At 59.8% G+C, this 48440-nt stretch carries 45 protein-coding genes (1 of these 45 only partly in view); 24 read left to right on the top strand and 21 right to left on the bottom strand.

Annotated elements, in window-relative coordinates; all coding sequences use genetic code 11:
* From V7756_RS08935 to V7756_RS08910, 6 genes are all read right to left on the bottom strand, one after another.
* A partial coding sequence (locus V7756_RS08935; RefSeq protein WP_335609806.1) for a transposase occupies positions 1-493 on the bottom strand: 493 nt, incomplete at its 3' end.
* 133 nt (positions 494-626) lie between these two features.
* On the bottom strand, positions 627-1097 hold the full coding sequence (locus tag V7756_RS08930; RefSeq protein ID WP_335609805.1) for a hypothetical protein: 471 nt from the start codon (positions 1095-1097) through the stop codon (positions 627-629).
* 629 nt (positions 1098-1726) lie between these two features.
* Positions 1727-2488: an SDR family oxidoreductase gene (locus V7756_RS08925; RefSeq protein ID WP_335609804.1), complete on the bottom strand. Its 762-nt coding sequence runs from the start codon at positions 2486-2488 to the stop codon at positions 1727-1729.
* A gap of 104 nt (positions 2489-2592) precedes the next feature.
* The gene (gene mnmH / locus V7756_RS08920; protein WP_335609803.1) at positions 2593-3708 is read right to left on the bottom strand and encodes a tRNA 2-selenouridine(34) synthase MnmH; all 1116 of its coding nucleotides are present in this window, start codon (positions 3706-3708) and stop codon (positions 2593-2595) included.
* Entirely contained in the window at positions 3708-4745 is a 1038-nt protein-coding gene (gene selD, locus V7756_RS08915; protein ID WP_335609802.1) for a selenide, water dikinase SelD, read from the bottom strand. Before selD ends, mnmH begins: the two co-directional genes overlap by 1 nt.
* Positions 4746-4810: 65 nt before the next feature.
* On the bottom strand, positions 4811-5794 hold the full coding sequence (locus tag V7756_RS08910; protein WP_335609801.1) for a patatin-like phospholipase family protein: 984 nt from the start codon (positions 5792-5794) through the stop codon (positions 4811-4813).
* Positions 5795-5893: 99 nt separating this feature from the next.
* On the opposite strand from V7756_RS08910, the gene V7756_RS08905 reads away from it, so the two are divergent.
* Positions 5894-8314, top strand: coding sequence for a penicillin acylase family protein (locus tag V7756_RS08905; protein ID WP_335609800.1), 2421 nt, complete (start codon positions 5894-5896; stop codon positions 8312-8314).
* A 17-nt stretch (positions 8315-8331) separates the two neighbouring features.
* Here the strand turns inward: V7756_RS08905 and V7756_RS08900 are convergent, their stop codons facing one another.
* The 7 genes from V7756_RS08900 to V7756_RS08870 all read right to left on the bottom strand — a co-directional run bounded on the left by V7756_RS08900 (position 8332) and on the right by V7756_RS08870 (position 14372).
* Positions 8332-9165 (bottom strand): DUF4892 domain-containing protein, encoded by an 834-nt coding sequence (locus V7756_RS08900; RefSeq protein ID WP_335609799.1) that lies wholly within the window; start codon positions 9163-9165, stop codon positions 8332-8334.
* A 59-nt stretch (positions 9166-9224) separates the two neighbouring features.
* Positions 9225-10109: an alpha/beta fold hydrolase gene (locus tag V7756_RS08895; protein WP_335609798.1), complete on the bottom strand. Its 885-nt coding sequence runs from the start codon at positions 10107-10109 to the stop codon at positions 9225-9227.
* Between the two features lie 120 nt (positions 10110-10229).
* Positions 10230-10673, bottom strand: coding sequence for a hotdog fold thioesterase (locus V7756_RS08890; protein ID WP_335609797.1), 444 nt, complete (start codon positions 10671-10673; stop codon positions 10230-10232).
* On the bottom strand, positions 10670-12352 hold the full coding sequence (locus tag V7756_RS08885) for an AMP-binding protein (protein ID WP_335609796.1): 1683 nt from the start codon (positions 12350-12352) through the stop codon (positions 10670-10672). Before V7756_RS08885 ends, V7756_RS08890 begins: the two co-directional genes overlap by 4 nt.
* A 160-nt stretch (positions 12353-12512) precedes the next feature.
* Complete coding sequence (gene sixA, locus V7756_RS08880; protein ID WP_335609795.1) at positions 12513-12983, bottom strand: phosphohistidine phosphatase SixA; 471 nt, start codon at positions 12981-12983, stop codon at positions 12513-12515.
* Positions 12980-13327: a DUF4389 domain-containing protein gene (locus V7756_RS08875; protein WP_335609794.1), complete on the bottom strand. Its 348-nt coding sequence runs from the start codon at positions 13325-13327 to the stop codon at positions 12980-12982. Before V7756_RS08875 ends, sixA begins: the two co-directional genes overlap by 4 nt.
* A gap of 1 nt (position 13328) precedes the next feature.
* Positions 13329-14372, bottom strand: coding sequence for an NAD(P)H-dependent glycerol-3-phosphate dehydrogenase (locus V7756_RS08870; protein ID WP_335609793.1), 1044 nt, complete (start codon positions 14370-14372; stop codon positions 13329-13331).
* Positions 14373-14504: 132 nt separating this feature from the next.
* Here V7756_RS08870 and V7756_RS08865 point away from each other — a divergent pair, with 132 nt between their 5' ends.
* From V7756_RS08865 to fabB, 6 genes are all read left to right on the top strand, one after another.
* The gene (locus V7756_RS08865) at positions 14505-16691 is read left to right on the top strand and encodes a TonB-dependent receptor plug domain-containing protein (RefSeq protein ID WP_335609792.1); all 2187 of its coding nucleotides are present in this window, start codon (positions 14505-14507) and stop codon (positions 16689-16691) included.
* A 99-nt stretch (positions 16692-16790) separates the two neighbouring features.
* On the top strand, positions 16791-17669 hold the full coding sequence (locus V7756_RS08860) for a hypothetical protein (RefSeq protein ID WP_335609791.1): 879 nt from the start codon (positions 16791-16793) through the stop codon (positions 17667-17669).
* A complete protein-coding gene (locus V7756_RS08855) occupies positions 17666-19588 on the top strand; it encodes an ATP-binding protein (protein WP_335609790.1) in 1923 nt (640 codons plus the stop codon). Before V7756_RS08860 ends, V7756_RS08855 begins: the two co-directional genes overlap by 4 nt.
* Before the next feature lie 173 nt (positions 19589-19761).
* A complete protein-coding gene (locus tag V7756_RS08850; protein WP_335609789.1) occupies positions 19762-21315 on the top strand; it encodes a class I adenylate-forming enzyme family protein in 1554 nt (517 codons plus the stop codon).
* Between the two features lie 369 nt (positions 21316-21684).
* On the top strand, positions 21685-22200 hold the full coding sequence (gene fabA / locus V7756_RS08845) for a 3-hydroxyacyl-[acyl-carrier-protein] dehydratase FabA (protein WP_335609788.1): 516 nt from the start codon (positions 21685-21687) through the stop codon (positions 22198-22200).
* A gap of 11 nt (positions 22201-22211) precedes the next feature.
* The gene (gene fabB, locus V7756_RS08840) at positions 22212-23429 is read left to right on the top strand and encodes a beta-ketoacyl-ACP synthase I (RefSeq protein ID WP_335609787.1); all 1218 of its coding nucleotides are present in this window, start codon (positions 22212-22214) and stop codon (positions 23427-23429) included.
* A gap of 60 nt (positions 23430-23489) precedes the next feature.
* Here the strand turns inward: fabB and V7756_RS08835 are convergent, their stop codons facing one another.
* Positions 23490-24686, bottom strand: coding sequence for a multidrug effflux MFS transporter (locus V7756_RS08835; protein WP_335609786.1), 1197 nt, complete (start codon positions 24684-24686; stop codon positions 23490-23492).
* A gap of 270 nt (positions 24687-24956) precedes the next feature.
* Between V7756_RS08835 and V7756_RS08830 the strand changes: the two genes are divergently transcribed.
* Entirely contained in the window at positions 24957-25496 is a 540-nt protein-coding gene (locus V7756_RS08830) for an ankyrin repeat domain-containing protein (RefSeq protein WP_335609785.1), read from the top strand.
* A gap of 99 nt (positions 25497-25595) precedes the next feature.
* On the opposite strand, the gene V7756_RS08825 is transcribed toward V7756_RS08830, so the two are convergent.
* From V7756_RS08825 to V7756_RS08810, 4 genes are all read right to left on the bottom strand, one after another.
* Positions 25596-25787, bottom strand: coding sequence for a CsbD family protein (locus V7756_RS08825; protein WP_335609784.1), 192 nt, complete (start codon positions 25785-25787; stop codon positions 25596-25598).
* A 116-nt stretch (positions 25788-25903) separates the two neighbouring features.
* Positions 25904-26137 carry a DUF2789 domain-containing protein gene (locus V7756_RS08820; protein ID WP_335609783.1) on the bottom strand — a complete coding sequence of 78 codons (234 nt, stop codon included), beginning with the start codon at positions 26135-26137 and terminating at the stop codon, positions 25904-25906.
* A gap of 73 nt (positions 26138-26210) precedes the next feature.
* A complete protein-coding gene (locus tag V7756_RS08815) occupies positions 26211-26465 on the bottom strand; it encodes a hypothetical protein (RefSeq protein ID WP_335609782.1) in 255 nt (84 codons plus the stop codon).
* Positions 26466-26504: 39 nt separating this feature from the next.
* Positions 26505-27404, bottom strand: coding sequence for a DMT family transporter (locus tag V7756_RS08810; RefSeq protein WP_335609781.1), 900 nt, complete (start codon positions 27402-27404; stop codon positions 26505-26507).
* A gap of 206 nt (positions 27405-27610) precedes the next feature.
* Here V7756_RS08810 and V7756_RS08805 point away from each other — a divergent pair, with 206 nt between their 5' ends.
* Positions 27611-28489: an AraC family transcriptional regulator gene (locus V7756_RS08805; RefSeq protein ID WP_335609780.1), complete on the top strand. Its 879-nt coding sequence runs from the start codon at positions 27611-27613 to the stop codon at positions 28487-28489.
* Positions 28490-28519: 30 nt separating this feature from the next.
* Here the strand turns inward: V7756_RS08805 and V7756_RS08800 are convergent, their stop codons facing one another.
* From V7756_RS08800 to V7756_RS08790, 3 genes are all read right to left on the bottom strand, one after another.
* Positions 28520-29152 (bottom strand): LysE family transporter, encoded by a 633-nt coding sequence (locus tag V7756_RS08800; protein ID WP_335609779.1) that lies wholly within the window; start codon positions 29150-29152, stop codon positions 28520-28522.
* 83 nt (positions 29153-29235) lie between these two features.
* Entirely contained in the window at positions 29236-29541 is a 306-nt protein-coding gene (locus V7756_RS08795; RefSeq protein ID WP_335609778.1) for a ribbon-helix-helix domain-containing protein, read from the bottom strand.
* Between the two features lie 46 nt (positions 29542-29587).
* Positions 29588-30166: a DJ-1/PfpI family protein gene (locus V7756_RS08790; protein WP_442908981.1), complete on the bottom strand. Its 579-nt coding sequence runs from the start codon at positions 30164-30166 to the stop codon at positions 29588-29590.
* Positions 30167-30838: 672 nt separating this feature from the next.
* Between V7756_RS08790 and tssA the strand changes: the two genes are divergently transcribed.
* The 15 genes from tssA to tssM form a co-directional block, all read left to right on the top strand.
* The gene (gene tssA, locus V7756_RS08785) at positions 30839-32410 is read left to right on the top strand and encodes a type VI secretion system protein TssA (RefSeq protein ID WP_335609777.1); all 1572 of its coding nucleotides are present in this window, start codon (positions 30839-30841) and stop codon (positions 32408-32410) included.
* Positions 32411-32431: 21 nt separating this feature from the next.
* Positions 32432-32938 (top strand): type VI secretion system contractile sheath small subunit, encoded by a 507-nt coding sequence (tssB, locus tag V7756_RS08780; protein ID WP_335609776.1) that lies wholly within the window; start codon positions 32432-32434, stop codon positions 32936-32938.
* 23 nt (positions 32939-32961) lie between these two features.
* Positions 32962-34437 (top strand): type VI secretion system contractile sheath large subunit, encoded by a 1476-nt coding sequence (gene tssC / locus V7756_RS08775; RefSeq protein WP_335609775.1) that lies wholly within the window; start codon positions 32962-32964, stop codon positions 34435-34437.
* Between the two features lie 9 nt (positions 34438-34446).
* The gene (gene tssE / locus V7756_RS08770) at positions 34447-34851 is read left to right on the top strand and encodes a type VI secretion system baseplate subunit TssE (protein WP_335609774.1); all 405 of its coding nucleotides are present in this window, start codon (positions 34447-34449) and stop codon (positions 34849-34851) included.
* A gap of 67 nt (positions 34852-34918) precedes the next feature.
* Entirely contained in the window at positions 34919-35191 is a 273-nt protein-coding gene (locus V7756_RS08765) for a PAAR domain-containing protein (RefSeq protein ID WP_335609773.1), read from the top strand.
* A gap of 70 nt (positions 35192-35261) precedes the next feature.
* On the top strand, positions 35262-37052 hold the full coding sequence (gene tssF, locus V7756_RS08760) for a type VI secretion system baseplate subunit TssF (RefSeq protein WP_335609772.1): 1791 nt from the start codon (positions 35262-35264) through the stop codon (positions 37050-37052).
* Entirely contained in the window at positions 37016-38023 is a 1008-nt protein-coding gene (tssG, locus tag V7756_RS08755) for a type VI secretion system baseplate subunit TssG (RefSeq protein ID WP_335609771.1), read from the top strand. Before tssF ends, tssG begins: the two co-directional genes overlap by 37 nt.
* A gap of 11 nt (positions 38024-38034) precedes the next feature.
* Entirely contained in the window at positions 38035-40623 is a 2589-nt protein-coding gene (tssH, locus tag V7756_RS08750; RefSeq protein ID WP_335609770.1) for a type VI secretion system ATPase TssH, read from the top strand.
* A 10-nt stretch (positions 40624-40633) separates the two neighbouring features.
* Positions 40634-42181 (top strand): sigma-54 interaction domain-containing protein, encoded by a 1548-nt coding sequence (locus tag V7756_RS08745; RefSeq protein WP_335609813.1) that lies wholly within the window; start codon positions 40634-40636, stop codon positions 42179-42181.
* Positions 42182-42283: 102 nt separating this feature from the next.
* Entirely contained in the window at positions 42284-42421 is a 138-nt protein-coding gene (locus tag V7756_RS08740) for a type VI secretion protein (protein WP_335609769.1), read from the top strand.
* 20 nt (positions 42422-42441) lie between these two features.
* A complete protein-coding gene (gene tagH, locus V7756_RS08735) occupies positions 42442-43620 on the top strand; it encodes a type VI secretion system-associated FHA domain protein TagH (RefSeq protein ID WP_335609768.1) in 1179 nt (392 codons plus the stop codon).
* Positions 43621-43625: 5 nt separating this feature from the next.
* The gene (tssJ, locus tag V7756_RS08730; RefSeq protein WP_335609767.1) at positions 43626-44120 is read left to right on the top strand and encodes a type VI secretion system lipoprotein TssJ; all 495 of its coding nucleotides are present in this window, start codon (positions 43626-43628) and stop codon (positions 44118-44120) included.
* 2 nt (positions 44121-44122) lie between these two features.
* Positions 44123-45454, top strand: a complete 1332-nt coding sequence (gene tssK / locus V7756_RS08725) for a type VI secretion system baseplate subunit TssK (RefSeq protein ID WP_335609766.1) — start codon at positions 44123-44125, stop codon at positions 45452-45454.
* A 5-nt stretch (positions 45455-45459) separates the two neighbouring features.
* Positions 45460-46350: a type IVB secretion system protein IcmH/DotU gene (icmH, locus tag V7756_RS08720; RefSeq protein WP_335609765.1), complete on the top strand. Its 891-nt coding sequence runs from the start codon at positions 45460-45462 to the stop codon at positions 46348-46350.
* Positions 46347-48440, top strand: the 5' portion of a protein-coding gene (tssM, locus tag V7756_RS08715) for a type VI secretion system membrane subunit TssM (RefSeq protein WP_335609764.1). 1452 nt of this gene lie beyond the right edge of the window; only the first 2094 of its 3546 coding nucleotides appear in the window; it begins with the start codon at positions 46347-46349; its stop codon lies off the right edge, out of view. The genes icmH and tssM overlap by 4 nt, the downstream gene beginning before the upstream one ends.

The raw sequence follows: 48440 nt of genomic DNA, 5'->3' as shown, positions 1-48440 counted from the left end.
GCTTGGCCTTCAATTCCTTGAAGGTGCCTGACCACTCCTTGGCGGCATTGGACGAGGTCTTGCAACCGTCGATGGCAAACAGCTCGTTACCCAGCAAACCCTGCTGATGACAAACCAGCAGCACCTGCTCAAATACGGCTTCGATAGCTCCGGCATTCTCGCTGACAAAGCTCGCTAGCGTGGTGAAGTGCGGGACCGTATCGCAGGACAGGGCCTTGAACAGAATGTTGGTTTCGCAGCACCACTGAATCTGGCGGCTGGAGGTAATGCCCTTAGAGTAGGCGAACAGAATAATCTTCAGCAGGATGGCTGGATCGTAGGCCAGGCGACCGGTAGCGTCATTCCCATAGCGTGGATGAAATACCGATAGATCCAGCTTGTGTTCAATCAGGTAATGAACGGCGTACTCGAACGTGCCTGGCTGGAGCTGCTCCTGGTAGTTGATCACCACCATGCTGTGCTGGCTGTAATCGTAGGGCTTGAAGCGTGGCATGCAACACTCCTTGTTGGTCTGCCCAAATCCTAGCAAATATGGAGTTTTTCTACAGCCTCAACGTTTGGTTAAGGGGCGGGCTTTAGCCCGTCCCAGTGAGCGAAGCGAACGGTTTGAACCAGTTGTTAGGCTTTTACGCAAAAAGGTGTGGATCACGAAATTGCGTGCATATGTGGCCGCGAACAGGTTCAGGACGACCCCAAATATCGTTCAGAGCGAATTGCTTGCCGAACACTGTTATAGCTAAACCCTCAGCGGTACGTTCGCCGAAGTTTTCAGGAGCAATGATTACTGCCAGAGACATGCCTACGATGTAGCTAATAGGTAGGTTCCAATGATCTTTTCCTATCTGTAGCCCACCTTCGATATTGAAGGACAATCGTGGGTCTAACTCCCCCTCGTGAGCGATTGGGGTGCGGCCAAAATTGTATAGGGCATCGTGAAACGACCTTCCGTCAAAGCTGCAACCCTTAAAGACATTGCCCGTTGCTACGGCTGTAATTAACACCTCTTCATCTTGAAGAAAAGCCTTTATACGTTTCCCGACGCCCTCTTTGGGGCGACGTTTCTTGGCCGTTTTATCTATGGCGGGGAATAAATTCACCAGGGCCCCCTCGCAGTCTTGAGACCCTAGACGCTCTATACATTGCTGGAGACGGCGACTAACCCCACTCGGTGCATTCATGTTTTAGCCCTAACAGTGATTAGATAGAACGCGGCATTAATACATAACCGCGCGTTCGAGATAACTCCGGCCTCGCCCCGCCGCCAACCAGTACAAAAGCGCTAACAATCAAGAGCTTAACCATCATCTCACTCACCTCTCCGTATTCGCGGGCGCGCTTCATTTCGTGAATCCATTACGACTGTATGGCATGAGCATCCTCATTCAATTCGCAGCAAATCGCTTCTATTGGTCGCCGTGAAGCACGTGCTTGCAGCCGCGACTCAGGTGATGGAAAGCGAAAGTGGGTCGTATTAAAGCCGGAGCAGGACTGCGATACAGCAAACATAAAGGCGGCTGAGTGGCATCAGCTGAGATCGAAGAGAGAGTTGTTGTGCGCGCCATCCGTGGGCTCCTGTATATGGCTGGGTGCCATATCTGCAAGGTAGCGCTATCGGAGGGATTGGTAAAGCCTTGGCGATGAGGTCTGGCGGTGGAGGCAAAAGCTACCGCTCAAATGGCCGAACGGGGCGCGTATTTGCGCCCCGCTCTACTTACTTGACGCCGGTTCAGATACAGGTACTGCCGCCATCCACCGGCAGCGCGATGCCGGTGGTAAAGCCGGCTGCATCGGAGCAGAGGTAGAGCACTGCAGCGGCGATTTCTTCGGCTTTGCCGATGCGACCTACCGGATGCAGGGCGGCGACGTATTCGGCTTTGCGCGGTTCGATGGCGGCGGCGCGGCGGAACATGTCGGTGTCGATCACCGCTGGGCAGACGGCGTTCACGCGGATGCCCTTCTTGCCGTATTCGACCGCGACCGAGCGGGTCAGGCCAAGCACAGCGTGCTTGCTGGCGGCATAGATGCTCATCTTGGGCGCGGCGCCCAGGGAGGCGATGGAGCCGGTGTTGACGATGGCGCCGCCACCGTTCTTGAGCATCAGCGGGATTTCAAAGCGCATGCACTGCCACACGCCTTTGACGTTGACGTCCATGATGCGGTCGTACACGTCTTCTTTGGCGTCGGCGATCTTGTCCTGTTCGATTTCGATCCCGGCGTTATTGAAGGCGCAATCGAGGCGGCCGTAGGTGGTTTCGATCATCTCGATCAGCGCTTGTACCGCAGCAGCATCCACTACATCGCAGGCCTGGAATATGGCATCACCCCCGGTGGCGCGGATGCCGGCGGCTACGCCTTCGCCGCCCTGGCTGTCGATATCCGACAGCACCAGCCGCGCGCCTGCAGCCGCGAAGGCTTCTGCTGTGGCTTTGCCGATCCCGGCGGCAGCGCCGGTAACCAGTACAACTTTGCCCGAAAAATCCAAACTCATGAACGTGCTCCTTGGCGATGGGAGCAACTCTGTATGCGCTCCGCGTTTATTGCGGAATCATAACAATGGGTAACGTCAGTTTTCGACTGGATCAGCTTTGCTGTTCACGCGCCATGCTGAATATTGATGGCCAGGTCTGCAAGATACTCGATGATTTCGGCCTGGTTGCCGGAGAACACCACGCGCGCCTGCTTGCTCTCACGCTGATAGGCATACATGGGGTCGTAGTAGTTTTCCAGCAGGCCTTTGATCCAGGCACGATGCAGGCTTTCGTCACCGCTGCGCTGCTGCTCGGCGAGCGCTTCCTGCATGAGGGCGTCCAGTGCCTGATGCTGCTCGCCCCCCAGGCGCTTGCGAATGCGCAGCAGGCTGTTCAGCAGGTATTCGGAGAAGGCGGCAAAGGCCTGTTCCGGGTCGGCGTGCAACTCGGCGAACTCGACGTGCATATCGGTGACGTAATCGGCGAGGATGCGGCTGATGCGGTTTTCCTGGCTGTCTTCCAGCCATACCAGAGGCGCCTCCTGCATGGCGCGGTAGAGGTTCAGCGGTACCGAGCAACTGCCCACCATGCGGCCTTCGTCTTCCAGCACCAGGCTCTGGGCGCCCGTGGCTGTGACTTTCAGGGCTTCTATGGCGAGCTGGTTCTCAAAGTTGATTTGCGTTGGTTGCGCGGTAGCATGACGACCAAAGCTGGAGCCTCGGTGATGGGCGTGCCCTTCCAGATCCAGGCTGTTGCCCAGCGCGCTTATTACTTCGGTTTTGCCGGTGCCGGTCAGGCCCGCAACCAGCATCAGGGGGCGTTGCTCAATGCTTTGATCCAGCGAGTCGATCAGAAAGCGGCGCATGGCCTTGTAGCCGCCAATCACGCGCGGGTACTCCACGCCCGCCTCGCGCAACCACTGCTGCACCAGTTGGGAGCGCAAGCCGCCGCGAAAGCAATACAGGTAGCCTTCCGGGTGCGCCTGCGTCTGCGCCACCCAGGCGTCGATGCGCGTTTGCTTGATCGCGCCACTGACCAGCTTGTGCCCGAGGGCAATGGCCGCTTCCTGGCCGCGCTGTTTATAGGTAGTGCCCACCTGCTGACGCTCGTCGTCGTTCATCAGCGGGCGGTTGCACGCAGCGGGGAATGCGCCCTTGGTGTATTCGACCGGTGCGCGCACATCCATCAGCGGCACGCCCGAGAGAAACAGCCGACGAAAGTCCTCGGTGTTGTCGCGCATCAGACAACCTCGACCCAAGGTCCACCGTCCGCCGGTAGACACTCGCCGATGGCATCAAGCTCCATGCCCTCTTCCCGCGCCAGCAACAGAAAGTCTGCTACCGCTTCCGGCGCTACCGCCACCAGCAGGCCGCCGCTGGTCTGCGGATCGCACAGCAGGTTGCGCTGCGCCTCGGTAATCGGCCCCAACTTGTGGCTGTAGCTATCGAAATTGCGCAGCGTGCCGCCCGGGATGCAGCCCTGCTGCAGGTAATAGTCGACACTGGCGATGCGCGGTATGCGCTCGGCGTGGATGCGCGCCTTGATCCTGGAGCCTTCCGCTACCTCAGCCAGATGGCCAAGCAGGCCAAAGCCGGTGACATCTGTCATCGCCTGCACACCTGGCAAGGTGGCAAAACGCTGGCCGATGCGGTTCAGGCTGCACATCAGATCACGCGCTACGCCGGCATCTTCTGCGCGCAGTTTTTTCTGCTTTTCTGCTGTGGTGAGAATGCCAATGCCCAGGGGCTTGGTGAGAAACAGCTTGGCACCCACTTGCGCCTGATCGTTGCGCTTGAGCTGGCTGCGCAGTACATGGCCGGTCACCGCCAGCCCGAAGATTGGCTCGGGCGCATCAATGGAATGACCACCAGCGAGCGGCATGCCGGCCTCGCTGCACACCTGGCGCGCGCCTGCGAGCACCTCGCCGGCGACCGCTGCGCTCAGCAGATTCACCGGCCACCCCAGAATCGCGATAGCCATCAGCGGGGTGCCGCCCATGGCGTAGATATCGCTGATGGCGTTGGTGGCCGCAATACGGCCGAAATCGAAGGGGTCATCGACAATGGGCATGAAGAAGTCAGTGGTGCTGACGATGCCCTGGTCCGCGTCCAGGCCGAACACGGCGGCATCGTCACGGCTGTCGTTACCCACCCAAAGCCGCTCGAAGGCCGGGCCAGGCTGGCCGACCGAGAGCATCTCGTCCAGCACCTTGGGCGCAATCTTGCAACCGCAGCCGGCGCCGTGGCTGTATTCGGTCAAACGCACTGTCTGGGTCATGCGGACTCTCCGGCTTCAAGGATCAAACCGGCGATTCTACCAGCCACCAGTGCCTGCGCCTACGCTCAGCGCCCGCGCCGCTCGAACTGATCCAGGGTATCGCTGGCTACCATGCGGCCCAGCTCGATCAGCTCCGGGGCGCGATAGAACTCGAAGAAGCGGCACAGGCGCCGCGGCACGTTGATCACCACATCCGGCGGGTAGCCGGCAATCTTGTATTGCGCCAGCGAGGATTGCATGGCCTCGAACGACAGGTTGACCAGCTCCAGCATGCTGGCCGGCCCCGGCGGTGGCGCTACTTCAACCGGCTGCGACTGATCTTCCTCGCGCGAGTGCGCTGGCTCCTCCGGTTCAACGTCCGTGGTCAGCAGGGCCATGGCATCGTCTGCCTCGTCGGGGCCGCGACCCAGCCAGTTGGGCTTGAGCGCGGTAAGCCATTGATCCCATTGCTGGCGGATGGGCGCGGGACGCTCGACCACCGGCATAGTGTAATAGTCCTTCTCGATCGAATTGAGATTGACCGCCATGATCAGGTCACAGTGCGAGGACACCACGGGCACTATAGGCAAGGGGTTGAGCAGGCCGCCATCCACCAGCACCCGATTGCCTTGGCGTACCGGCGAAAACAGACTCGGAATCGCCGCCGAGGCGCGCATGGCCTGATGCAGGCAGCCCTGCTGAAACCACACTTCCTGTTGGTTGGTCAGGTCGGTGGCCACGGCGGTAAAGGGTATCGGCAGTTGCTCGATATTGATCTCGCCAAGGATTTCGCGGATGCGGCCGAACACACGTTCGCCACGAATGGCGCCCAGGTTGCCAAAGCCGATATCCAGCAGGCGAATAACGTCGAGATAGTCCAGACCCGAGACCCAGTCACGGTAGTCCTTGAGATAACCGGCAGCGTGAATGCCCCCCACCACCGCGCCCATGGAGCAGCCGGCAATGCAGGCGATCTCGTAGCCGCGTCGTTCGATCTCTTCGATCACGCCAATGTGTGCGTAGCCGCGCGCGCCGCCGCTGCCCAGCACCAATGCCACTCGTTGTCCCATAATAATGCTGGCTCCCCCGCAATTTGCTTAAACTCGATTGACGTACATCATCACTCTGCGCATGATGCCGGGATGATTTCCCGCAGCACAAGGCACCCCGTGATCAAGCGTCTGTCCATTCCCGTCAAAGTCCTTCTCTCTATTGCCTTGTTGCTGACTCTACTGGCCCTGCTGGGCTTCTGGATGCTGCACACCGCGCAGGCCAAACGCTCCGGCGAGCTGCGCCTGGAGCATTTACAGGGGCCTGTCTCGGTTTATTATGACGGCTGGGGCGTGCCGCACATTGATGCCCAAAGTGAAGCCGATGCCTATCGCGCCCTGGGCTATGTACACGCACAGGATCGCCTGTTCCAGATGGATCTGCTGCGCCGCATCGGCGGTGGCCGACTGTCCGAGCTGTTTGGCGCCGAATCCTTCGCAACCGACCGATTCTTTCGCACCCTGGGCATCAACCGTTTTGCCCGTGCCTATGCCGAGCGCCTGGAAGCCGAGGCCGACAGCCCACATGTGCAGCTACTGCACGCCTATCAGGACGGCATCAACCAATATATCGACCAGGGCGGCACGCCACTGGAATACCGGCTGCTATTGGCCAAGCCCGATTACTTCACTACCGAAGACATCGCCCAGATCATGGGTTACATGGCCTATTCCTTTGCCGAGGCGTTCAAGACCGATGTGCTGGTAGATCACATACGCGGCACCCTGAGCGAGCGTCACTATAAGGACCTGGTGCCCAGTTGGCCAGACCAGCTGCCGCCGGCGCGCTCCTCCGGGCAACCTTATATAGAGCTCTTACGCCCAATGCTGGAGCAGATTTCCGACATTGAGCGCGAATTCCCGGCAGGCCAGTTCATTGGCAGCAACGCCTGGGCGGTAAAGGGCAGCAAAAGCGCCAGTGGTGCGCCCTTGCTGGCCAATGATCCACACATAGGCTTTTCCGCACCGGCGGTATGGTATGAAGCGCACCTGCGCACACCGGAGAATGAAGTCTACGGCCACTTTCTGGCTGGCATCCCCTTCCCGCTGCTGGGCCAGACGCGGCATCACGCCTGGGGCCTGACCATGCTGATGAACGATGATATCGACTTCTACCGTGAACGCGTGAACCCCGATAATCCGGAGCAGGTGTGGGCCACCGACCACTGGGAAGACTTCACACTGCACGAAGAGGTGATCAAGATACGCGGCCAGGAAGACCGTCTGATCAAGACTCGCAGCACCCGCCATGGACCGGTCATCAACGATTTGCCGGGTAGCCTGGAGCGCCAGCCGGTCAGCCTGTTCTGGACCTTCCTTGATCCGCAGAACGATTCGGCCAAGGCGTTCTACGGCTTTACCCGCGCCGGCAACATGCAGGAGTTCGAGGCAGCAGCGGCCCAGCACAGCGCACCCGGCCTGAACCTGATCTACGCCGACACCGATGACAACATTGCCATGTGGGCGATCGGCAAGCTCAAGCGCTGGCCGAGCAGCAGCAATGGCTTTGCCCTGCTCAATGGCAGTTCGGGACGTGACGAGTTTCTGGGTTACCAGCCGTTCGAGAACAATCCGCGGATCATCAACCCGCGCGAAGGTTATCTGTTCAGCACCAACAACCCCTACCCTGAAGCCAATATCCGCCGCAGCCTGCCCGGCTATTATGCGCCCACCGAGCGCGCGCAACGCCTGAAGGAACTGCTGGAACAGCAAGAGACATTCGATCTGTCGCAGTTCAAGTCGATGCAACTGGACGATCAGCGGCCGCAGGCCCTGGCCATGGTCCAGGACGCGCTGCCCATGCTGGACTATCAACTGTTCAGCGCTGACCTGCGCGCCCCTGCCGCCACGGCCGCCAAGCTGCTTGAGCAGTGGGATGGGCGTTATCAGCAGGACAGCGTGGGCGCCAGTATCTTCCAGCGCTGGCGTGACGAGCTAAGCGCGGCGCTGTTCGCCGACGAACTGGGAGAACGCTATGATTTCTTCCGCGATACCTATCTGGCCAGCAAGACGCTGACCAACCTCTACTGGAAACCGACCTCGCCCTGGTGGGATAACCGTCAGCAACCGAGCCTGGATGGCCGGCAGGCTGCCATCGAACATGCCTGGGTAAAGGCGGTGGAGGGACTGGTAGCGGATCTTGGTCTGGAGCCGGAGCAATGGCAGTGGTCGCGTCTGGCCAGCCTGACACACGAGCACGCCCTGGCCGATCGCATTCCCTTTGGCAGGTACCTGAATAGCGAGCCGGTAGCGGTCAACGGTGGCAACGAAACGCTCAACAACATGGCTTACCCTACGGGCGAGGCACATTACCCGGTGAAGTCGGGCCCTTCGACAAGGCGCCTTGTTGACCTGGCCGATGTCAATGCCACCCTGGGCATCAACCCGCTTGGTCAGGCGGGCAATCCGCTGGACAGCCACGCCCGCGATCAGGCCGAGATGTACAACGAAGGACGCTATCGCAGCCAGCTATTCGATTGGCTTTCGATCCAGGCGCTACCCGATCAACTGTCGATTCGCCCAGCCAGTCGGGGCCGCTGACAGCAAGCCCGGCCGGATCAGCGGATGCGCGTGATGCGCACGCCCTGCTCCGGCTCTGGCTGGCCAACCTGTATACGGTTATCGCGAATCCCCCCCGCCTTCAAGGCCTCAGCCAACTCTGGCGCACCTGCACCATCGATGGTCACCCGCAGCAGGGAGTCGGTGCGCAGCATGCGTACCAGCAGACGAATCCATTCCGCACTGGGCTGCGCTTGGGCGTGACTCATATCGAGGGCCGGTAGTACCAACTGATTCTCGCGCTTGAGCACCTTCAGCAAGGTGGTCGGCGTGGGATACAGCGCCTCACTGATAGCCGGACTCGGGGTGAACTGATCCAGATGCAGGTAGCTGCGCTTATTGCCACGGGTGATCGAATAGAGCGAAACAAAGCGCTGTTGCTCGCCATCCAGACGCAGCGCCAGATAACGTTGATCCTCCTCCGGCCCGTACAACTGCGAATTTTTGAACACCTGATTGGCCCACAGACTGCTGCTACCGCACTCGCGCCCTTCGCAGGTGTAAAGCAGCGTATGTGGGAGTTGAGTCAGCTGCTGCAAGGCGTCGCGGAAAGCCTCATCCGGGCTGTACCCGTCCTTGATCTGCCAGGTCGCGCGTAGCAGTTCGCCGCTCGCGCGTACCTCGCGCTCGGCGCGAAGTTGATTGTTGATGCGGCGAATACTGCCGATGACTACCTGATGCTCCGCGTTCGGCAGCAACTCCTGCTCGACAGCCGTGGCATGAATGAACGGCTGGATACTGAGGGACCGATCAAAGGCCTCGTCTGCGCTCGCCACAGCGCTCAATAAACCGGCAAGGGTGCATGCAAGCAACGGGGTATGACGCAAAGACATGGGTTTCCTTGATGCGGCAAAAGGCTGACCTACAGCATACCCGGTTTGCCTGGTCGCAGTCAGGATGCCTTGGCCTCGCTCGCCGGCAGCGAGTTGTAGAAGTCGCTGAGCAGCGCCGCTACCGCGGGGGCCTGCGCCTCAAGATGCAGATGATGACCGCCGTCCATTTTATGTAACTGGATGTGCTTGAAGCGCTCAATGCGATCGAGCACCTGAGGATGCTTGTGCATCACTCCCTGGTTGGCCAGCACCAGCATTGCGGGAGAGCGAATGGCTTCGATGAAGGTCACCGCCTGATGATTGGTAAAACGCAGCGGTGAAGGCAGCATGAGCTGCGGGTCGGTGCGCCAGGTCCAACCGCCCTGGTCTGGCATCAGGCCACGTTCAACCAGGCAACTGGCTGCTTCCCGGGTGATACTGGTGGTACCACCGAGCACGCGCGCGGCTATGGCTTTTTCGACGCTGTCGTAGACCGGCTTGCGTTTGTTACCCACCGCCAGGCTGGAGGTAAAAAAGCGCGCCATCTGCTTGGGCGCGTCGACCGCTTCGGAGGTAAAGGGCATGAGCCCGTCGATCATCGCCGCGCCCAGAATGCGATCAGGCAGACTGCCGCAGAGAATACCGCTGATGATCGCGCCCATGGAGTGACCCAGCAGCGCAAAGCGCTCCCAGCCCAGATCTTCGGCTACCTGCAATACGGTGGATGCCTGCTGCCAGAGACTATAACCGGCCATGGGCAGGTGATCGGAAAGACCGTGGCCCGGCAGATCCAGCGCCACCAGTTGCACGCCCTGCAGCGCCGGTGCGATCTGGTCAAAGGTCGCAGCATTATCCAGCCAGCCATGCAGGCCAATGACCGGCACGCCGCCGGGCTCGCCCCAGACTTTGCCGGCAACTTCAAGGGAGGAAAGAGAAAAACGTACTTCGCGGCTGGTAACTGTCATCTGGTATCCGTTGGCATGCTGGGCTTGAGTCTACGGCCCAATTTAATGTCTCGGACGCGCGGCGACAATCAAGCACTGCCGCCGTGAATGCAGCGGCATAGACCAGCCTGACTCGCACCTCTAGGCGGTTTTTTTGCCGGATTCGAGCGGAACTATGGCCATTGTCAGACGCACGATACAGGTCATCGCGCCCTGCTCGTTGCTCAGCCGAATATCCCAGACATGGGTGGTACGCCCCAGATGCAGTGGCTTGGCCAACGCAGTTACCCTGCCGCTCTTGACCGCCTTGAGATGATTGGCGTTGACCTCAAGGCCCACGCAGTAGAAACGGCTGCTGTCGATGCACAGATGAGAGGCTATGCTGCCCACCGATTCGGCCAGCACCACAGAAGCGCCGCCGTGCAAGATGCCGTAGGGCTGATGGGTGCGACTGTCCACCGGCATGCTGGCACTGATCCAGTCGTCGCCGTGCTCCTCCAGCCGGATGTCCAACAGCGTATTGATATGTTCGCCGGGCGCGTTCATCGCTGCCAGGTCTATCTTGCCAAACCAGATTGAACTCATGCTGGTTCCTCTGCCTTCTGTTGCCAAACGATGGTTTTGCCCGCCACCAGCCACAGGTGCAACTGCGCCTGATAGGTAGCCTCAACCACGTTGCGTTTTAGTTTTTGGTTGGGCGTACGAAAACCGCCTTCAACGTTCCATTCGTCGCTGATCACCACCAGGCAACCCAACTGCTCGCTGCGTTGCAAGCCATCGTTGACTTGTACAAGGAAGGTATCCAGCTGACGCTGCAGCTGCTCCGGTGACTCGTGTGCGTGTTTGCTCAGACGCACCAGCGCCAGCGGCTGCGGCAGATCATGGCCGACCACGCAGGCATCGGCGATAAGCGGATTGTCGAGTAACAGGGCTTCAATGGGAGCCGGGGTCACGTAGCGACCTTTTGAGGTCTTGAAGATATCCTTGGCCCGCCCGGTCAGCCGGAGAAAGCCTTCCTGGTCGATCTCGCCAAGATCACCGGTGTGTAAAAAACCGTCCTCATCGAGTATTTCTGCGGTGCGCACCGGGTCCTTGTAGTAGCCAAGCATGACTGCGCGGCTGCGTACCAGCACCTCGCCGTCGGCGGTGAGGCGACACTCCACACCCGGGTTTGGCAGCCCTATATAGCCGGCCTTGATCTTTTTTGGTCGGCCCAGGTGCGAATAGCCGCAATTCTCGGTCATGCCGTAAGCTTCAACTATCTGCAAACCGCGATCGGCAAACCAACGGCACAGCGCAGCGGGTAAACTCGCCGCACCGCACACCGCGTAGCGCACCCGATCCAGCCCCAGGTCGGCCAGAACCTGCTGGGACTTGCGCTCGGACAGCAGTGGCAACTTCATCTGCAGCTGCGACCAGGCCGAGCCATGGCGCTGCTGCGCATAGGCTTTGAAGTGCTCCCAGATGCGCGGCGCGGCAAAAAATACCGTGGGTCTGGCGCGCCTCATGTCCTCGAAAAAGCTGGCCACACTGTTGACGAAATACACCCGCTGCCCGGACAGTAACGAAGCAATCTCGATGAACTGGCGCTCCGCCACGTGACTCAGCGGCAAATAGGATAGCAGGCGATCTTCCGCGCTGATATTGAACAGCCGCAAGCCGTTATTGGCCGACAAGTACATGCTGCCAAAGCTCAGCATCACACCTTTGGGCACACCGGTGGTGCCGGACGTATAAACAATGGTCGCCAGCTGATCAGGGTTAGGCATGCACAACTGCTGCAATGGCTCGTGGGCCTGCAGCAAGGTTTCCCAGGGCTGGATGTGATCGTCTGCGGGCGCCAGTGGTAGCCCTATCCAGGGCATGTCGCCTGGCACGCCCGGGCGCATCGCTTGCCACTCATCGAGCTTGCCGATAAATACTGCGCTGGCGTCGGAGTGTTCCAGCACCTGCTTTATGCTGTCGGCAGTCTGATTGGGGTAAAGCGGTACCGACACATGGCCAGCCATCCAGATTGCCAGGTCGGCGACTATCCAGTGGGCACAATTTTTCGACAGCAAGCCTATTTTGCTGCCCGGCGCAAGGGCCAGGGAGGTGAGATAGGCGGCCATACGCCTGGCCTGCTCGCCAACCTCGCGCCAGCTCAGTTCAACGAGCCCCCCATCGGGCATCGGTTGAATCAGGTAGCTCTTGTCTGCCTGCAGACTCTCCTGACGCAGAAAAGCGTCAAGGGCCGTCGTCGGCGGTGTGCTCAAGGCGCCCATACACTGCCCTCGTGATTATGCTCATTATTATTCTTGGTATGACATCACGCGCGATGGCGTGATCACCCGTTTGAGTGAACACTATCCCATGCTCACAACAGACCACAAGGCCCTGACTTGCAGCTTGCGGATCAGATCACTGCTATGCGGAGATCTTTGTTCAGCGCTTCAGATCGGCCGGTACGGCGAGCTGCACCAGAGTGCCTAGGCCGGCAGTCACAAAGTCCAGCTCGATGCAGGCCAAAGCGGCGGTAGGCATCGGATAATGCGCCGCGCGATTACCTTCCACCAACAGACTGACAAGCTGACTGACCAGCGGCTGATGGGAAACCAGCAGCAGGTTGTGTTCCTGACGTTCCGCCAGAAAGCTCAGGGCAGTAGCGGCTTCGTCGTCAGGCGTCAGCCAGGGCGCGGTACCCACATCGCCGGTAAAGCTCAGCGCTCTGCGCGCCAGCGCTGCGGTCTGCTGGGCGCGCAGATAGGGGCTGGCCAGAATTGCGTCCAACTGCTGGTCTGCCAGCAGGCTGCTGATAGCCAAAACCTCGGCCTCACCCGCCGCGGTCAGCGGGCGCTCAGGGTCTGTGATGGCCTGCGCGGCAGCCTGGCCATGGCGCAGGATCCAGAGTTTCATGGCTGCAGGTCGGTCGGTGGCGCAGGCGCTGCTGCGGCTTCGGCGGGCTTTGGCTCAGGGGCAGACTGCCGCTCGGCTTGCGGCCACTCGACGAAGGGCCAGGGTTTCTGCTCGCTGGCCATGGTCACAAAGCGGCCGATCTGGCAGGCGTAGACGGACAGACTTTCACCCCACTCGATGGCGTCTCTATTGGGTTCACCGGTAAAGAGCCGTACCACAATCTGGATCACCACCAGCAACGCCAGCAGTATTTCCACCACCTGCCAGGCCAGCATGAACAAAAAGGTATACAGCAGGCGCAACCAGAAATCAGCCGATCCCAGAGATTCTTTCAATGCGTGCATTTCATTGGTCCTTGATCGGGGTACAGCTCATGAAAGCGGAAAATTCGACGTCGTGCTTCTGCTCTGCCGCCATCAGTTTGCTGATCACCTTGCCCAGCGGCTGCTGTTCAAACACTATCGCGTGCAGGCCAGCTACCAGCGGCATGTAAACGCCTTCTTCATCCGCCTTCTGCTTGAGCGTTTTCAACGTATTGACGCCCTCTGCCACTTGACCCAGGCGAGCCACGCTTTGTTCCAGCGTTTCGCCTTTACCCAAGGCGTGGCCGACGCGAAAGTTGCGCGATTGCGGCGACATGCAGGTCACAATCAGGTCGCCGACTCCGGCAAGCCCCAGAAAAGTCAGCGGATTGGCTCCCATGTGTACGGCAAAACGGGTCATTTCCGCCAGCGCGCGGGTAATCAGCATGCTTTTGGTGTTCTCCCCCATGCCCAGCGCCACCGCCATGCCGGAAATGATGGCGTAGACGTTCTTCAACGCGCCACCCAACTCGACGCCGTAGCGATCCTGACTGGCATAAACGCGCAGATTCTTGCTGCCCAGCGCCGCTTGCACCGATAAACAGAGCGCTTCGTCTTCACTGGCGACTACGGTCGCGGTCAGCTCGCCGGCCGCCATTTCCTTCGCCAGGTTGGGGCCGGAGAGCACGGCTACGCGCGCCTCGGGTGCCTCCTGCTCGACAATCTGGCTCATCATCAGAAAGCCGGGCTGCTCGATACCCTTGGTGGTACTGACCACCTGCTTGCCGGCAAGTTTGGGGCCGATCTGCTGTAACACGCTGCGAAAGGCACCACTGGGGATGGCAAGAAATACCAGGTCCGCTGCAGCGATGGTGGCTTCGATATCGGTAGATACCTGCAATCGGGGGTCGAGCTGAAACCCGGGCAGGTACCGCGGATTTTCATGCTGCTTGCGAATATGCTCAGCCACATCATGATCACGCAGCCAGAGCGTAACCGGTTGGCCTTCACAGGCCATGAGATTGGCCAGGGTAGTGCCGAAGCTGCCTCCGCCTAATACGCAAACAGCCGCTTTGGAATCGGTCATGCAACATCCTTAATCAGGTTTTCCAGGGCCAGTATAAGCCCGCCCGACGATAACAGCGATTCAGCGGTGGAAAAACCTGTTGTGACAGTTAATATGGGCCACCAAGAACTAAAAAATACAAACTGCCATCATATGTCTACCCATCCAATACCCTTTCTGGCCGGACTCGCGTTGCTGGGTCTGCCGCTAAGCTTGCAGGCGACAACGGATCCGTTGCTTGACGACCTCGAATTGCCGACGGTTCTCAGTGCGACCCGCCTCAGGCAGGCGCCAGCTGAGGTGCCCGGCAGCATGACGGTGCTCGACCGCCAACTGATACGGGCCAGTGGCGCCCGGGACATACCGGAGATTCTGCGCCTGGTGCCGGGCATGATGATCGGTTACCGGCGCGGCAACCAGATCAATGTCAATTACCACGGCACCAATGTGACCGAGGCACGACGTCTGCAGGTACTGGTGGATGGCCGCTCGGTCTACCGTCCCGGCTTCGCCACCGTGGATTGGGCCGAAATCCCGGTCGCCATCGAGGATATTGACCGCATCGAGGTGTTTCGCGGCCCCAATACAGCGGCTTATGGCGCCAACGCGCTGATGGGGGTGATCAATATCGTCACCCTCCACCCGCGCGACACTCTGGGCACCAGCCTCAAGGTCACCAAGGGTACCCGTGGTGTCAGCGACTGGGTTGCGCGTCAGGGTTTCAGTACCGACAACAGGCAGACCCGGCTGACGCTGTCAGGCATGCAGGACGACGGTTTTGACAGCTACGAAGAGCCAGGCCAGGAATACCGCGACGGCAAACGCCTGACCCGTTTCAATTTGAGCAGCGCTTTGCAGATCGATGCTACCAACACCCTCGAATGGCAGTTGGCCGCCAGCGAAACCAGTCGCCAGGGCTATTACGATTACAGTCCCTTCCTTGGCGCGTCCAAAAAGCCGCTCGGGTTGTACGATGAACTCATTGATCAATGGCAACCCAACTCGGACATTCGCGGTCACGACTACTCCGCACAGGCCTTGTGGAAAGTGGATCTCTCTGAGAATCACAGCTTGCAGGTACTGGGGTACGCACAGCACATGGAGCGCCTGAGCGATTGGCGTGCCTGTGACAGCCCCCTGGCTTTCTCGGCCAATTTGCAGGAGCTGTCGGATTTGAGCCCGCTGGCCGTGCGCCGCGTCAGCCGTTACATGACTCACGATATAGCCGGCGGTCTGCGCTTATACATGCGCGACTTCATGTACGGAGAATACTACGACTATCTCGGTGATCTTGGCGAAGCCATTGTCCAGGAGCGTCAGCAATATCTCGACAGCGAACCAGCCTGCTTCGATATCAATCAGCACATGCGCGAGAGCCGCTACCATCTTGAAGTACAGGATACGTTGCGACTCAACGAGCAGTTGCGCTTCGTCAGCGGTGCCAGCTACCGGCAGGACCGGGCAAAGTCGGAGACCTTCTTCGATGGCGCTATCGACAATGGCATAACCCAGGTGTTCGGCAATGCGGAATACCGGCCGCACGCCAACTGGTTATTTCAGGTCGGCGGCATGTACGAGGATTCGGAGCTGGTTGGCGACGCCTTTTCCCCACGCCTGGCGATGCATTACTTTGTTGCGCCGCTGCACAGCCTGCGATTTGTCTATTCCGAAGCCGTACGTACACCAGACATGTACGAGAACAATGTCAACTGGACATACCAGATAAAGAATCTGTCAGGGCCGGTTAGCGGCGAGCAGACCTATTATGCAACAGCGGTCGGTCCCGGTGACCTGGACACCGAAATCATGCGCTCGCGTGAAGTCGGCTACAACGGCACTTTTCACCGATATGGCCTGGCACTTGATCTGCGCGTATTTCAGGAGCGCATTACCGGCATGAACAGTGAGCCGCTGAAGATCACGAATTTCTACCCCAACAATGCCTCCTCTGCCGAGTTCGAAGGCGCCGAAGCACAAATCGACTGGCGTGCCACCTACTCGGACAGGTTCAGGCTCACCTACGCCTATGTGGATTTCGAAGCGACCAGCGAACTGGACCAGCGTCTGACCGCGCGCAACTCCGGTAGCGCCGCCTGGCTCAGAACCTGGCCCGCGCGCATCGAAAGCAGCCTGATCTACTACGGCGCGGATCAGCTCAATGAGCGACGCTTTGAACGCCTGGATTTCCGTTTGGCAAAGGGCTTTGCCATCGGCCAGCGCAGCCAGTTGAACCTTGCACTGGTACTGCAGCACCGGCTCGACGACGAAGCGCTGACCTGGAGCGAAAACGTTTACGACGACCCCAACCACTATTATTTAAGCGCTGAACTAAACTTTTGAGCAGGCTGTGGCCACTAAGCCTAAAGTTCAGGAACCGGACAGGACGCCGACAGGGATGTGTAGGATGATGGATTGGTATTATCTGGGGCTTATGCCGGGATGAGTTTCGCCGGCCGGGCTCTCTATCTGCTGATACTGGTTTGCTTTACCGCCAGCGTGTCTGCTCGCGACATTCTGGTCGCGGTGCCGGCAACCAGCAGCCCGCTTATTACCGAGTTCGCCGCGTCGCTGCGCGCGCATCTGCCGGACGAGCAGATTTCTGTTTCCGACGCACCAGCTCCCGAAGCGACCAACAGTGACCTTATCATCACCCTTGGCAGCGAACGATTGGACTGGCGTCTGCAGGCACCACTGCAAACGCCCACCATAGCGCTCTACCTCAATAGCCACGCCCTCCCCGACAGCCCGCTACCGAACTATCTGCGCGTGCTGCTGGCCAACCCCAAGCCGACACGTCAGTTGCAACTCGCCAAACGTTTGCTGCCGCGCCTGCGCACAGTCGGGCTGCTGTACAGCCCGGCGGCTAACGGCCTGGAACAGGAGTGGACCGCTGCCGTCGAGACCAGCGGACTGCAGGCACGCAGCGAGACTGCCACGCGCCCAGAGCATCTGACGCGCGCCCTGCTGCAGGTCCTCGAACGCAGCGATGTACTCATGGGTATTGATGACCCGGCCATCTACAACGCCGACAACCTGAAAACCATTCTGCTGACCAGCTATTCGCGCAACAAGGTGCTGATCGGCCCGAGCGCGCCCTTTATTGAGGCCGGCAGCCTGAGTACTACCTACAGCACACCGCAAGACATGGCTCGCAGCGTAGCCTGGTTGCTCAAGGGCAGGGAGCCCGATGACCCCATAGCCTATCCGGCGTACTTCTCCGTTCTTAGCAATGCACAGGTAGCGCGGTCACTCGGCCTGCCTGTCCCCGATGACGCCAAGCTCGCTCGAGAGCTGGCCGAGCTGGAGCAAGCACCATGAGTTTTCTGCAACACGGCACTATCTTCAGCCGGCTGATCCTCATAGCCACCTTGCCTGTGCTTCTGATGAGCCTGGTGGGCTTCACCTTCCTGACCAGCGAGCGGCTCGATGATGTCAATCGAGAGCTGCAACTGACCGGACAACTGATTGCCGACCAATTGGCACCCGCTGCCGAGTACGGCGTAATCAGTGGCAATTTGCGTACTCTTGAAAGCCTGATGCAGGGCGCACTCAACATGCCGCATGTAAGGCACGTGCAGGTTTTCGACAAAACCGGCAAGCCCTTGCTGATGCTCAGCAAGAAGGCCAGCAATGCCGACGCCGGTCTGCAGGTATTTGTCGCCGATATCATGCGCCAGCGCATCGCCTTGCAAAACGAGTTGTTCATGCTGGATGCGCCCCAGGAAAACGCCGATGACGAGTCCCGCTATCTGGGTCAGGTTCATGTGGGGCTGAGCAACGAAGCCTTTGCGGCGCGCCAGCAGCGCATTTTGCTGAAAACCTTGAGTGTTGCAGCGCTGGTGCTTATTGCCACGCTGTTCCTGGCCATCCGCCTGGCTCAGGCGCTGGCCAATCCTATGGCACGCATGGGCAAAGCGGTGCACAAGTTGCAGGAAGGCCAGCTCAGCACCCGGCTTGAAGTAGACGACAAGCATGAAATCGGACAGCTGATGCACAACATCAACAGCCTCGCTGCCACCCTGGAGCAATCCAGGGATCAGCAGCAGCAGGCCATGCGGCAGCTGGTCAGCGCGCGTGAGGACGCCGAAGCCGCCAACCGCGCAAAATCCGAGTTTCTGGCCATGATGAGCCATGAACTGCGCACACCGATGAATGGCGTTCTCGGCATGCTGCAGCTGCTGGAAACCACCGAGTTGAGCAGCGAGCAGAGTGAGTACGTGCACATTGCCGGTGAGTCTACCGATCACCTGCTCAAGGTGATCAACGATATTCTCGATTTTTCCCGCATTGAACGCGGCGCGCTGGAGTTGGAAAACATCCCCTTCAACTTGCCACAATTGATCAGTTCCTCGGTCAACGTCTTTGAACACACCGCGCGTCAGAAGGGCCTGCAGCTGATCACCCGGCTGGAGGGCGACCGGCAATGGTCCCAGGTGCAGGGCGACCCAACCCGCATCCGCCAGATCCTGGTCAACCTTATCGGCAATGCGCTCAAGTTCACCGAAGCGGGCAACGTTACCGTGAGCGCCAACTGGCACCTGTCCGAAAGCAACCGGCTGTGGCTGGAGTGCGAGGTGACAGATACCGGCATAGGCATAGCGGCTGAACGGCTGGAAAGCATGTTTGATGCTTTTCAGCAGGCCGACTCCAGCACCTCACGCCGTTTTGGCGGCACCGGCTTGGGCCTCTCCATTGCCCGCACCTTTGTGCAGAAAATGGGCGGCGAACTGGTAGCACACAGCACTGAAGGCAAGGGATCGAGGTTCAACTTCCATATTCCGCTGGAGCTGGCCGGCAACCATCTCCCGGCCACCGCCGGTGAGTTGCCGGCGCCTCAGGGTCGTCACGACCAACCACTGCTGCTGGTAGAAGACAACCCGGTCAACCAGATGGTGATCGAAGGCATGCTGCACAGTTTCGATATGCAGGTAGAGATTGCCGGTACCGGCGAGCAGGCCCTGCAACTGCTGGCAAGCCAGCCGCAACGTTACGCGCTCATCTTGATGGACATCCATCTGCCCGACACCGATGGCCTGGAAGTCTGCCGCCGCTATCACGCGCGATGCGCCGCTGAAGGGCGCTCCCCCATTCCCTGCATTGCGTTGACTGCCAGCGCCTTTGATCTGGATCGGCGGCATTGCGAGGAAGCCGGAATGCAGGACTTTCTCAGCAAGCCCGTGAGCCGTCAGGCATTGCTGCAAGCGCTCAATCGCTGGGCTCCCCCGACAGATCATTGATCAGGTTGATCCCATCCTATTCTGCTGGGCTACAAACTTTAGCGAAGCTGGATTCAGCCAACAATTATCGCGACACTAGACCTCTTTTTTGCCTCCGTCCGCGTCTCATGCTGCGCAACAGCGTCGCGACCGGGTAAGCAACTTTCCGAATCCCGTCCTACGAGTTCACAACAATGCCAACTATCACCCTGGAAACGCCCTACAGCACACTCCCTGAATTGGTTGCAATGCACGCGCGCGAGCGTGGCGACCATCCTGCCCTGATGCAGGATGCAGCCAGCCTGACTTACCGCGAACTGGATGCCCAGGCCGACCAGGTAGCTGCGGCGTTGCAGCGTGATGGAATACAACCCGGTGAGGCGATAGCGGTGTGCTCCGCCAACTCGATCAACTATTCAGTACTTTTTGTCGGCGCCCTGCGGGCCGGCGTGGTGGTGGCTCCACTCGCCCCCTCCTCCACACCTGAAGGCCTGCTGGGCATGCTGAAGGATTCCGCAGCCAGACTGTTTTTTGTCGACGCTGCCGTGCGCGATGCGCTCAGCACAGTGCGCGAACGCCTGGAGGCGCCGCTGTACAGCCTTGATGACAGCGTGGGCGAGCCCTCGTACAGCAGTTGGCTGGCCAATACCCAACCAACTGCTGTGGCACTGGCGCCGGAAGCCGTGTTCAACATCATCTATTCCTCCGGCACCACCGGCGAGCCCAAAGGCATTGTGCAATCGCACGGCATGCGCTGGGCGCATATTCAGCGAGCGCTGGTGTTCAGCTACGGCCCGGACAGCCGCACCCTGATTTCCACGCCGCTATATTCCAACACTACGCTGGTTTCCTTCCTGCCGACCCTGGGGCTCGGCGGCACCGTGGTACTCATGGCCAAGTTCGACGCCGCTCGGTATCTGTCATTGGCCGAGCAACACAAGGTCACCCACACCATGCTGGTGCCCGTACAGTATCAGCGCCTCATGGCGCGTGACGATTTTGACAAGTACGACCTGTCCAGCTTCATCATGAAGTTCAGCACGAGCGCGCCCTTCCATGCTGCGCTCAAGGCCGACATTCTCTCGCGCTGGCCCGGTGGCCTGGTGGAATTCTACGGCATGACCGAAGGCGGCGGTTCCTGCATCCTGCCGGCTCACCAGCACCCCACCAAACTCGGCACTGTGGGTATGCCGTCCGAGGGTCACGACATGCGCGTGATCGACGAAGAAGGGAATGAACTGCCGCGCGGCGAGATCGGTGAAGTAGTAGGCCATTCTCCCGCCATGATGAAGGGCTACCTGAACAAGCCGGAGAAAACCGCTGAGGCAGAATGGTATGACAGCACCGGCAAACGCTTCATCCGCACTGGCGATGTCGGCCGCTTTGACGAGGAAGGCTTTCTTACTTTGATGGATCGCAAGAAAGACATGATCATCAGTGGTGGCTTCAACATCTATCCCAGCGATCTGGAAGCCGAGCTACGCCAGCACCCGGACCTGCAGGATGTGACGGTCATCGGCGTCGCCTCCACCAGTTGGGGCGAAACACCGGTGGGCTATGCGGTGGCCAAGGCTGGCGTCAAGGTAGATGCCGAACAAGTGCTGGAATGGTTCAACGCGCGCGTGGGCAAGACCCAACGGCTGAATCGCTTGATCCTCACCGAGGAGCTGCCACGCAGCGCCATCGGCAAGGTGCTCAAGCGTGAACTGCGCGATATTTTCCAGGCCGAGTTCGGCACGCTGAACTGACAACCCGCTGATCCGGCGCCGCGCCGCCCCGCCTGGGGACAGAGAATCTTTGTCCTCAGGCGTTATCGCGGGTATCCTCAACGCCTTGTTGCACAGTTAATAGCGACAGTTGTGACTTTATCGTCAGCTGTACAGTCTGACCTTACGCTGGCCCGATAGCGCCAGGAAACATCTGAAAACGCTGCAACACGAGAGCAGAAAAACAAGAGTCTTGAACAAAAATTCCTTTATTTCATAGAAATAGAGAAATTTCTTAACACAGGATCTAGTAATGTTGGCTTCTCACAGCGCGCTTTTTCAGATGTTGCCTGATTATCAGGTCAAGCCGAATTAACAGCGCCCCCTAGCAGGGGAAGAGCAGGAGCCTCTATGACACAACAGAATGCGTATTCCCGGGAAGAGCTGCTCAAATGCAGCCGTGGCGAGATGTTCGGCCCCGGTAACGCACAACTCCCCGCCCCCAACATGTTGATGATGGACCGCATCGTTCACATCAGCGAGACCGGCGGCAAGTACGGCAAAGGCGAAATTGTCGCCGAGCTGGATATCAGCCCTGATCTCTGGTTTTTTGCCTGTCATTTTGAAGGCGATCCCGTCATGCCAGGCTGTCTGGGCCTGGATGCCATGTGGCAATTGGTGGGCTTTTACCTGGGCTGGCTGGGCTACGAAGGCCGCGGTCGCGCCCTCGGCTCAGGCGAGGTCAAATTCTTTGGCCAGGTGCTGCCCACCGCGAAGAAAGTCACTTACACCATTCATATCAAACGCACCATCAACCGCGCCCTCACCCTCGGCATCGCCGATGGCACCATGGCCGTTGATGGCCGTGAGATCTACAGCGCCGAAGGCTTGCGTGTAGGTCTGTTTACTTCCACCGACAGCTTCTGAGGATCATCACTATGCGTCGCGTCGTGATTACCGGCATGGGCATTGTTTCCTGCCTTGGCCAGGACCTGGAAAGCGTGGCTACCAGCCTGAAGGCCGGCAAGCCAGGCATTCGCTTCAACCCTTCTTACGCTGAAATGGGCTTGCGCAGTCATGTCTCCGGCTCGGTCGATATCGATCTGGATGCTGCCATTGATCGCAAGATCAAGCGCTTCATGGGCGATGCTGCGGCCTACGCCTATCTGTCCATGCAGCAGGCGATCGCTGACGCGGGCCTGGCTGAAGACCAGGTGAGCAACCCACGCACCGGGCTGGTTGCCGGTAGCGGCGGCGCCTCTACCCTGAACCAGATGGAAGCCATCGACATCATGCGCGAAAAGGGCGTGAAGAAGATCGGGCCTTACCGTGTAACCCGCACCATGGGTAGCACCATCTCTGCCTGTCTGGCCACGCCATTCAAGATCAAGGGCGTGAACTACTCCATTTCTTCAGCTTGCGCCACCAGCGCGCACTGTATTGGGCACGCTGCCGAGCTGATCCAACTAGGCAAGCAGGACATTGTCTTTGCCGGCGGCGGCGAAGAAGAGCACTGGTCACAAACCATTCTGTTCGATGCCATGGGCGCACTCTCCACCCAGTACAACGATACCCCGGAAAAAGCCTCTCGCGCCTATGACACCCAGCGCGACGGTTTTGTGATTGCCGGCGGCGGTGGCATGGTGGTGGTGGAAGAACTGGAGCACGCTCTGGCGCGCGGTGCCAAGATTTACGCAGAAATCGTGGGTTACGGTGCGACATCCGACGGCTACGACATGGTCGCTCCCAGCGGTGAAGGCGCCGTTCGTTGCATGCAGCAGGCCCTGGCAACAGTCGACGGCACCATCGAGTATCTCAACACCCATGGCACCTCTACTCCAGTAGGCGATGTAGCCGAACTCAAGGCCATCCGCGAAGTCTTCGGTGACAAGGCTCCCAAGATCAGTTCGACCAAGAGCCTGTCCGGTCATTCCCTCGGCGCAGCTGGGGTGCAGGAGGCGATCTACTGCCTGCTGATGCTACGCGACAACTTCCTCGCGGCTTCCGCCAATATTGAAGAGCTGGATGAAAACGCCGGGGATCTGCCGATCCTGCTCGAACGTCTGGACCGGGCGGTTGATCTGGTGATGTCCAACAGCTTCGGCTTTGGTGGCACCAACGCCACGCTGATCATGAAGCGCTGGAACGCAGCCTGATTACATCGGCCCGTATAAAAAACGCCGCTTCTGCGGCGTTTTTTATGGCTGCGTTTCTGGTCAGGACGACCAACCTGGCTGTGGTGCCAGGGCAGAGGCACGACGCGCCAGCAATGCCATAATGACGGTTACCAGCCCACACGCAGCCATCACCAGGGTCATGGGCACGCTGCTGCCATCGTGCAACCAGCCCACCGCCGCCGACGTCAGACCGGCAATGGCAAACTGCATGGTTCCCATCAACGCGGAAGCCACCCCGGCCTGATGGCCGTGACCGGCCAGCGCACAAGCCGAGGCGTTGGGAATCACCAGCGAAATCACCGCGACACTGCAGAACAATGGCGGCAAGAACAGCCAGAGGTTCAGCGAATGTGACAATGCCACCAGCAGCAGCGCCGCCGTGGCGGCCAGATAGACGGCAGTGGTGCCCTTGAGCAGACTCAACGGCGTATGTCGCCGCAGCATGCGACTGTTGAATTGGGCAAAGAGAATGAAACCGGCCGCATTGGCACCAAACAGCCAGGCGTAATGGTCCACACTCAACCCGTAAAGCTCGATGAAGATGTAGGGCGAGCCGGCGATATAAGCAAACATCCCGGCCATGGCCACACCGCCGGTGAGCGAATGAAACATGAACACCGGCTCGCGCAGGAGGCCGGAATAACGCCCCAGCGCGCTGCTCAGCCTCGACGCCGGCACATCGTCCGGCAGGGTTTCGGGCAGAAAGAAATATACCGCCAGGGCGAAAAGTGCTGAAAAAAGCGTCAGGAACCAGAAAATACTCGCCCAACCTGCCACCTTGAGCATTGCGCCACCGGCCAGAGGCGCGAGGATGGGGGCAACGCCCATAATCAACATCAGCTGCGAGAATGCCTTGGCCGCATCAATCGGCGCGCACAGATCGCGCACCACCGCGCGTGTGACAACCATACCGGCGCAGCCCCCGAGGGCCTGGGCAAAGCGGGCAGCCAGGAGCCATTCCAGCGTAGGCGCCATGGCGCAAGCAAAAGAGGCCAGGCAGAACAGCGCAATACCAATCAACAGAGGCTTGCGCCGGCCAAATCGATCAGCCAGCGGGCCATAAACCAGTTGCCCACTGGCCAGACCGAGAAAGTAGACCGAGAGGCTTAACTGGACCTGCTCGGCATCCGCGTTCAATGCCGCCCCAATAGCCGGGAAAGCCGGCAGATACATATCAATGGCCAGAGGACCAAAAGCGCTCAGAGCGCCCAGGATGAGCAGGATGTAAAAAGACATTAGGATATCCGTCAGGGCTGCGTCACCGGCCAGGGTTCTGGCTGCCACACAGCTTGCCCTGCGCGTAGCGCAGAAGTCAGCAGAAAGGAACGATATCAGCTTAGATATCGAACGCGCATCATGCCAGAAAACCCGCCCTGCCAGGCGCAACAGAGTGTTGCTTTAATTGGCCCGACCATACCTATCAGGGCCATATGTTTTTTCCACTGCACAGAATGCGAGCTTTCGCCTAGAGTGTGACCACTGTTCACCTCAGGTAATGGAGACCGCATGAGCAAAGAATTTTCCACCAGCGACAAGCCCGCGCTGGACGACGACGCTTTGGCTTTCGCACAAAAGGTGTTTGATCTGGCCCGCAATGGCGAAACCGACGCGCTGCGGCCAATCCTGGATGCCGGTCTGCCGGTCGACATCCTCACCAGCAGTGGCGATAGCCTGCTGATGCTGGCCAGCTATCACGGCCATGAAGCCACCACGCGTCTGCTACTGGAACGTGGGGCCGATCCCGAGCTGGCCAATGGCCGCGCACAAACGCCATTGGCGGGCGTGGTATTCAAGGGCGAAGCAGCCATCGCGCGCCTGTTACTGCAGCATGGCGCTGCGGTAGATGGCCGGCCAGCCGGCGGCAAGACGCCACTCATGTATGCCGCCATGTTTGATCGCACCGACATGATAGAGCTGCTGTTAGAGGCAGGAGCCGATCTCAACACGCTGGATGACGATCAGCGCTCTGCGCTGGACTACGCTCGTGCCATGGGTGCCAAAGCTGCAACCGCGTCGCTGCAGAGCCGACTCGCCGCAGGGCGATGACGCCAGGGCAATAAAAAAGCCGCCCGCGACATGCGGGCGGCTTTCAGGATTGCGGAGCGGCACAAGAATTGCTCAGTGGCTCCGGTAAGAGAGTGATACTCAGCTCTTGTCGATCCCATCTTTCAGCTTTTCTTTGACATCGCCTTTGAGCCCTTGGCCCTTGCCCTTGATATTCTGCAGTTCACCTTCACCCTGCAGCTCTTCATCATCGGTGGCACGACCTACTTCACTCTTGGCCTTGCCGGCGGCTTCGTTGTATTTGCCTTTGATCTTGTCTGTAGTACTGGTCATGGTCATTCCCCTATCGTGAGTCGGTAGACTTCAACTTCGGTTGGAAATCACTGCTTGAACATTACGACGTATCGGCCTGTTTTTTGACAAGCCAAGCAGTTTACTGTGCTGTCAAGTTAGCGCTCATGCAGACGAGCGTTGAGCTCATCCACTACGGGTGCCCACTCGGCATCTTCGCGAATTTCATCGCGCAGGAAAGTCGCCTGGGATGGCGTCCAGAAATCGGCTTCGCTGAGTTTGGTTTCAGGCGCCAAGGCATGACTGGCAAAGAATGCATCCATACTCGCCTGATCGGAATCCAGACCTAGTTGATCGAACAGGGTAACAAGGTCTTTGTTCGGCAATTCCATGGTAAATCTCCTTGGCAAACCTTTAACTAAAAGAGCTGACTTACTAAAACAGAGTCTGTGCTGGCGCATCAGTTCAATTTTTATGCGCTGCCGGCGGCGTTTCATAAGCTTGCGCCTGGCGTCTGAGCCAGGCTTCAAGCTCATGCTTGCCGATATTCTCGCGCTCCGCTTCGGCGAGCTTTTCCAGCATGTAAGCTCGCTTGTGAGGATCCTCCCCCGCCATCGATAGCGCCAGGTCGCGCCGGGCCCAACGGCGAATGCGGATAAAAAGCCACCAGTGGAAATACAACGCCGCCGCTATTGCCACGGCAATAATGAAATAATCCATGAGAGTCTCCATCTGCTCGACCAGCAGCGATCTTTCTGGTTAACCCGCCACCTTGGGCAGGACGGCCGCCTGCCGGGGCCGATAGAACATCACCAGGTTACCCAGCAGAATCAGTGCCAGCCCCGCAAAAGCGCTGGGCGTCCATTGATAACCTTCAAACAGGGTAGACATACCCAGCGCAATGACGGGGAACATCAGCGTAGCGTACGCCGCCGGCCCCGCGCCAATACGGCCGATCAATGAAAAATAGGCGGCAAAGCCGACCACCGAACCGAACAAGGCAAGATACAGCAGCGAACCGACGTAGGCAGGCGTCCACTCGACGCTGAACTCGGCGCCGGTAAGCACAGCCAGCAACAACATCGCCAACGCGCCATAGCTCATGGCATAGGCATTGGTAGACAGCAAATCCAACCCTCGCGCCTGGTGCCGGACACTGATCATATTCCCCAATGAAAATCCGTAGGTGCCCAGCAGGCTCAAGGCTATTCCAAGCAGCACGCCGGTATCGACACCAGAGCCAACAAGATCCTGCCAGAACAGGCTGATGATTCCGACCAGGCCAAGCAGGTTCGCACACAGCAGGCGACGGGTTATCCGCTGACCAAAGAAGATCACGCCATTGAGCGCATTGAACACTGTTGCCAGCGAGAAAAGTACGGACTCCAGTCCACTGTTGATATAGGCGTTGGCTGTGTAGAAGCAGCAGAAGTTGAGGCCGAACACGCACATGCCCTGCAGCACACAGAAACCGTGATCGGTGGCCGCCAGGCGCCGCAACCTGCCGGCAAGCAACAGAGCACCCATCAATACCGCTGCCGCCAGGGCAAAGCGATAGAACACCGACACTACCGCCGGAACAGGCCCCGATTGCATCGCAATGGCAATCCAGGTGGTGCCCCAGATCAGAACAGTGATGCCGTAGAGAAAGATATTCATGACGCGTCCCTAGGATAGTAAGGGCGCATTATCGAGGGTTTTGCCAGGGAGCCGCTTGCAACAAGGTGCTGCGAACTTGCAGATTCTTGCGCTTTTTTTCGCCACCACTTCTGGGCTCCAGGTCACCGACTTGGCGCAAGCGTCCGGCGCCGCTAAGATCATGCGACAAACTCACCTCCCCCAGCGCCCGGCACCAAGGAATCCGCATGTCTCTGTCGTATCAGGTATTCGACAATCTGCAACAGCACAAGGCGCGGCTGCTCGGTAGCGCCAGCCTGGGCAACGGCCTGGGACTGGCGAGCTGGTACAACGACGATGACCTGATCAAACTCGACAACGCCAATCACCACACCCTGAGTCTGTATCTGGCCGACGGTTATCAGTCCTATTTCCAGACTGCCAGCGGCTGGCAAAATGGCGGCGCGCCCGACAAGCTGTGCCTGATGCCCAAGGATTATGCCTCCACCTGGCACCTGCGCGGTCCGCTGAGTTTCATGCACCTGTACTTTACCGATCAACATCTGCGCGAACACGCAGAACAGACCTGGGACCGCAGCCCTGCGTCACTGACGCTGGATGAACGCCTGTTTGCCGATGACCCGCACATTACCCTGCTATACCGTCAGTTTCTGCTTAGCCACGATTGGCACAACCCCGCAGACCGTCTGGCCTTGAGCAGCGCAACCTCGCTGATTCTCAATCATCTGCTCAAGCATTACGTGCACCTGGGATGGCAGGAAGTCAAAGTCCGGGGCGGGCTTTCGCCTTATCAGTTACAGCAGGTCCTGGACTATATCGACAGCCACCTGGAGCAACCGCTGCTGCTCAGTGACCTGGCCCGGGAAGCGCACCTGAGCGAATTCCATTTCGCGCGCATGTTCAAACACAGCAAAGGTGTGGCGCCGCACCAGTACGTGATGGGACAGCGCCTGGCGCGGGCAGAACAGCTGTTGCAGCGGACCAGCCAGCCTCTGACCGAGATCGCCATGCAGTGCGGCTTCAGCTCGCTGAGCCATTTCAGCAACCGATTCCGCCAGGTACATGGCCGCAGTCCGTCGCTGCTTCGCGCCGACCTGTCCAACTAGCCGCTCCAACTAGCGGTCGCCGCGCGACGCTCAGGCGTTGCTGCGGCGCACCAGCGTCAGCAATCCCGCGGCGGCGGCGAACAATCCGGCAAAAGTGCGATTCATCAATCTTTGTTGCGCCGGTGAACGCAGCAGACGCAGCACCCTGGCCGCCAGACCGGTATAGCCCGCCATCACCACCAGATCGACGCTAACCATGGTGAACGCCATGACCGCGTACTGCTTGAGAAGCGGTTGCGACAGATCGAGAAACTGCGGCAATACCGCCAGCATGAAAACCACCGCCTTGGGATTGCTGACATTCACCAGAAAGCCGCGAAACACCAGCGCCAGAGGCTGCCCCAGAGGCCGCACCGCAACATCCTGTACCATCGCAACAGGCGCTGCGTGCCATTGCCGCCACGCCAGATAAAGCAGATAAGCGACGCCGAACCACTTGATCAGGTTGAACGCCAGTGAAGACGTCGCCAGCAATGCTCCTACTCCGGCAGCAACCACGGCAATCTGCACCAGCAGTCCAATCTGCAAGCCCCAGGCCGTCCAGTACCCGCGAGCGAAGCCATAGTTCAAACCGCTGGACATCGACGCAATAGCGCCCGCGCCCGGCGATAGGCTGATCACCCAGCAGGCCACAAAAAACGCTACCCATGTTTCAATCGACATCCCAACTCCCAGAGCAATTCAGCGACCACGCCCAGGGCTGCCTACGGTGAACCAACGTGTGGGCGCACGTTCGGGCGATGCAATCAACCGGTCGCCCGCCCGACCAGCGACAGCGGCACTACCTGAGCCTCGCGTTGTGCCAGATACCTTGTGCAACTAACCCGCAGAAAAGAGGCAAAGTTGACCACCTCGCCACGCAGATCCATGATTTCATCGTAGAGTTTGCTGATCAGCTGATTGGTGGTCATACCATCAACCTCGGCGATCTCCTGCAGAATGTGCCAGAACTGGTTCTCCAGACGCAGGGTCGTCACCACCCCGCGAATACGCAGGGACCGGGAGCGCGACTCATAGAGGATCGGGTCCGCTTTTACATAGAGTTCACACATATTCAGCTCCTCAAGGCGCCGCTGCGTGGCAGCGGCTCCAGTCATTCTACAACTCGATGCGCGCACCCAACAGCTTGACGAAAGCGGCAAGCCATTTCGGATGGGCCGGCCAGGCTGGCGCTGTCACCAGGTTACCCTGCACATGCACCTGGTCGGCCGCGATATCGATATAGGTCCCGCCCGCCAGGCGGACATCCGGACCACAAGCAGGATAGGCACTACATTCGCGCCCTTTGAGCACACCTGCGGCTGCCAAGAGTTGTGCACCATGGCAGACCGCTGCAATGGGCTTGTTCGCCTCGGCAAAACTTTGCACCAACGCCACCACTTGCTGGTTCAAACGCAGATATTCAGGTGAGCGACCACCGGGCACTACCAGTCCCAGATAGTCCTGCGCGTCGACATCGGAAAAGCTGTAGTTGAGCACAAAATTGTGGCCCGGCTTCTCGCTGTAGGTCTGATCGCCCTCGAAGTCGTGTATCGCCGTTTTCACGCTGTCACCGGCGGCCTTGTCCGGACAAACTGCGTGTACCTCGTACCCCAGCATCTGCAATGCCTGAAACGGCACCATGACCTCATAGTCCTCAACAAAGTCGCCTGCCAACAACAAGAGTTTATTGCTCATGATCTGTCCCCTGCGGTGAATGGACATCCATGATGCACCCTTCTGTCACGGCGCGGGTAACAGCGGACTACTACATTTCAGTTTGCACAGGGCGTACTAATAAGCAGAAATGAAAGCGGCGCAATAACCACACCTCAAGAAACGCGAGCAGTTGAAATGTGCGCCCTTAAAACAACGAACAACATCAAACAACCCACGCTTATGAGTTATTAAAACTCCAAATGCCAAACGGCGCACAAAATAAAGCAGACAATATTCTGGCGCCAAATCAAATTCGACTAAAAATATAATAAAAAAATATAAGCCTTTGTTTTTAAACATTTTTAAACTAAACAATGCGGCACGATAACTTAATTTAAAGCAATTCCCCGCAAGTCTAACCAGTTCACATTTACGCTCTTGATGGCATCGATCGAGCGGCCTAGGATAGCCACCTTTCCAGCCAGCAATGCGCAGGTTCTTGCACAGAATACTGCGCAGAAAGTTGCCCGGCCTGAATACTGCGTTGCGCCAATAGTTGCCGCTAACGGAAAACACCGACAATAGTGCGCAACTTTCTGCGCAGTTACGTGCGCAGAAAGTTGCGCACCAAGTTCCGTTTTCTTGGGCGGATTGCTCGAGACCAGAAGCATGGCCCTTTGGCCATAACCATCACGGAGTGATGAGCACCCCATGCCACTGCAACAGATTGATCGCATCATAAGCCAACCCATCAGCGCCGACAGCTTTGCCGGCGAGGATGTGCGCTATGCCAGCGAGTACGAGCAGTTGGAGCAGGAACTGGCCAAGGCTGGCTCGCTGCATGGAAACGAGCAGCCCGACTGGCAAGCGGTACGCGACGGCAGCCTGGAACTGCTGCTCACCCAGAGCAAGGATCTGCGTGTGGCAGCCTGGTTGATCTGGAGTCTCTTCGAAACCAGCGGTCCTGCTGGCCTGAGCCAGGGACTGGATATGCTCAATGCGTTGTGCGAGGCACAGTGGGCGGAGCTGCACCCACGCAAGGCGCGCACCCGCAGCGCCGCGCTCAACTGGCTGGTCACTCGTCTGGAAACAACGGAAATTGCACGACTGAGCAGCGCTGAGCATCCACTCAATGAAGTGATCTTGCGGCTGCACTCAACTCTCAGCAAGCAGTTGGCAGATCAGGCCCCCGATCTGCAGCCATTAAGCCGCAAGCTCAGTGCCGCTAAAGTATCCCCCGCCACTGTCAGCCCGGCGCAGCCAACCAATGCGGCTTCTGCTTCAGCGTCTTTGTTGGCTTCCAGCCCGGAGCAGCCCGCACCTGGCGCTCTACCACCAGCCCATATCGCCAGCAGCAAGGATGCACACAAGGCACTGCGCCTGCTGCAGGATCATGCCCGCTCGCTGTGCCAATGGTGGCTGATGGACAACCAGTGCGATCTGCGCGCCCTGCGTCTTTCCCGCACCCTGCTCTGGCTGCCAATCGACGCCCTGCCCAGCCACGACGCCGAGCAGAAAACCGGCTTGCGCAATCTGCCCGCCGACCGCATTGCCAACTACCGTGAGCGCTTCGAGCAGGGCCAGCATGCAGCGCTGCTACAGGATGTGGAAACCAGCATCGCGCGGGCACCCTTCTGGCTGGACGGTCAGCATCTGTCATGGCAATGCTGCGACGCGCTGGGCGCCAATGAGGCAGCCGTTGAAATCGAACGGCAACTGGCGTGGCAGCTCAAGCGGCTGCCGGGAATCGAGAAACTGGGTTTCTATGACGGCGCCCCCTTTGCGCAGGCCGCCACCCTTGAATGGATCAGCAATCGGGTGCAAAGGCACAACACCGACAGCCAGCCGGCGACCGCCATCAATTTTGCCCGCGGTCCCGCCAGCAGCCCGCACAACGCCTGGGATGAGGGGCTCGATAGTGCCCTCGCGACCTGGCGCAAGGAAGGCTTGAAAGCCGCCGTGCAGGAACTGGGAACCCATATTCAGCAGGCGCGTGGCGAACGCGCTGCTTTTTACTGGCGCCTGGCTCAGGCCCGCCTGTGCTTTCAAGCCCGCCACTATGAGCTGGCCAAGGCGCAACTCGAATCACTGCACCAACAGCTTCAGGCCCAGGGCCTGGACAAATGGGAACCGGATCTCAACCTCGACGTACTGCGTCTGTTGCACAGCTGCTGCGATCTGCTGCCGCAGAACCAGAGCACCCGTGAACGCAAGGAAGAGATCTATCACCGCCTGTGCCACCTCGATCTGGGTGTGGTGCTCGACCAGGCCCTCGGGGCCTAAATACCGAAACGGAGAAACAGCATGGCCAAAGACGGCTCAGTAGCCCCCAAGGAACGCGTCAACGTTACCTTCACCCCGGATGCCAACGACGCCCGCGAAGAAATCGAGCTGCCACTCAAGCTCATGGTGCTTGGCGACTTCACCCAGCGTGAGGACGACCGCACCATCGAAGAGCGCAAGCCCATTGCCATCGACAAGCGCAGCTTCGACGAGGTACTGGCCAAGCAGGACTTGAACCTGACCTTTGCCGTGCCCAACGAATTGCAGGATGAGCCCATCAGTGAAGATCTGGCAGTGAATCTGCAGATCAACTCCATGAAGGACTTCAACCCCACCAGCGTGGTGCAGCAGGTCCCCGAGCTGCAGAAGCTGATGGAGCTGCGCGATGCGCTGGTTGCCCTCAAGGGCCCGCTGGGCAATGCCCCGGCCTTCCGCAAGGCGATCGAGAGCGTACTCAATGATGAAGACTCGCGCGACCGCGTACTTGCCGAGCTCGGCCTGACAGACCAGAACCAACCCGAAACCTGATCGCACCCGACAAGGACGCCGCCATGAGCAGCCAATCTTCTGCACAACAAACCCAGAGCAGCACCGATACCGGCATTCTGGATCGCATCATTGCCGAAACCCGCCTCACCCCGGATGACGAAGCCTATGGCATCGCCAAACGCGGCGTCTCGGCCTTTATCGCCGAGTTGCTGAAACCCCACAACGAGCAGGAGCCGGTCAAGAAAGCGCTGGTCGACCGCATGATCGCCGAGATCGACGCCAAGCTCAGCCGCCAGATGGACGCCATCCTGCACCACGAGAAATTCCAGGCACTGGAATCGTCCTGGCGCGGTCTGCAACTGCTGGTCGACCGTACGGATTTCCGCGAAAACATCAAACTGGAAATCATCAACGCCTCCAAGGAAGACTTGCTCGAAGATTTCGAAGACAGCCCCGAGCTGGTCCAGTCCGGTCTCTACAAGCATGTTTACACCGCCGAATACGGTCAGTTCGGTGGCCAGCCGGTGGGCGCTTTGATCGCCAACTATTACTTCAATCCCAGCGCACCTGACATCAAGACACTGCAGCACATCTCCAGCGTCGCCAGCATGGCCCATGCGCCCTTCATCGCCTCGGCCGGCCCGCAGTTCTTTGGCCTGGAAAGCTTCACCGGCCTGCCGGACATCAAGGACCTGAAAGATCACTTCGAAGGGCCTCAGTTTGCCAAGTGGCAGAGTTTCCGCGAGCAGGAAGACGCGCGTTATGTGGGCCTCACGCTACCCCGCTTCCTGCTGCGCAACCCCTACGACCCGGTCGAGAATCCGGTGCGCAGCTTCGTCTACAAGGAAAGCGTGGCGCAGAGCCATGAACACTACCTGTGGGGCAACACTGCCTTTGCTTTTGCTACTCGGCTGACCGAAAGCTTCGCCAAGTTCCGCTGGTGCCCGAACATCATCGGTCCGCAGAGCGGCGGCGCCGTCGAGGATCTGCCGCTGCACCACTTTGAAAGCATGGGCGAGATTGAAACCAAGATACCGACCGAGGTACTGGTTTCCGACCGCCGCGAGTACGAGCTGGCAGACGAAGGCTTTATCGCACTGACCATGCGCAAGGGTAGCGACAACGCCGCATTCTTCTCCGCCAACTCAGCACAGAAAGGCAAGTTCTTCGGCAACAGCGAAGAAGGCAAGCTGGCCGAGCTCAACTTCCGCCTTGGCACCCAACTGCCTTACCTCTTCATCGTCAACCGCCTGGCCCACTACCTGAAAGTGCTGCAGCGCGAGCAGATCGGTGCCTGGAAAGAGCGAACCGACCTGGAGCTGGAGCTGAACAAGTGGATTCGCCAGTACGTGGCCGATCAGGACAACCCCAGCGCCGAAGTGCGCGGCCGTCGCCCGCTGCGTGCAGCCCAGGTGGTAGTCAACGATGTGCCTGGCGAGCCCGGCTGGTACCGCGTCGGCCTCAGCGTACGACCGCACTTCAAGTACATGGGCGCCGACTTCACGCTGTCGCTGGTCGGCAAGCTGGACAAGGAGTAAGCACAGCTCATGGCCTACGGCAGCCTGTTCGAGCGGCTTGGCGGCGCAGCGGCGCAGCGTGACGGCATCCCCAACGATGCTGCCATCAGCGCCTCGGTGGCTGCCCACCTGAGCAAGATGCTCAGCACTCGGGCCGGCAGCGTGCAAGCGCTGCCGGACTACGGGCTGCCGGACCTGAATGACATGCGGCTCTCGCTGCATGATTCGCTGCAGAAGGCCAGGGCTGCCATTGAGGCTTTTATCGAGGTCTACGAGCCCAGGCTCAGCCAGGTAAAGGTGCTGACCCTGCCGCGCGATCACGATCCGCTGAACCTGTCGTTCGCCATCGAAGCGCTGCTGACATTGGACGGCATGCGCCACCCGGTCAGCTTCGCAGTCCGTCTCGATGGCCGCGGCCAGGCCAGGGTACGGTAAACCGATTGCACTATTGCACTATTTCACTACCACGCAACACCTACGCAAGCACTACAAGGAGGTTCAGATGTCAGGCAAACCCGCAGCTCGCGCAGGCGATCCGACCGCTTGCCCGAAGAAAGGCCACGGTATCAGTCCCATCGCCGTCGGCTCCGCCGATGTGCTGATTGATGGCATGCCCGCCGCGCGCATGGGCGACAGCACTGCCTGCGGCAGCAAGCTGGTTGGTGGTGTCGCCAGCACAGTGCTGATCAACGGCAAGCCGGCTGCCTTGCTGGGAACCAGCGGAGATCACGGCAACGTGGTAATTGCCGCCTCGGGAACAGTGCTTATCGGCTAGCAAGCGCTGCCCGAACCAAGCGGGAAACCGTATAGGCAAATAGCATCTCGTCCACGAATGAGCACCCTGCATGTCATTTAATCATTACTATCAAAGCGAGCTCACTGCCCTGCGCCAGCAAGGCAAACGCTTTGCCGAGCGCAACCCCGCGTTGGCACCCTTTCTCGGTCAAAGCGGTCGCGATCCGGATGTGGAGCGTCTGCTGGAGGGCTTCGCCTTTTTGACCGGCCGCTTGCGGCAGAAGCTCGATGACGAGTTGCCGGAGCTGACGCATTCACTGATGCATCTGCTGTGGCCCAATTACATGCGGCCGCTGCCGGCGTTCAGCATGCTGCAGTTCGATCCCTTGAAACGACCCTCGCCGATGCAGCTGGTGCCGCGCAATACGCCAGTGGAGTCCAAGCCGATCAAGGGTGTGACCTGCCAGTTTCGCACCGCCTTCGATACCGAGGTCCTGCCTCTGGATATCAGTGGCCTGGATTACTCGGTCAAGGGCGGCGGTGCGCTGCTGGAGCTCAAGTTGATGATGACCGCCGAGGGCAATCTGGGCGACTTGCAGCTCGACCGACTGCGTCTGCATCTGGCTGGCGAAGGCTACATAAGTCAGATGCTCTATCTGCATCTGCTTTGTCATCTGGACGGTGTGGAACTGGTGCTGCTCGACCACAACGGCAAGCCGCTGACGGACAGTAACGGCGGCGCCCTGGGGGTCAAGCATCTGACGGCAAAGCAAGTGCAGCCGGCCGGTTTTGATGAAGAGCACGCCCTCATCCCCTATCCGGACAATACCTTTCGCGGCTATCGCTACCTGCAGGAGTACTACGCCTTTCAGGAGAAATTCCTGTTTGTCGAAGTCAGCGGTATCGAGCGCTTCCAGCCCCTCCCCCTGGAGCTGCTGAAAAAAGCGCGGGGCTTTGCGCTGCGCTTTGATATTCGTCAGGTCAGCAGTCAACGCATCAGCCCCAGCAAGGATAATATCAGGCTGCACTGCACGCCGGTGGTGAACCTGTTCAAGCACGATGCGGTGCCCATCCGTCTGGACGGGCGGCAGGATCAGTACCTGCTACGGCCGGCCGAGCACCACAGCGACCACTGCGGCATCTTCTCGATTGATCGCGTCACCGGCTGGAAACCGGGCGGCATGGGCTACGAGGAGTACGTACCTTTTGAATCCTTCGAGCATGACGCGAGTTTCGACAACCGTGAGCCGCGTCCTCACTACAGTTTGCGCCAGTACCCATCATTGCTGGGCGAAGGCCAGGACACCTACCTGAGTTTTGGTCTGCGCAATATCGATCAGCATGAAACTCTGTCGATAGAGCTGACCTGCACCAATCAGGATCTGCCCAGACAGCTGGCGCTCGGCGATATCTGCCGCCCTACCGAGGACACTCCGGAGTTTCTCAGCTTCCGCAACATCAGCACGGTAACACCCAGCTACGCGCCACCGCTGCACCAGGATTTTCTCTGGAAGCTGATCAGCAACATGTCGCTCAACTACCTCTCGCTGGAGGACGTCAACGCGCTGAAGCTGGTGCTGGAAACCTACGACCTGCCGCGCCATTACGATCAGCACGCGGCCAAGGTCAGCAAGCGTCGCCTCGAAGGCCTCAAGGCCGTGCGCCACGTGCATGTCGATCGTCTGCATCGCGGCCTGCCGATACGCGGCATCAAGACCGAGCTGCGCATGGATTTGAACAGCTACCTGGGCGAAGGCGACATGTATCTGTTCGCCTCGGTGCTCAACGAGTTTCTGTCGCTCTATTCCAGCCTCAACTCGTACCACGAACTTTCCGTCAAAAGCACACAGGGAGAGGTGTACCAATGGGCGCCGCGCATGGGCCAACAGCCCCTGTTCTAACCAGAATCAAGCGGGACATTCGCCAGTACAGCCTGTTCCAGGGGGTACTGCTGGTGCTCGAGCGTCTGCAACTGGCACACCCCGAGCTGGATGACGAAGCGCTCTACGAGCGCCTGCAGTTCGTTGCCAATCCGAGCATGGGGTTTCCCGGCTGCGACATCGAAGAAGTCGAATTCATTCAGGAGTCGGACGGCCTGCGGGCGCGCATGCAGGTCAACCTGATCAGCCTCAGTGGTGCCGGCTCGCCGTTGCCGGCCTTTTATGGTGAGCAGGCGCTGGGAGACGGACCCGATGGCAATCCAACGCGTGAATTTCTTGACCTGTTCAACGACCGATTGCAGCGTCTGTTGCTCCCCATCTGGCAGAAATATCGCTATCGCGCGCGCTTCAGCAAGGGTGCGCAGGATCCGTTCTCTGCACAGCTGCTGTCACTGGTAGGGCTGCGCCCGGACCGCATGGCGCAGGCGCCGGAGCTTAACTGGAAACGCCTGCTGCCCTACCTCGGTCTGCTCAGCATGCGTGCACAATCGGCGCGACTGATCGAATCGGTACTGCGCTACTACTTCAAGCATCCGGACATGCAGATAGAGCAGTGCCTGCAGCGCCGCGTGGGCATACAACCGGCCCAGCGCTGCCAACTCGGCAAGGCCAACAGCCGATTGGGTAGCGACCTGGTGCTGGGCGAGGCGGTATTTGACCGCGGCGGCAAGTTTCGCCTGCACATCCGCCAACTTGACTGGGACGGCTTTCACAGCTTTTTGCCGCCGGGCCAGCACTTCCAGCCATTACGTGCACTGGTGCGTTTTACCCTGCGCGACCCTCTGGACTACGACATTCAACTGCATTTGCGCCAGGACGAAATCCGCGAATTGCGGCTCGGCGCCAGCAATCCCTGCCGGCTTGGCTGGACCAGTTGGCTGGGCCACCAGCAGGCGCTGCCCACAGTCACGCTGGGCAACGGCACTCATTAAGGACCGATGACATGATGCAACTCGACCTCCAACAATTGGTACAAGCGCTGGATGCTCCCAGCCGACAGGATCTCGAAGCAGCAGCCGAGCGCTGCATGCAACGCGGCGGCAACAAGGTGCTGGTAGAAGACCTGCTGCTGGGGCTGCTGGAGCGCCCCGACAGCCTGCTTGCACGCGCGCTGCAGGACGCCGACATCGCAACCGGCAGCCTGGCAGAGACGCTGGTCCCGCGTGGCCAGAATGAAGGCAGCAGCAACCCCAGCTTCAGCGCCGAACTGGTGCAATGGCTGCAGGACGCCTTGCTGGTCGCCAATCTCGAGCTGGCCAGCAGCCGTATTGATCAGGCTGCGTTGATTCTGGCCCTGCTGCGCAACCCCATGCGCTATGCCGGCACGCCTTATCAAACGCTGTTGAGCGGGCTGAACGCCGAGCGCCTGCGCGACTTTGCCCTGGCGCAACAGCAGGGGGGCGACAATGCGACGCCAGCGCAGGCTGAGTCCGCCCTGCAGCGCTTTACCCACAACTTCACCCAGCAGGCACGCGACGGCAAACTCGATCCGGTCCTGTGCCGTGATCAGGCGATCCGCCAGATGATCGACATCCTGGCGCGCCGCCGCAAGAACAACCCGATAGTGGTTGGTGAGGCCGGCGTTGGCAAAACCGCTCTGGTCGAAGGTCTGGCCCTGCGCATCGCCAACGATGCTGTGCCGGAGGCCTTGCGCAACGTCGAGGTGCTGTGTCTGGACCTTGGCCTGCTGCAAGCCGGGGCCAGCATCAAGGGCGAATTCGAGCGACGCCTGCAGGGAGTGATTGACGAGGTCAAGGCGTCCAGCAAACCGATAGTGCTGTTCATCGACGAAGCCCACACCTTGATTGGCGCCGGCGGGCAAGCCGGCAGTGGCGATGCGGCCAATTTGCTCAAACCGGCGCTCGCCCGCGGCGAATTACGCACCATCGCCGCGACCACCTGGAGCGAGTACAAGAAATACTTCGAGAAGGACCCGGCCCTCGCGCGTCGCTTTCAGCCGGTAAAGCTGCTGGAGCCGACGCCCGCCGAGGCAGTCACCATTCTGCGCGGCCTGGCACCGGTCTACGAGCGCAGTCATGGCATCTATTTGCGCGATGACGCTGTGGTCGCCGCTGCCGAGTTGTCGGCGCGCTACCTGGCTGGCCGGCAGTTGCCGGACAAAGCCGTGGATGTGCTGGACACCGCCTGCGCGCGCGTGCGTATCAGCCTTGCGGCAGAACCCGCAGCGCTGGAAAGCCTGCGCGGTGAAATTGCCGAAGGCGAGCGCCAGCTGCAGGCCATGCAGCGCGATCTGGGCGCTGGCCTGGAAATTGACCAGCCCGCGCTCGACAGTCTGGAAACCCGCCTGCGTGCAGCTCGCAGCGAAGCCACGGCACTGGCTGAGCGCTGGCAGGTACAGCGCGAGCTCGCCGAACGCTTGCTGACGCTGCGCCAGGCTTGCGCCGATGCCCGTGAGTCAAACGCCGGCGAAGCAGCCGATTCCGAGGAGCAGGAGCAGGAGCAGGCACTGCAGCAGGTTCAGCGCGAACTGAGCCAGGCGCAGCGCGATGAAAGGCTGGTCAGTCATGAGGTTTGCCCGCGACTGGTTGCCGAAGTCATCAGCCACTGGACTGGCGTGCCGCTGTCGCAATTGGCGCGCGAGCACAACGCCAAGGTCAGCACCTTTGCCGGCGACCTGCGACAGCGCCTGCGCGGTCAGGAACCGGCCATCGCCGCGCTGGATCGCGCCATGCGCGCTACCGCCGCCGGTCTGAACCGCCCCGAAGCGCCAGTGGGTGTCTTCCTGCTGGTAGGCCCCAGCGGCGTGGGCAAGACCGAAACAGCTTTGGCACTGGCCGACCTGCTATATGGCGGCGAGCGCTTTCTCACCACCATCAACATGGCAGAGTTTCAGGAAAAGCACAGCTTGTCGCGGTTGATCGGCGCGCCTCCCGGCTACGTGGGTTACGGCGAAGGCGGCATGCTCACCGAAGCGGTGCGGCAGAAACCCTACTCGGTCATTTTGCTCGATGAAGTCGAAAAGGCCGACCCGGACGTGCTGAATCTGTTCTATCAGATCTTCGACAAGGGCATCGCCAACGACGGCGAAGGTCGCGAAATCAACTTCCGCAACACGCTGATTCTGATGACGTCGAACCTGGGCAGTGCGCAAATTGCATCGCTGTGCGCAGCGGGCAGCGAGCCGGCGAGCGATCAACTGGAAGACGCCATTCGCCCAGCGCTGATCAATCACTTCAAACCCGCGCTGCTCGCTCGCATGCGCATAGTGCCTTACTACCCGATTGCCGGCGCAGTACTCGAAGATCTGGTAGAGCTGAAGCTGCAGCGCTTTGCCGAGCGCCTGCAGCGACGTCAGCTCAGTTTCACGCATGATCAGCAACTGGTCCGCCATCTGGCTGAACGCTGTCTGCGCGCAGACAGCGGTGCTCGTCTGATCGACCAGTTGATTGACGACAATTTGCAGCCGCAGGTGGTTGATCGATTGCTTGACGCCATGGCCAAGGGTGAGCGTATCCAGCGTGCCACTGCCTCTCTCGACAGCGCAGGAGCCATCGTTTGTGAGTTCGCTTAAGCTCCCCTCCCTGTTTGACCGGGTGGCCCAGCCGCTGCTCTATGCTGAGTCATTGCTGGCTCGTTTCAGCACGCTCGCGGCCAGCAGTGACAGCCGCGCGCTGCAACAGCAGCTGGTGGCCGCAGCAGCCGAGTTGAGCCATTGCCCGCTGGCCCAGCTCTATCTGCTGGACAAGACGCACACCCAGTTGACGCTCTGCGCCGAATGGCTTGACGGTGCGCCACTGCAGCGGGAAGAGTCCAGCCTGCCCAGCGATTACAAAGACCAGCGATTGTTGCAGTACTGCCTGTTTCAGAATCAGGTGCTGCACGTCAATGCGCTGGACAGCAGCTTGTATGCCACGCCCTTTTTACCGGAAACCGCGCGCAGCTGGCGCAATCTGCTATGCCTGCCGCTGCACGATCGCGAGCAACAGATCAGTGGTCTGTTGCTGATCGCCCAGCGCGAGACCCAACCGCTTGAAGCCTTTGCCGACTCCTTGCGGCTGCTGGGTGACTTTGCCATGGGACAACTGGAATTGCTGCAACAGCTCGATCAGCAACCCGAGGTTCCAACGCCCGCCGTTACCAGCACCATTCGCCATGAGCGTGGCTACGGTCTGGTGGGCGAGAGCCCGGCGATGCAGCGGGTTTCTCGGCTGATCAGCAAGGTACTGCACAATCCGGTGAGCGTTATAGTCGCCGGCGAAACCGGCACCGGCAAGGAACTGGTGGCGCGTGCGATTCATGAATACGGCCTACGCCGCACCCGCGCCTTCATCGCCCAGAACTGCAGCGCCCTGCCCGAGCCATTACTGGAGAGCGAGCTGTTTGGCTACGTCAAGGGCGCCTTTACCGGCGCCACCCAGGACCGCGCCGGGCTGTTTGATGCCGCGCACGGTGGCACCTTGTTTCTGGATGAAATCGGCGACATGCCGCTGGGATTACAGGCCAAACTGCTGCGCGTACTCCAGGAGGGTGAGCTGCGACCGCTGGGCAGCAACCAGACGCACAAAGTCGATGTGCGCATCATCGCCGCCAGCCATCATGACCTGCGCACCCTGGTCGAGAAGGGACAGTTTCGTGAAGACCTGTTCTATCGCCTGGGCCACTTCCCCATCGAAGTCCCCCCACTGCGTGAACGCGGCGGTGATATCCAGTTGCTGGCCAAGCGGTTTGCCGAAGACGCCTGCTGCTTCTTGCAACGTGACCTTTGTCGCTGGTCAGACGAAGCCCTGGTGCATCTGGCCGCCTATCACTTTCCCGGCAACGTGCGTGAACTCAAGGGGCTGATTGCCCGCGCACTGCTGCTGTGCGAGGGCAATGTACTGCTGCCGGAGCACTTTCCGCTACCCGACAGCCCTCAGCCCATCAGTTGCCAATCGCTGCGCGAGCGGCTGGAGCAGGTTGAACGCAACCTGCTGCTCGATTGCCTGCGCAAGAACCAGGGCAACCAGACCACTGCCGCCAGCGAGCTGGGACTGCCACGCCGCACTTTGCTCTACCGCATGCAGCGTCTGAACATCAACGCAGCCGATTTACGCCAGAAGGAGCGCACCCATGCACAGTCTCGCCACTGAACCGACAGCCGGAGCACTGCGTTGTTGCAACGCTAGCGCCATGGCCGCCGTATCCGCCCATTTTGTCCACCCACTACTAGTTCACCGCGAAGGAAGATGGATATGACTGCCCCAACCCTCCGTTGCCTGACGGTTTTGATGCTTGCCGCGCTGCTGAGTGCCTGCGCCGGCAACCACAAGTTTGACGATGATGAATACCGCCCCCTGGGCGACCCCAAGACAGCAACCCGCGACCTCTAGTCGCAAGGAGCAATAACGCAATGGAACTGGTCTTTGATGTGGTCAGTGCGCAACAGTTCGAGCCGGGCTTGCCCAACAGCAAGACCTTCCGACAGGCGGGTGGCGTGATCGGTCGTGGTGAGGACTGTGACTGGGTAATACCCGATCGCAAGCGCATTGTGTCAGGCCGACATGCCGAGGTGAGCTTTCACAACGGCGTGTTTTATCTCACCGATACCAGCAGCAACGGCATCCTCTGCAAGGACACTGAAACCCCCCTGCCCAAGGGCAAGCCACAGCCCATCGAGCACGGCCAGGTGTTCTGCTTCGGGGAGTTCGACGTGCGTGCGCGTCTGGCGCAGGATCCCAGCGTGTTCGCCGAACCCACCGACCCGATCGAGCAGCCCGAGAGCCTGATTCCCGACGACGCCTTTCTTGACCTTGATCCACTGAGCGCCATGGATCAGCCCGAGCAGGCCTACCGTGGCAATGACGATTTCGCACTGCTCAATCAGCCACAGCCAAGCTACGCTGACCAGCGCGCCGACTACGCACGCATCGACATGGAAAGCCTGCCGATCCCCGAACTGCGCCAGGCCGAACAGCCTGCCCCCGCACCATCCTCGGCCAGCATGGCACCGGGATTCTGGGATGCCTTTGCCAAAGCCCTGGGGCTGGAGCTGGGTAATCTCGAGGAAAGCCAGCGTGAAGAGCTGGCGCTCAAGGCCGCCAGACTGCTGAAACAGAACATGGGCTTGCTGCGGCAGAATCTGGCTACTCAGGCGCAGCTCAAACATGACCTGGCCGTGGCGACAGAAGCGCCCACCCAGCACCCACTCATGCAGGCGCAGGACAGCGCTGGCGCCCTGCACAAGCTGCTGCGTGAAACCGGCAGTGATGAGGCGACTCACCAGTTGCTCGCGAGCGCCTATGGCGAGCTGCAGTCGCACCAAGTGGCCTTGGTGGCCGCCAGCCGTGGCGCTACCAAGGAGCTGCTTGAACAGCTCTCGCCCGAACAACTTGCCCTGCGCTTCGAGCAGGACGGTGGTGGCTCGCTGCTCAGCACCGCAGGCGGGCGCTGGCGCGCCTACGCACGCCTGCATCAGCGGCTGGTGCGCGAAGAGCACTGGCACAAGGAGCTTTACGCCCCGGCCTTCACTCACGCCTATCAGGAGCAAGTGCGCCTGATTGCCTCCCTCAACAGTTCATATCAAGGATGATTGCCATGTTTTCATCATTCACCATTCGTCGTCTGCTGCCCGCTCTACTCGCCAGCCTTGTTATGGCCAGCGGTTGTTCCAGCCTGTCACCCTACTCGGACATGACCAAGGTCGACCTCAGCCTGCGCGGCGGCGATCGTCTCAATCCCGATATCAATGACCGCCCCTCCCCCATAGTGCTGCAGCTCATTGAGCTGAAGAATCCGGTCGCCTTCGAGCACGCCGACTTCTTCTCGCTCTATCAACGTCCGCGCGAGGTGCTGGCACCCGATCTGGTCGCTATCGAGGAACTGGAGCTGCGCCCCGGCGAAGAGCGCAGTTACAAGCTGTCGGCCGCTCCCGAGAGCCGCTACCTGGCAGTGCTTGCCGCCTATCGCGACCTGCCCCAGGCACAGTGGCGCATTGTGGTGCCATTGAGCAGCGAAGAGCGCAACGAGGTGGCATTGCTGCTGGATGAGCATGGCATACGCGCGCTGGATTCCGACCAGGAAGAGGACTGAGCATGAGCATGCAAAAGGTAGTCTGGCAGGAGGGCATGCTGCTGCGTCCGCAGCATTTCCAGCAGAACGACAGGTACTATGACCAGCAGCTGAAAAACCGTACCCAGAAGCTGCTGAGCCACGCCTGGGGCTTCTTCAGCCTGGAGATAGACGCGCAGTTTCTCAACATGGGCAAACTGGTGATCAGCCATGCCAGCGGCGTGCTGCCTGATGGCAGCTTGTTTGAAATCGGTAACGAGAAAGAACCCCTGGCGATAGACGTCCCACCCAATACCAGCAGCACCCCTGTGTATCTGGCGCTGCCTCTGGTCACCAGCAACCATGTGGAAACCCGCCGGCCCAGTCAGAAGGATGTGCTGGCACGCTACACCGCCTTCGACGCCGAAGTAGCCGACTCCAATGCCGGCGACAGCAGTGCCAGCCAGGTCAGCTGCGCGCAACCGGATTTTCGATTGTTGCTTGGCGAACACCCCAACGAGCACGCCTTTGTGCGGCTGCAAATCTGTGAAGTGCAGGACAGCACCCCCGATGCGGTCATCAGTCTGAACCCGGAGTATGTAGCCACCTATCTGCACAGCCACGCCAGCAGCTACCTGCTGTCCTGTCTGAAAGAGGTGGTCAGCATGCTGGCCCACCGCGGCGACATGCTCGCCGAACGCATCCGCGCTACCGGCAAGATGGGCAGCTCCGAGGTGGGTGACTTCATGATGTTGCAGCTGATCAATCGCAGCGAGCCCGTGTTGCGTCATCTGCTGAATCAGGAACAGGTGCACCCGGAACAGATCTACCGCGAGCTGCTGGCGCTGCTCGGCGAATTGTCTACCTACTCCAGCGAGAGCAAGCGACCCAAGCACGATAGCCGCTATCAGCATAGCGACCAGGGACAGAGCTTTCGCAAGCTGATGGACGCGATCCGCCAGGTGCTGTCGATGGTGCTCGAACAGCACGCCGTGGAGTTGCCGTTGCAGCAGCGCCAGTACGGCATCAAGGTCTCGCCGATCAACGATCCCAAATTGCTCGGCAGCGCCTCCTTCGTGCTCGCCGCCAGTGCGCAGTGCGACTCCGAAGAGCTGCGCAAGCGTTTGCCGGCACACCTCAAGGTCGGCGCAGTCGAGCGCATTCGGCAACTGGTCAACCTGCATCTGCCAGGCATCAAGGTCAAGCCCTTGCCTGTGGCGCCACGGCAGATCCCGTTCCACTCCAGCAAAACCTATTTTGCGCTGGAGTTCAGTTCGGAGGAGCTGGCGCAGCTGGAGCGCTCCGGCGGCTTCGCCTTCCATGTATCGGGTGAAATCAGCGGGCTGGAGCTCGCGTTCTGGGCCATCAGGAGCTAACCAAGATGATCAGGGAAATGGAATACAGTCAGGATGACAAGACAGTCATCCTCAGCCGCCAGGGTCACAGCCCGGCCAACAGCACACTGACCGACTTTGCCACCCCGCCACGCTATGAAAATCTGGAAGAGCGCATGGTGTACGCGGCGCGTGTCAAGCCCACCGAGCAAACCCACCAGGGGTTGAATCCGCTGGTCGGCATGGCTACCAGTCTGTTGTCGGAAATGGTCCGGCTCAAGCACAGCGCACAGGCAGAGGATTTGTACCTGCTCAAGGACCGCCTGGTCAGCGAGATCAAGTTGTTCGAGCACCGTGCCCTGCAGGAAAGCACCGACAGCGGTCAGGTGATGGGCGCACGCTATGTACTCTGCACCGCGCTGGACGAGGCCGTGGTCACCACACCCTGGGGTAACGAAAGCGAATGGTCGCAGATGAGCCTGCTGAGCAGCTTTCACAACGAGACCTTTGGCGGCGAAAAGTTCTTCATTCTGCTGGACCGCCTGGCGCGCAACCCGGTCAAGCATCTGGACATGCTGGAGCTGATGTATGTCTGCCTGTCACTGGGATTTGAAGGCAAATACCGGGTGCTGCCACGGGGCCTGCTGGAGCTGGAAAACATCCGCGACAGCCTGTTCCGGCAGATCCGGCAGATTCGCGGCGATGTTCCGCGCGAGATCTCGCCGCATTGGCAGGGCCTGAAGGGCGAAGGGCGGCGTCTGGTGCGCTATGCCCCCTGGTGGCTGGTAACCGCGCTGACCCTGACCTGTCTGGTAGTGCTCTATAGCGGTTTTGCCTGGGTGCTCGACGAGCAACGCGACAGCGTCATGCCGCCCTACCTCAGTGACAGCACCGCAAGTGCAGTAGCAACAACCCAAGCAGGGAAGAATTCACAATGAAGGGATTTGTACGAAAAGCCGCAGCAACGCTGCGCAAGACCTGGGTCTGGACATTGCTCTGCGTACTTCTGGCAGCCCTGTTCATCTGGACCGCCGGCCCTCTGCTGGCGGTGAACGACTACCGTTTCTGGCAGTCCAGCGGCAGCCGCCTGCTGACCATCAGTTTGCTGTTTCTGGGCTGGGGCCTGGGCGTGGTGTTTTTCAACTGGCGCCGCGACCGGCAGAAGAAAGCGCAGGAGAACGATGAGCAGGCGCAGCAGCGCCAGCGCCGTGAAGAACAGATCATCGAACAGCAACTGACCCTGCACGAGCGCTTCCGCCAGGCCATGCGCACGCTGCGTACCTCCAGCCTGTATCGCGGACGCAGCGAACGCTGGAAGCGCGACCTACCCTGGTATTTGCTGTTGGGTCCGCAGGCCAGCGGCAAGACCAGCCTGCTGAACTATTCCGGACTGGAGTTTCCGCTCAACAAAAGCGCCAACGCCACTCAAGGCACCCGCCTGCCCGTCAACCCCCACACCGGTCTGAGCGCAACCGATTACGCTGACTGGTACTTTGCCGAGCACGCGGTGATCGTGGACACTGCCGGGCGCTACCTGAGCCAGCCTGATGCCGACCTCGACGGTCAGGGCTGGCAAACCCTGCTGCGGCTGCTGCGCCGCCGTCGCGGACGCCACCTCAACGGCGTGCTGGTGACGCTACCCAGCGAACTTCTGCTCAGCGGCAACGAGATGGAACTGGAAGCCCTGGCACGGCAGACTCGCCAGCGATTGATGGATATCAATCAGCAGTTGGGTGTTGATGTACCCGTATACCTGGTGCTCAGCAAGGCTGACCAGATCCTCGGATTTGACGAGTTCTTTGACCACCTCAGTCAGGACGAACGCCATCAGGTCATGGGCGCCAGCTTCAGCAAGGAGCAAGATGGTACTGACGCGAGCGTGGTGCGTGCCGAGTTCGATGCTCTGCTGCAGCGTCTGAACAGCCAGATCATTCCGCGTTTGCATCTGGAGCGGGACAACCAGCGACGCGGTCGCATTCTGGATTTTCCACACCAGTTGGGCAGCCTCGGCGAACATCTGGCCCTGTTCATCGAACTGGCCTTTGCCGGTAATCGTTACCAGCGCGTCACCCAGTTGCGTGGCTTCTACCTCACCAGTGCACCCCAGACGCACGCCGCGCACGATCCCATGCAGAGCGAGTTCAGCCGTAATCTCGGCATGCCGATACAGCCACTGCCGGCGCTTCATCGCCAACAGGGCTATTTTATCCAGCGCCTGCTCAGTGAGGTCGTTTTCCCCGAATCCGCCCTGGCCGGGCTGGATGAGCGCGAGGTAAAGCGTCTGCACCGGCGCCAGCGCGTTCTCTACGCTGCCGCCTTCACCGGCCTGGCGATACTCGGCACCAGTTGGGCATTGAGCTTCTCGGCCAACCACGACCGTTTCGAACAGTTGCGTCAGCTCAGCGAATACTTCGAATCCACTCCCGGCAGCATAAGCGCCCACAGCAACGCCGCGCAGCTGCTGAAACAGCTGGATACACGCTACGCTGCTACGCTGGTATTTCTGCCACGCGAAGAAGTGCGCTGGCACGACCGCGCTGGCCTCTACCCCGGCGAAGAGGTCAATCCACAGCTCGATGCTGCCTATCAGCAAGCGCTGCAGCAATATTTGCTACCGCTGGTAGCCAAGCAACTGGAGACTCAGATCCGCAGCGAAATGCACGACCGCGAGTTGCTGCTCGGCAGCCTGCGCGCCTATTTGATGCTGAATCTGGCCGAACGCCGCGACAACGCTTATCTGCAGGACTGGATGGCCGACGAATGGTCTCTGCGCTATCCCAATAACAATGCCGTACAGAGCAGCCTGAGTGACCACTTCGAGCGCTTGCTGGACAGCTCCTTCTCAGCCTACCCGCTAAATGCCCGCCTGGTCGCCGATGCCCGCCAGCAGCTGCGTGGCGAATCTCTGGCCAGCGTGATCTATCGCATGCTGCGTGAGCAGGCGAGAAGCTTGCCGGTATACCGCATGGACCAGAACCTGGGCCCGCAGGCACTGCTGCTCACCGCACGCAGCAACACCATTCCGGGT

The sequence above is a fragment of the Halopseudomonas sp. genome, assembly GCF_036961105.1.
Taxonomy (GTDB): domain Bacteria; phylum Pseudomonadota; class Gammaproteobacteria; order Pseudomonadales; family Pseudomonadaceae; genus Halopseudomonas.
The sequence above is the reverse complement of the archived record's forward strand: the minus strand, read 5'-3'. Positions and strand labels throughout refer to the sequence as shown.

What these genes read in the sequence shown, in the direction of transcription:
- V7756_RS08795 (WP_335609778.1), bottom strand. Translation starts at nt 29,541, where the DNA reads ATGTGTGAACTCTATGTAAAAGCGGACCCGATCCTCTATGAGTCGCGC.
- V7756_RS08805 (WP_335609780.1), top strand. Translation starts at nt 27,611, where the DNA reads ATGTCTCTGTCGTATCAGGTATTCGACAATCTGCAACAGCACAAGGCG.
- tssC (WP_335609775.1), top strand. Translation starts at nt 32,962, where the DNA reads ATGAGCAGCCAATCTTCTGCACAACAAACCCAGAGCAGCACCGATACC.
- icmH (WP_335609765.1), top strand. Translation starts at nt 45,460, where the DNA reads ATGATCAGGGAAATGGAATACAGTCAGGATGACAAGACAGTCATCCTC.
- V7756_RS08910 (WP_335609801.1), bottom strand. Translation starts at nt 5,794, where the DNA reads ATGGGACAACGAGTGGCATTGGTGCTGGGCAGCGGCGGCGCGCGCGGC.
- tssG (WP_335609771.1), top strand. Translation starts at nt 37,016, where the DNA reads ATGGGCGCCGCGCATGGGCCAACAGCCCCTGTTCTAACCAGAATCAAG.
- V7756_RS08925 (WP_335609804.1), bottom strand. Translation starts at nt 2,488, where the DNA reads ATGAGTTTGGATTTTTCGGGCAAAGTTGTACTGGTTACCGGCGCTGCC.
- V7756_RS08885 (WP_335609796.1), bottom strand. Translation starts at nt 12,352, where the DNA reads ATGGGCGCCTTGAGCACACCGCCGACGACGGCCCTTGACGCTTTTCTG.
- V7756_RS08860 (WP_335609791.1), top strand. Translation starts at nt 16,791, where the DNA reads ATGAGTTTCGCCGGCCGGGCTCTCTATCTGCTGATACTGGTTTGCTTT.
- fabA (WP_335609788.1), top strand. Translation starts at nt 21,685, where the DNA reads ATGACACAACAGAATGCGTATTCCCGGGAAGAGCTGCTCAAATGCAGC.
- mnmH (WP_335609803.1), bottom strand. Translation starts at nt 3,708, where the DNA reads ATGCGCGACAACACCGAGGACTTTCGTCGGCTGTTTCTCTCGGGCGTG.
- V7756_RS08830 (WP_335609785.1), top strand. Translation starts at nt 24,957, where the DNA reads ATGAGCAAAGAATTTTCCACCAGCGACAAGCCCGCGCTGGACGACGAC.
- sixA (WP_335609795.1), bottom strand. Translation starts at nt 12,983, where the DNA reads ATGAAACTCTGGATCCTGCGCCATGGCCAGGCTGCCGCGCAGGCCATC.
- V7756_RS08895 (WP_335609798.1), bottom strand. Translation starts at nt 10,109, where the DNA reads ATGACAGTTACCAGCCGCGAAGTACGTTTTTCTCTTTCCTCCCTTGAA.
- V7756_RS08820 (WP_335609783.1), bottom strand. Translation starts at nt 26,137, where the DNA reads ATGGAATTGCCGAACAAAGACCTTGTTACCCTGTTCGATCAACTAGGT.
- V7756_RS08865 (WP_335609792.1), top strand. Translation starts at nt 14,505, where the DNA reads ATGTCTACCCATCCAATACCCTTTCTGGCCGGACTCGCGTTGCTGGGT.
- V7756_RS08850 (WP_335609789.1), top strand. Translation starts at nt 19,762, where the DNA reads ATGCCAACTATCACCCTGGAAACGCCCTACAGCACACTCCCTGAATTG.
- tagH (WP_335609768.1), top strand. Translation starts at nt 42,442, where the DNA reads ATGGAACTGGTCTTTGATGTGGTCAGTGCGCAACAGTTCGAGCCGGGC.
- V7756_RS08870 (WP_335609793.1), bottom strand. Translation starts at nt 14,372, where the DNA reads ATGACCGATTCCAAAGCGGCTGTTTGCGTATTAGGCGGAGGCAGCTTC.
- tssJ (WP_335609767.1), top strand. Translation starts at nt 43,626, where the DNA reads ATGTTTTCATCATTCACCATTCGTCGTCTGCTGCCCGCTCTACTCGCC.
- V7756_RS08740 (WP_335609769.1), top strand. Translation starts at nt 42,284, where the DNA reads ATGACTGCCCCAACCCTCCGTTGCCTGACGGTTTTGATGCTTGCCGCG.
- V7756_RS08825 (WP_335609784.1), bottom strand. Translation starts at nt 25,787, where the DNA reads ATGACCAGTACTACAGACAAGATCAAAGGCAAATACAACGAAGCCGCC.
- tssH (WP_335609770.1), top strand. Translation starts at nt 38,035, where the DNA reads ATGATGCAACTCGACCTCCAACAATTGGTACAAGCGCTGGATGCTCCC.
- tssK (WP_335609766.1), top strand. Translation starts at nt 44,123, where the DNA reads ATGAGCATGCAAAAGGTAGTCTGGCAGGAGGGCATGCTGCTGCGTCCG.
- tssB (WP_335609776.1), top strand. Translation starts at nt 32,432, where the DNA reads ATGGCCAAAGACGGCTCAGTAGCCCCCAAGGAACGCGTCAACGTTACC.
- selD (WP_335609802.1), bottom strand. Translation starts at nt 4,745, where the DNA reads ATGACCCAGACAGTGCGTTTGACCGAATACAGCCACGGCGCCGGCTGC.
- V7756_RS08800 (WP_335609779.1), bottom strand. Translation starts at nt 29,152, where the DNA reads ATGTCGATTGAAACATGGGTAGCGTTTTTTGTGGCCTGCTGGGTGATC.
- tssF (WP_335609772.1), top strand. Translation starts at nt 35,262, where the DNA reads ATGTCATTTAATCATTACTATCAAAGCGAGCTCACTGCCCTGCGCCAG.
- tssA (WP_335609777.1), top strand. Translation starts at nt 30,839, where the DNA reads ATGCCACTGCAACAGATTGATCGCATCATAAGCCAACCCATCAGCGCC.
- V7756_RS08900 (WP_335609799.1), bottom strand. Translation starts at nt 9,165, where the DNA reads ATGTCTTTGCGTCATACCCCGTTGCTTGCATGCACCCTTGCCGGTTTA.
- V7756_RS08890 (WP_335609797.1), bottom strand. Translation starts at nt 10,673, where the DNA reads ATGAGTTCAATCTGGTTTGGCAAGATAGACCTGGCAGCGATGAACGCG.
- V7756_RS08790 (WP_442908981.1), bottom strand. Translation starts at nt 30,166, where the DNA reads ATGAGCAATAAACTCTTGTTGTTGGCAGGCGACTTTGTTGAGGACTAT.
- V7756_RS08815 (WP_335609782.1), bottom strand. Translation starts at nt 26,465, where the DNA reads ATGGATTATTTCATTATTGCCGTGGCAATAGCGGCGGCGTTGTATTTC.
- V7756_RS08855 (WP_335609790.1), top strand. Translation starts at nt 17,666, where the DNA reads ATGAGTTTTCTGCAACACGGCACTATCTTCAGCCGGCTGATCCTCATA.
- V7756_RS08875 (WP_335609794.1), bottom strand. Translation starts at nt 13,327, where the DNA reads ATGCACGCATTGAAAGAATCTCTGGGATCGGCTGATTTCTGGTTGCGC.
- V7756_RS08810 (WP_335609781.1), bottom strand. Translation starts at nt 27,404, where the DNA reads ATGAATATCTTTCTCTACGGCATCACTGTTCTGATCTGGGGCACCACC.
- V7756_RS08765 (WP_335609773.1), top strand. Translation starts at nt 34,919, where the DNA reads ATGTCAGGCAAACCCGCAGCTCGCGCAGGCGATCCGACCGCTTGCCCG.
- V7756_RS08835 (WP_335609786.1), bottom strand. Translation starts at nt 24,686, where the DNA reads ATGTCTTTTTACATCCTGCTCATCCTGGGCGCTCTGAGCGCTTTTGGT.
- fabB (WP_335609787.1), top strand. Translation starts at nt 22,212, where the DNA reads ATGCGTCGCGTCGTGATTACCGGCATGGGCATTGTTTCCTGCCTTGGC.
- tssE (WP_335609774.1), top strand. Translation starts at nt 34,447, where the DNA reads ATGGCCTACGGCAGCCTGTTCGAGCGGCTTGGCGGCGCAGCGGCGCAG.